The 56,432-nt window shown below is 65.9% G+C and carries 53 protein-coding genes (2 of these 53 running past the window's edge); 37 read left to right on the forward strand and 16 right to left on the reverse strand.

All coding sequences use genetic code 11. The annotated features are described in order from the left end of the window. A protein-coding gene (locus tag CBM2588_RS20515; protein WP_115682224.1) for a Bug family tripartite tricarboxylate transporter substrate binding protein crosses the window boundary here: on the forward strand, positions 1-96 show its 3' end. It extends 900 nt beyond the left edge of the window; only the last 96 of its 996 coding nucleotides appear in the window; its start codon lies off the left edge, out of view; its stop codon occupies positions 94-96. 34 nt (positions 97-130) lie between these two features. Here the strand turns inward: CBM2588_RS20515 and CBM2588_RS20520 are convergent, their stop codons facing one another. From CBM2588_RS20520 to CBM2588_RS20530, 3 genes are all read right to left on the reverse strand, one after another. Next, positions 131-1,162, reverse strand: a complete 1,032-nt coding sequence (locus CBM2588_RS20520; RefSeq protein ID WP_115682225.1) for an AraC family transcriptional regulator — start codon at positions 1,160-1,162, stop codon at positions 131-133. A gap of 186 nt (positions 1,163-1,348) precedes the next feature. After that, positions 1,349-2,194 (reverse strand): TauD/TfdA dioxygenase family protein, encoded by an 846-nt coding sequence (locus tag CBM2588_RS20525; protein WP_115682226.1) that lies wholly within the window; start codon positions 2,192-2,194, stop codon positions 1,349-1,351. A gap of 156 nt (positions 2,195-2,350) precedes the next feature. Next, positions 2,351-3,007 (reverse strand): dienelactone hydrolase family protein, encoded by a 657-nt coding sequence (locus tag CBM2588_RS20530; protein WP_115682227.1) that lies wholly within the window; start codon positions 3,005-3,007, stop codon positions 2,351-2,353. Positions 3,008-3,217: 210 nt separating this feature from the next. Between CBM2588_RS20530 and CBM2588_RS20535 the strand changes: the two genes are divergently transcribed. Beyond that, the gene (locus tag CBM2588_RS20535; protein ID WP_115682228.1) at positions 3,218-4,144 is read left to right on the forward strand and encodes a LysR family transcriptional regulator; all 927 of its coding nucleotides are present in this window, start codon (positions 3,218-3,220) and stop codon (positions 4,142-4,144) included. Positions 4,145-4,155: 11 nt separating this feature from the next. Here CBM2588_RS20535 and CBM2588_RS20540 read toward each other — a convergent pair whose 3' ends face one another. Then, positions 4,156-5,739 carry an aldehyde dehydrogenase (NADP(+)) gene (locus tag CBM2588_RS20540; RefSeq protein ID WP_115682229.1) on the reverse strand — a complete coding sequence of 528 codons (1,584 nt, stop codon included), beginning with the start codon at positions 5,737-5,739 and terminating at the stop codon, positions 4,156-4,158. Positions 5,740-5,995: 256 nt separating this feature from the next. Then, positions 5,996-6,928 (reverse strand): dihydrodipicolinate synthase family protein, encoded by a 933-nt coding sequence (locus CBM2588_RS20545; protein WP_115682230.1) that lies wholly within the window; start codon positions 6,926-6,928, stop codon positions 5,996-5,998. A 115-nt stretch (positions 6,929-7,043) separates the two neighbouring features. On the opposite strand from CBM2588_RS20545, the gene CBM2588_RS20550 reads away from it, so the two are divergent. The 5 genes from CBM2588_RS20550 to CBM2588_RS20570 all read left to right on the forward strand — a co-directional run bounded on the left by CBM2588_RS20550 (position 7,044) and on the right by CBM2588_RS20570 (position 12,030). Continuing rightward, positions 7,044-8,000, forward strand: a complete 957-nt coding sequence (locus CBM2588_RS20550; RefSeq protein ID WP_115682231.1) for a LysR substrate-binding domain-containing protein — start codon at positions 7,044-7,046, stop codon at positions 7,998-8,000. 108 nt (positions 8,001-8,108) lie between these two features. After that, positions 8,109-9,077: a Bug family tripartite tricarboxylate transporter substrate binding protein gene (locus tag CBM2588_RS20555; RefSeq protein WP_115682232.1), complete on the forward strand. Its 969-nt coding sequence runs from the start codon at positions 8,109-8,111 to the stop codon at positions 9,075-9,077. A gap of 15 nt (positions 9,078-9,092) precedes the next feature. Next, entirely contained in the window at positions 9,093-10,115 is a 1,023-nt protein-coding gene (locus CBM2588_RS20560) for a 4-hydroxythreonine-4-phosphate dehydrogenase PdxA (RefSeq protein WP_115682233.1), read from the forward strand. Positions 10,116-10,205: 90 nt separating this feature from the next. Then, a complete protein-coding gene (locus CBM2588_RS20565; protein ID WP_115682234.1) occupies positions 10,206-11,381 on the forward strand; it encodes an L-rhamnonate dehydratase in 1,176 nt (391 codons plus the stop codon). Between the two features lie 112 nt (positions 11,382-11,493). Next, positions 11,494-12,030, forward strand: coding sequence for a DUF3016 domain-containing protein (locus CBM2588_RS20570; protein WP_115682235.1), 537 nt, complete (start codon positions 11,494-11,496; stop codon positions 12,028-12,030). Positions 12,031-12,043: 13 nt separating this feature from the next. Here the strand turns inward: CBM2588_RS20570 and CBM2588_RS20575 are convergent, their stop codons facing one another. Next, positions 12,044-13,024 (reverse strand): LysR substrate-binding domain-containing protein, encoded by a 981-nt coding sequence (locus CBM2588_RS20575; RefSeq protein WP_115682236.1) that lies wholly within the window; start codon positions 13,022-13,024, stop codon positions 12,044-12,046. Positions 13,025-13,225: 201 nt separating this feature from the next. Here CBM2588_RS20575 and CBM2588_RS20580 point away from each other — a divergent pair, with 201 nt between their 5' ends. Continuing rightward, a complete protein-coding gene (locus CBM2588_RS20580) occupies positions 13,226-14,971 on the forward strand; it encodes an IlvD/Edd family dehydratase (protein WP_115683674.1) in 1,746 nt (581 codons plus the stop codon). A gap of 80 nt (positions 14,972-15,051) precedes the next feature. Continuing rightward, positions 15,052-16,416 carry an MFS transporter gene (locus CBM2588_RS20585; RefSeq protein ID WP_115682237.1) on the forward strand — a complete coding sequence of 455 codons (1,365 nt, stop codon included), beginning with the start codon at positions 15,052-15,054 and terminating at the stop codon, positions 16,414-16,416. A 9-nt stretch (positions 16,417-16,425) separates the two neighbouring features. On the opposite strand, the gene CBM2588_RS20590 is transcribed toward CBM2588_RS20585, so the two are convergent. Continuing rightward, positions 16,426-16,662: a hypothetical protein gene (locus CBM2588_RS20590; RefSeq protein WP_018004736.1), complete on the reverse strand. Its 237-nt coding sequence runs from the start codon at positions 16,660-16,662 to the stop codon at positions 16,426-16,428. 206 nt (positions 16,663-16,868) lie between these two features. On the opposite strand from CBM2588_RS20590, the gene CBM2588_RS20595 reads away from it, so the two are divergent. Both CBM2588_RS20595 and CBM2588_RS20600 read left to right on the forward strand, forming a co-directional pair. Further along, complete coding sequence (locus CBM2588_RS20595; RefSeq protein WP_115682238.1) at positions 16,869-17,414, forward strand: GNAT family N-acetyltransferase; 546 nt, start codon at positions 16,869-16,871, stop codon at positions 17,412-17,414. Positions 17,415-17,498: 84 nt separating this feature from the next. Continuing rightward, positions 17,499-18,638, forward strand: coding sequence for a hypothetical protein (locus CBM2588_RS20600; RefSeq protein ID WP_115682239.1), 1,140 nt, complete (start codon positions 17,499-17,501; stop codon positions 18,636-18,638). A 118-nt stretch (positions 18,639-18,756) separates the two neighbouring features. On the opposite strand, the gene CBM2588_RS20605 is transcribed toward CBM2588_RS20600, so the two are convergent. Next, a complete protein-coding gene (locus CBM2588_RS20605; RefSeq protein WP_115682240.1) occupies positions 18,757-18,978 on the reverse strand; it encodes a hypothetical protein in 222 nt (73 codons plus the stop codon). Between CBM2588_RS20605 and CBM2588_RS20610 the strand changes: the two genes are divergently transcribed. Further along, complete coding sequence (locus tag CBM2588_RS20610; RefSeq protein ID WP_172583643.1) at positions 18,977-19,123, forward strand: hypothetical protein; 147 nt, start codon at positions 18,977-18,979, stop codon at positions 19,121-19,123. The two genes, CBM2588_RS20605 and CBM2588_RS20610, sit on opposite strands and share 2 nt — an antisense overlap. A 168-nt stretch (positions 19,124-19,291) precedes the next feature. Then, a complete protein-coding gene (locus CBM2588_RS20615) occupies positions 19,292-19,837 on the forward strand; it encodes a PadR family transcriptional regulator (RefSeq protein ID WP_115682241.1) in 546 nt (181 codons plus the stop codon). 19 nt (positions 19,838-19,856) lie between these two features. Here CBM2588_RS20615 and CBM2588_RS20620 read toward each other — a convergent pair whose 3' ends face one another. Together CBM2588_RS20620 and CBM2588_RS20625 are read right to left on the reverse strand one after the other, a co-directional pair. Beyond that, a complete protein-coding gene (locus CBM2588_RS20620; RefSeq protein WP_115682242.1) occupies positions 19,857-20,852 on the reverse strand; it encodes an NAD(P)H-dependent flavin oxidoreductase in 996 nt (331 codons plus the stop codon). A 69-nt stretch (positions 20,853-20,921) separates the two neighbouring features. Continuing rightward, a complete protein-coding gene (locus tag CBM2588_RS20625) occupies positions 20,922-21,353 on the reverse strand; it encodes a nuclear transport factor 2 family protein (RefSeq protein WP_115682243.1) in 432 nt (143 codons plus the stop codon). 206 nt (positions 21,354-21,559) lie between these two features. Here CBM2588_RS20625 and CBM2588_RS20630 point away from each other — a divergent pair, with 206 nt between their 5' ends. After that, a complete protein-coding gene (locus tag CBM2588_RS20630) occupies positions 21,560-22,582 on the forward strand; it encodes a tyrosine-type recombinase/integrase (RefSeq protein ID WP_115682244.1) in 1,023 nt (340 codons plus the stop codon). Between the two features lie 156 nt (positions 22,583-22,738). Continuing rightward, a complete protein-coding gene (gene galE / locus CBM2588_RS20635; RefSeq protein ID WP_115682245.1) occupies positions 22,739-23,758 on the forward strand; it encodes a UDP-glucose 4-epimerase GalE in 1,020 nt (339 codons plus the stop codon). A gap of 81 nt (positions 23,759-23,839) precedes the next feature. Here galE and CBM2588_RS20640 read toward each other — a convergent pair whose 3' ends face one another. After that, positions 23,840-24,148, reverse strand: a complete 309-nt coding sequence (locus CBM2588_RS20640; protein ID WP_062802319.1) for an H-NS histone family protein — start codon at positions 24,146-24,148, stop codon at positions 23,840-23,842. Between the two features lie 547 nt (positions 24,149-24,695). Here CBM2588_RS20640 and CBM2588_RS20645 point away from each other — a divergent pair. The 19 genes from CBM2588_RS20645 (at position 24,696) to CBM2588_RS20735 (ending at position 44,947) form a co-directional block, all read left to right on the forward strand. Beyond that, positions 24,696-26,519 (forward strand): methyl-accepting chemotaxis protein, encoded by a 1,824-nt coding sequence (locus tag CBM2588_RS20645; protein WP_115682246.1) that lies wholly within the window; start codon positions 24,696-24,698, stop codon positions 26,517-26,519. Positions 26,520-26,633: 114 nt separating this feature from the next. Continuing rightward, entirely contained in the window at positions 26,634-28,607 is a 1,974-nt protein-coding gene (locus CBM2588_RS20650) for a putative bifunctional diguanylate cyclase/phosphodiesterase (protein WP_115682247.1), read from the forward strand. 156 nt (positions 28,608-28,763) lie between these two features. Then, complete coding sequence (locus CBM2588_RS20655) at positions 28,764-29,156, forward strand: response regulator (protein ID WP_115682248.1); 393 nt, start codon at positions 28,764-28,766, stop codon at positions 29,154-29,156. A 141-nt stretch (positions 29,157-29,297) separates the two neighbouring features. Then, complete coding sequence (locus CBM2588_RS20660; protein ID WP_112777275.1) at positions 29,298-29,774, forward strand: chemotaxis protein CheW; 477 nt, start codon at positions 29,298-29,300, stop codon at positions 29,772-29,774. Positions 29,775-29,892: 118 nt separating this feature from the next. Further along, entirely contained in the window at positions 29,893-31,536 is a 1,644-nt protein-coding gene (locus CBM2588_RS20665) for a methyl-accepting chemotaxis protein (protein WP_115682249.1), read from the forward strand. A 118-nt stretch (positions 31,537-31,654) separates the two neighbouring features. Then, complete coding sequence (locus CBM2588_RS20670; protein WP_115682250.1) at positions 31,655-33,496, forward strand: methyl-accepting chemotaxis protein; 1,842 nt, start codon at positions 31,655-31,657, stop codon at positions 33,494-33,496. 8 nt (positions 33,497-33,504) lie between these two features. Further along, positions 33,505-34,239: a DUF4088 family protein gene (locus CBM2588_RS20675; protein ID WP_115682251.1), complete on the forward strand. Its 735-nt coding sequence runs from the start codon at positions 33,505-33,507 to the stop codon at positions 34,237-34,239. A gap of 482 nt (positions 34,240-34,721) precedes the next feature. Then, positions 34,722-35,039 (forward strand): flagellar transcriptional regulator FlhD, encoded by a 318-nt coding sequence (flhD, locus tag CBM2588_RS20680; protein WP_010812713.1) that lies wholly within the window; start codon positions 34,722-34,724, stop codon positions 35,037-35,039. Continuing rightward, positions 35,036-35,641, forward strand: coding sequence for a flagellar transcriptional regulator FlhC (gene flhC / locus CBM2588_RS20685; protein ID WP_018004719.1), 606 nt, complete (start codon positions 35,036-35,038; stop codon positions 35,639-35,641). Before flhD ends, flhC begins: the two co-directional genes overlap by 4 nt. A 119-nt stretch (positions 35,642-35,760) precedes the next feature. After that, positions 35,761-36,624 carry a flagellar motor stator protein MotA gene (gene motA / locus CBM2588_RS20690; RefSeq protein ID WP_012355101.1) on the forward strand — a complete coding sequence of 288 codons (864 nt, stop codon included), beginning with the start codon at positions 35,761-35,763 and terminating at the stop codon, positions 36,622-36,624. Positions 36,625-36,657: 33 nt separating this feature from the next. Next, positions 36,658-37,620, forward strand: a complete 963-nt coding sequence (motB, locus tag CBM2588_RS20695) for a flagellar motor protein MotB (protein ID WP_115682252.1) — start codon at positions 36,658-36,660, stop codon at positions 37,618-37,620. A gap of 154 nt (positions 37,621-37,774) precedes the next feature. Next, positions 37,775-39,787 carry a chemotaxis protein CheA gene (gene cheA / locus CBM2588_RS20700; protein WP_115682253.1) on the forward strand — a complete coding sequence of 671 codons (2,013 nt, stop codon included), beginning with the start codon at positions 37,775-37,777 and terminating at the stop codon, positions 39,785-39,787. Positions 39,788-39,811: 24 nt separating this feature from the next. Next, entirely contained in the window at positions 39,812-40,306 is a 495-nt protein-coding gene (locus CBM2588_RS20705) for a chemotaxis protein CheW (RefSeq protein WP_115682254.1), read from the forward strand. 26 nt (positions 40,307-40,332) lie between these two features. Further along, complete coding sequence (locus tag CBM2588_RS20710) at positions 40,333-41,247, forward strand: CheR family methyltransferase (protein WP_172583644.1); 915 nt, start codon at positions 40,333-40,335, stop codon at positions 41,245-41,247. Further along, the gene (gene cheD, locus CBM2588_RS20715) at positions 41,247-41,897 is read left to right on the forward strand and encodes a chemoreceptor glutamine deamidase CheD (RefSeq protein ID WP_062802333.1); all 651 of its coding nucleotides are present in this window, start codon (positions 41,247-41,249) and stop codon (positions 41,895-41,897) included. Before CBM2588_RS20710 ends, cheD begins: the two co-directional genes overlap by 1 nt. Positions 41,898-41,919: 22 nt before the next feature. After that, on the forward strand, positions 41,920-43,002 hold the full coding sequence (locus CBM2588_RS20720; protein ID WP_115682255.1) for a protein-glutamate methylesterase/protein-glutamine glutaminase: 1,083 nt from the start codon (positions 41,920-41,922) through the stop codon (positions 43,000-43,002). 70 nt (positions 43,003-43,072) lie between these two features. Then, entirely contained in the window at positions 43,073-43,459 is a 387-nt protein-coding gene (gene cheY / locus CBM2588_RS20725; RefSeq protein WP_018004712.1) for a chemotaxis response regulator CheY, read from the forward strand. Positions 43,460-43,477: 18 nt separating this feature from the next. Continuing rightward, positions 43,478-44,113, forward strand: a complete 636-nt coding sequence (cheZ, locus tag CBM2588_RS20730; RefSeq protein WP_115682256.1) for a protein phosphatase CheZ — start codon at positions 43,478-43,480, stop codon at positions 44,111-44,113. Between the two features lie 549 nt (positions 44,114-44,662). Beyond that, positions 44,663-44,947, forward strand: coding sequence for a hypothetical protein (locus tag CBM2588_RS20735; protein ID WP_115682257.1), 285 nt, complete (start codon positions 44,663-44,665; stop codon positions 44,945-44,947). Between the two features lie 272 nt (positions 44,948-45,219). Here CBM2588_RS20735 and CBM2588_RS20740 read toward each other — a convergent pair whose 3' ends face one another. The 4 genes from CBM2588_RS20740 to CBM2588_RS20755 all read right to left on the reverse strand — a co-directional run bounded on the left by CBM2588_RS20740 (position 45,220) and on the right by CBM2588_RS20755 (position 51,268). Continuing rightward, positions 45,220-46,521, reverse strand: a complete 1,302-nt coding sequence (locus CBM2588_RS20740; RefSeq protein WP_147298421.1) for a hypothetical protein — start codon at positions 46,519-46,521, stop codon at positions 45,220-45,222. Between the two features lie 430 nt (positions 46,522-46,951). After that, positions 46,952-48,157 carry a HEPN-associated N-terminal domain-containing protein gene (locus CBM2588_RS20745; protein ID WP_115682259.1) on the reverse strand — a complete coding sequence of 402 codons (1,206 nt, stop codon included), beginning with the start codon at positions 48,155-48,157 and terminating at the stop codon, positions 46,952-46,954. Between the two features lie 13 nt (positions 48,158-48,170). Then, positions 48,171-49,469, reverse strand: coding sequence for a hypothetical protein (locus tag CBM2588_RS20750; RefSeq protein WP_147298422.1), 1,299 nt, complete (start codon positions 49,467-49,469; stop codon positions 48,171-48,173). Between the two features lie 326 nt (positions 49,470-49,795). Beyond that, positions 49,796-51,268 carry a YecA family protein gene (locus tag CBM2588_RS20755; RefSeq protein WP_115683676.1) on the reverse strand — a complete coding sequence of 491 codons (1,473 nt, stop codon included), beginning with the start codon at positions 51,266-51,268 and terminating at the stop codon, positions 49,796-49,798. A gap of 306 nt (positions 51,269-51,574) precedes the next feature. Between CBM2588_RS20755 and CBM2588_RS20760 the strand changes: the two genes are divergently transcribed. Beyond that, a complete protein-coding gene (locus CBM2588_RS20760) occupies positions 51,575-51,784 on the forward strand; it encodes a hypothetical protein (protein ID WP_231942220.1) in 210 nt (69 codons plus the stop codon). Between the two features lie 75 nt (positions 51,785-51,859). Here the strand turns inward: CBM2588_RS20760 and CBM2588_RS20765 are convergent, their stop codons facing one another. Next, a complete protein-coding gene (locus CBM2588_RS20765; protein WP_115682260.1) occupies positions 51,860-53,440 on the reverse strand; it encodes an isocitrate lyase in 1,581 nt (526 codons plus the stop codon). A gap of 474 nt (positions 53,441-53,914) precedes the next feature. Between CBM2588_RS20765 and flhB the strand changes: the two genes are divergently transcribed. Further along, positions 53,915-55,057 (forward strand): flagellar biosynthesis protein FlhB, encoded by a 1,143-nt coding sequence (gene flhB, locus CBM2588_RS20770; RefSeq protein WP_115682261.1) that lies wholly within the window; start codon positions 53,915-53,917, stop codon positions 55,055-55,057. Next, positions 55,054-56,432: the 5' portion of a flagellar biosynthesis protein FlhA gene (gene flhA / locus CBM2588_RS20775; RefSeq protein ID WP_115682262.1), read on the forward strand. The gene runs 703 nt beyond the window's last position; only the first 1,379 of its 2,082 coding nucleotides appear in the window; its start codon is at positions 55,054-55,056; its stop codon lies off the right edge, out of view. Before flhB ends, flhA begins: the two co-directional genes overlap by 4 nt.

The following is a 56,432-nucleotide window of genomic DNA, read 5'->3' on the forward strand; positions in this document are numbered from 1 at the left end:
GTGAAGACCCCGGTGCAGTTTGGCGAGACCGTCAGCCATGATCTGCAGGCCTGGGCGAAGATCGCGGCCGATGCGAAGATCCGGCTGGATGAATGATCCAGGCCGGTCAGCAAATCCTGTTCACGGAGCGTTATGCCCCGCTTGCCGTCGAAGGCGCCGCTGGCCGGCGCCCGATGCGGCTCTCCCTGGGACTGCAACCGAATTGCACGTGATACCAGCGCGAGAAACCGCTTAGCGCGGAAAAGCCCAGCATCGCCGCCACTTCAGTCAGGGGACGATCGCTCTCGATGACATGACGGGTCGCGAGTTCCGCGCGCACTTCATTGACGATTGCCGAGAAGCTCTGCCCCTCTTCGGCCAGGCGGCGCTGAACCGTGCGGCACACCACGCCCAGGCTCTCGGCCACCTGCTCGATGCTGCAGCGCCCGCCTGGCAACAGCAACAGGACCGCGCGGCGCACGTCCTCGCGCATCGTGGTCCGCTGCGACATGGCGGAGCTGTCGATCAGCCGCTGCGCATAGCGCACCATCGCCGGATCGGCCCAGGGATTGCGCGCATCGAGATCGGCCTTCGCGCAGACGATGCCGTTGAAATCGCAATTGAATTCGATGCGAGGGCCCAGGAAACGATGGTGGGCGCTGAGGTCGCGCGGCGCGGAGTGTTCGAAGCATACGCGCAGCGGCTGCCAGTCGGGCCGGAGCAGCTGGCGTATCAATCGCACCATGACGCCGAGCGCAAGCTCCATCCTCTGGCGAGTCGGCTGGTGCGCACTGCCAGCGATCAGCGTCTCGCGGATGATGACCAGTTCGCCGCATTCTTCGACCGCCAGCGACTGCGCACCATTGAGCATCGGCTGGTAGCGCATCAGCATCTCGAGCGAATCACGCAGCGTCGCCTGGTCGCGGACCAGCATGCCTACCGCCCCAAGATTGGACAGCAGGCGTGACTCTGCCATGCACAAGCCGAAACTCTCATTGCCCGACATGTCGGCGGAGGCCTGCAGCAGCCGACCAAAACGCTCGACCGGAATCTTGAGGTCAGGCTCGCGCAGTACGCCTGGACTCAACCCTGCGTCAAACAGCATCCGCACCGGATCCAGCCCGGCGGCCCGGGCGACCTCGCTGTAGTTGGTGAGGGCTGCTGCGCGCACAAGTAACGACATCTGGAACGGACGCAGAAAATTGACAGCCCATGATAAATAGCCGCCATGCCTTGTCAAGCGAGGATAACCCGCGATGTTCCTCGTGTCGAAGCCGCCGCGCGGCTCAACCTGCGCATGACAGCCGACGTTCACGTCGACGGCATCCGCACCGCCGGCAGCGCGGATGCACTTGCCTGCGCGTGCGCGTCAGTAGGGGATATCGCCGACGATGCCGGCGCGCTCCAGCTTGCGCGGTGCGGGGTAGTAGTCGTTTACGGCGTAGTGCTGCGTGCTGCGGTTGTCCCACACCGCAACATCGCCCTGCTGCCAGGCCCAGCGTACCTGGTACTCGGGAATGGTGGCGCGGCTGGTCAGGTAGTTGAGCAGCAGCGCAGCGCCGGGCGACTTGTCGATGCCGTGGCGCACGTTTTCCGGCGTGCTGTAGTTGGTGAAGTGGGTCGTGAACGAGGCACCGACAAACAGGATCTTCTCGCCGGTCTCGGGATGGGTGCGCACCACCGGATGCTCTACCGGCGGATGTTCGCTGGCCAGCCTGGCCCGGTCTTCGGGCGTCATGACCGCGCCAAAGCTGTGCTCGATGCTTGCCCGGGCGCGCAAGCCGTCGATCTTGCGCTTGATCTCCTCGGGCAGCTCTTCGTAGGCCTTCGCCATGTTGACCCAGATGGTGTCGCCGCCGATCTCGGGACATTCGATGCAGCGCAGTACCGCCCCCATGGCCGGATTGGGCCGCCACAGGCCGTCGCAGTGATAGCTGTTCTCGTAGCTGTGCGGGTTGTCGCTCCGGTAGACCTTCACCAGGCCGGGATGCTCGGGCACACTGCCGACCACCGGATGGTCTTCCAGCTTGCCGAAGCCGCTCGCGAAGGCCACGTGATCGGCGCGCGAGATCTCTTGCCGGCGAAAGAAAAGCACCTTGAACTTGAGCAGCGCCGAACGGATCTCGGCGAAAAGCGCCGGATCGCGTGCCGCCTGGCCGAGGTTGACGCCAGAAATCTCGGCGCCGATGGCGGGGGTGATTTGCCTGATCTTCATTGCTGTGTCTCCTGCAGCTCGGTCAATGGTCGGACTGTGCGGTGTCCGGCCTATTGCAGGCGAGTATCAGGCGCGCCCCCGCTTAGCTGCTTACTTTGCAGGGACATTGACTTGCCAGTTGGCGACACGCGGGGCGCGACCGTCCTCACACGTGGCTCAGGACGATGCCTTGCACAGATAGCGCTCGAACCATTGCGCCGCCAGGCGGGCCACCGACTGCAGCGCGCCGGGCTCTTCGAACAGATGGGAAGCGCCGGGCACGATCACCAGCTTCTTCGGACATGACAGCTGGGCGAAGGCGGACTCGTTCCGTTCCAGCACGCTGACATCGAGCCCGCCGACGATCAGCATGGTCGGTGTCGGCAGGGTGGCAAGGGCGTCGGCGCCTGCCAGGTCGACCCTGCCGCCGCGAGAGACGATGGCGCCGATCGGGGTCGGCGACATGCTGGCGGCGCGAATCGATGCGGCGGCGCCGATGCTGGCGCCGAAGTAGCCCAGCTGAGCTGGCATGCCGGCCTGCTGCGTGACCCAGCTGGTGGCATGGGCAAGCCGCTCGGCCAGCAACGCGACGTCGAAGCGGATCGCCTGCACCTGGTCTTCGTCGGGCAGCAGCAGGTCCATCAGCAAGGTTCCCATGCCGCAGCGATTGAGTTCGGCTGCCACGTAGCGATTGCGCGGGCTATGGCGCGAACTGCCGGTGCCGTGCGCGAACAGCACCAGTGCCGTGGCGCCCGGGGGCAGCGCGAGCACGCCTTGCAAGATCACGCCGGCGGCCGGGATCGTCACCTCGGTGGTGTTGGCATCGCCATGCATGACGCTGGCCTCCCCTGGGATGTATCGGATGCGGCCCCGAAGCACCGTGGGTGACAAGCGGCCGCCTCGCTTTCCACTATAGGGCGGGCATGGCAGCGGGGCCAGCCACCGGTGGCGCAATCTCCGCAGGTTGACCATCCCGGGCAAAGCGATAAGAATTTGCGCTCACGGGCGCGAGCCTGTCCTTGCCTCCGCGCCTTCACCGCTCCCATGATCCCACCCGTCAGCACCCTGCACGGCCGCCTCAAGATGCAGCACCTGCGCCTGCTGCTTGCCGTGGAAGAGCGCGGCTCGCTGCGCCAGGCCGCGGAAGCGCTGACGCTGACGCAGCCCGCGGTCAGCAAGATGCTGCAGGACATGGAAGACCTGCTCGGCGTGCCGCTGTTCGAGCGCCATGCGCGCGGGCTGCGGCCGACGCGCTTCGGACTGGCGGCGACGCGTTATGCGCGGCTGGTGTTCGCGGATATGGGCGGCTTGCGCGACGAGCTGGTGGCGCTGGAATCCGGCAAGATCGGCCGCGTGCGCGTTGGCGCGGTGATGGCGCCGACGCCGGGGCTGCTTGCCGACGTGATCCGGCAACTGAACCGCGATCATCCGCGGCTGGAGGTGGCGGTGCATGTGGAAACCAGCGATGTGCTGATGCCGCAGCTCGAGCGCGACCAGCTCGACGTTGTGCTGGGCCGGGTGCCGGATGGCTGGGACAGCAGCGGGCTGGAGTTCGAGCAGCTGGGCGACGAGGGGCTGGCGATCGTGGTCGGGCCGCAGCATCCGCTGGCGCGGCGGCGCAAGCTGTCGTTCGCCGAGCTGACGCGCTACCCGTGGATCATGCAGCCGCGCCCGAGCCCGATGCGCGCGCTGATCGACCGCTCGTTCGAGGATGCCGGCGTGCCGGCGCCGCCGTCGACCATCGAGACCGCGGCGGTGCTGATGACCACCTCGTTGCTGGCCGACAGCGAACTGATCGCGGTGTTGCCGGAGTCGGTGGCGGCCTACTACGGCCGGCTGGGCGCGCTGACGGTGTTGCCGCTGCCGCTGCCGCGCAAGCTGGGGCCGTATGGCATCGTCACGCGGCGCGGCCGCCCGCCGACCGCATCGATGAGCCTGCTGATCGATGCGTTGCGGGCGCTGTCGCGCTAGCGCGCTGGTGTTTAGTCGGCGCTGCCAGGCAGCTTGCCGTCGACGCGCCAGTGCTGCCGCTGCGGGCTGTCCGGGCGCAGCGACGCGGGCAGCAGCCCGGCCGGCATGTCCTGGTAGCTGACCGGGCGCACGAAGCGCGCGATCGCCAGGCTGCCCACCGAGGTGCTGCGGCCGTCGGAGGTCGCCGGCCACGGACCGCCATGCACCATCGCATGGCCAACTTCCACGCCGGTGCCGAAACCGTTGACCAGGATGCGCCCCGCCAGCCGTTCGAGCGCGGGCAGGAATGCGCGGGCGGCGTCATGGTCGGCGTCGTCGAGATGCAGCGCGGCGGTCAGCTGGCCTTCCAGTGCGTCGATGACGCCCCGCATTTCGGCAAGGTCACGGCAGCGCACCACCAGCGCGGCGGCGCCGAAGACTTCGTGGCGCAGCGCCGGGTCGGCGAGGAAGGCGGCGGCGTCGGTGGCGAACAGCGCGGCCTGCCCCTGCGTGGCGGATCCTGCCGCGCCGCGCGCAACGGTCTGCACCTGCGCGTGCCCGGCCAGCGACGCGACGCCGGCGCAATAGGCGCGATGGATGCCGGGGGTCAGCATGGTCGCCGCGGGCAGTGTGGCCAGCCGTGCCGAGGCAGCCTGCAGGAAGCGGTCAAGGTCGTCCCCTGCAACCGCCAGCACCAGGCCGGGATTGGTGCAGAACTGCCCCGCGCCCAGCGTCAGCGAATCGGCGAAGGCGGTGCCGATGGCTTCGGCGCGGCTGGCCAGCGCATGCGGAAACAGCAGCACCGGGTTGACGCTGCTCATCTCGGCAAACACAGGGATGGGCTCCGGCCGCGCTGCAGCCAGCGCCATCAGCGCCATGCCGCCCACGCGCGAGCCGGTGAAGCCCACCGCCTTGATGCGCGGATCGCGCACCAGCCCCTGGCCGATTTCCAGCCCTGCGTCGAACAGCAGCGAGAACGTCCCTTCGGGCAGGTCCATGCCGGCCACGGCCTGCTGGATGGCGCGGCCGACCAGCTCGGAGGTGCCGGGATGCGCCGGATGCGCCTTGACGATGACGGGGCAGCCCGCGGCCAGCGCCGATGCGGTATCGCCGCCGGCGACCGAGAATGCCAGCGGAAAGTTGCTGGCGCCGAATACCGCCACCGGTCCCAGCGGGATCTGGCGCAGGCGCAGGTCCGGGCGCGGCAGCGGCTTGCGTTCGGGCTGGGCCGGATCTACGCGCAGTTCAAGGAAATTGCCCTGGCGCAGCATGTTCGCGAACAGCCGCAGCTGGCCCACGGTGCGGCCGCGCTCGCCTTCGATGCGGGCGCGCGGCAGGCCGGATTCGGCGACGCAGCGGTCGACCAGCGCATCGCCCAGCGCCAGGATGTTGGTGGCGATGGCGTCGAGGAAATCGGCGCGGCGCTCGGGGGCGGTTTCGCGGTAGGTATCGAACGCCTGCCAGGCGAGGGCGCAGGCGTGGTCGAGTTGCGCGGGCGTGGCCCCGCCGAAGGCGGGTTCCAGCGTGGCGCCGGTGGCGGCGTCGATGGCGTGGAGGGTGCCGTGGGTGCCGCGGGGTGACTGTTGGCCGAGGAGGAGGTTGCCGGTGAGGGTCATGGTGGGGTTTGTGAAAGGCGTTGGCAGGCGTGCGTTCAGAACGGGAAGGGGGCTGGCGTGCGCCGTGACTTCGTGGAGGCTCCGGCCCTCTCCCCAACCCTCTCCCGCAAGCGGGAGAGGGAGTACGCAGCCGGGTGTTTTAAGGACAGTGGTGGTCTCGCGTGCTGGCGGGTTGCTCCCCTCTCCCGCTTGCGGGAGAGGGGCGGGGGAGAGGGCCGGCGCCTCTCGATGCGAGGCGCCGGCATGACCGAAATCCTCACCGCCCCCACCGCAACACCAGCGGATCCAGCCGCCGCGCGATCCGCATCAGCCCTTCGCGCGTGGCCGGGTGCATCGGCTGCAGCGGGTGGCGCACCGCGTCCGACGCGATCACGCCGCCTTCCTGCATCAGCACCTTGCTGGTGGCCAGCCAGCCCTGGCGGTTTTCGTAGTTGATCAGCGGCAGCCATTGCTGGTAGCGCTGCGCGGCCAGTTCGGCGTCGCCGCCCTGCCAGGCATCGAGGATCTGGCGGATGCCGTCGGGAAAGCCCGCGCCGGTCATGGCGCCGGTGGCGCCGGCTTCCAGGTCGGCCATCAGCGTGATGGCCTCTTCGCCGTCCCATGGGCCGACGATGGCGTCGCCGCCCAGTTCGATCAGCTCACGCAGCTTGGCCGCGGCCTGCGGCACCTCGATCTTGAAGTACGACACATTGCCGATCTCGCGCGCCATGCGCGCCAGGAACGGCGCGCTCAGGGTGGTGCCGCTGACGGGCGCGTCCTGGATCATGATGGGGATGTCGATGGCGTCCGAGACCGCGGCGAAGAACTCATGGATGCTGCGCTCGGGCATGCGGATGGTGGCGCCGTGGTACGGCGGCATCACCATCACCATGGCGGCGCCGGCGTCCTGCGCCGCGCGGCTGCGCTCGGCGCACAGGCGCGAGCTGAAATGCGTGGTGGTGACGATCACTGGCACGCGCCCGTCCACGTGTTCCAGCACGGTCTTCATCAGCACGTTGCGCTCGTCGTCGCTGAGCACGAACTGCTCGGAGAAATTGGCCAGGATGCACAGGCCGTGCGAGCCGGCATCGATCATGAAGTCGATGCAGCGGCGCTGGCCGTCCAGGTCAAGCCCGCCGTGCGCGTCGAAGATGGTGGGCGCCACCGGGAATACGCCGCGGTAGACGGTGGGGGTTGGGCTGCGGGTCATTGGTCTGTCTCCGGGCTGTCAGTCAAATGGTCGGGGCCAATATACGAGCCGCCCGGCGGGCTGTATATTGAAACCTTTCCATCTGGTGATCGCTTTTACGACTCACAAACCTGTCATGAAATCCACCCTGGAGACCGTCATGGGCCGCCTGCGTGTGAAGCAGCTGCAACTGCTGATCGCGCTGGATGAGCATGCCTCGCTGCACCAGGCGGCCGCGGCCATGGCGATGACCCAGTCCGCGGCCAGCAAGTCGCTGCAGGAGCTGGAAAGCATGCTGGAGGCACCGTTGTTCGAGCGCTCAAGGCGTGGCATGCGGCCCAACGCCTTCGGCCATTGCGTGATCCGGCACGCGCGCCAGCTGGTGGCGGACCTGGGCGCGATGTGCGACGAAGTCGCCGGCATCCGCGCCGGCAGCGGCGGCCGTGTCGCTGTCGGCACCATCATGGGCGCGGTGCCCGAGGTGCTGGTGCCGGCGCTGGCGCAGTTGCGCCAAGCGCACCCGGAGCTGGCGCTGGAAGTCATCGAGGACACCAGCCGCCGCCTGCTGGAACTGCTCGACGACGGCCACCTGGACCTGGTGATCGGCCGCTCGCTGGTCAGCGACGAGCCGGCGCGCTACCACTACCACGCGCTTGGCGACGAGCAGGTGGCGGTGGTGGTGGGGCGTTCGCATCCCGCGCCGCGCGCGGCCCCGATGGGGTTTGCCGACCTCGCGGGATATCGCTGGATCACGTATGCCGGCCATATGCCGATGCATGCGCTGCTGCAGCGCGAACTGGACCTGGCCGGCATGAGCTTCCCGGCCAATGCGGTGTCCACCTCGTCGGCGTTCGTCACGGTGGCGATGCTGCAGGACGATCCCCGGCTGGTATCGCTGCTGCCCGCGGGCGTCGCCGCCATGTTCGCGCGCCAGAAGATGCTGCGCATCCTGCCGGTGCGGCTGCAGTCGCGCCAGCAGACCTTCGGCATCGTCACGCGGCGCGGCGGCGGCCTGTCGGCGGCGGCGCGGCAGCTGGTGGCTATCCTGAGAGCGGGCCCGCGCGGACCCGGTGCGGCGGAGGCCAAGGTATAACCTCAGGTGATCGCCAGTTCAAAAAACATCAGTAGTAGCGAATCGCTGATGCTCCTATAGTCTGGCCATCCGCGCCGCAGAGCCGGACAGCAAACGACGGAGACAGCAATGAAGACATGGATCGCCGGCGCGCTCGCCGGCCTCGCCACGATGGCCGCGGCAACGGGCGCGGCATGGGCCCAGGACACGCGCCCGGTGCGGCTGATGGTGGGCGCCGCGCCGGGCGGCGGCACCGACGTGATGGCGCGTATCGTCTCCGACAAGCTCGCCGCGCAACTGAAGCAGCCGGTGGTGGTGGACAACCGCCCCGGCGCGTCCAATACCATTGCCGCGGACATCACCGCCAAGGCGCCGGCGGACGGCAATACGCTGCTGATGGGTGTGGTCACCTCGCAGGCGATCGCGCCGCACCTGCTCAAGCTGCAGTTCGATCCGCTCAAGGACCTGGCGCCGGTAGCGCTGGTGTCGACCGTGCCCAATGTGCTGGTGGTCAACAGCCAGGTGACGGCGCGCGACGTCAAGGCGCTGGTGGCGCAGATCCAGGCGAATCCGGACAAGTTCCGCTACAGCTCGTCGGGGGTCGGCAGCACCCAGCACCTGGCCGGCGCGGCCTTTGCCCGCCAGATCAAGGGCAAGCTGCTGCATGTGCCGTACAAGAGCAGCAGCAGCGCGCTGGTAGACCTGATGGGCGGGCAGGTGGACATGAGCTTCGAGACCATGCCCTCGGTCATCGGCCATATCAAGGCCGGCAAGCTGCGCGCGCTGGCGGTGACCGCCGACCAGCGCTCGGCGCTGCTGCCCAACGTGCCCACGCTGGCCGAAGCCGGCGTGCCGGGGATCCAGATGAGCGCGTGGTACGGGGTCTATGCCCCGGCCGGCACGCCGCCCGCGATACTGCAGAAGCTGGGCGGCGCGCTGGCGACGGTGCTCAAGGACCCCGACACCGTGCGCCGGCTGGCCGACGTGGGCGCGGTGCCAGGCGCGCTGAGCGCCGCGCAATTCGATGCGTTCTCGCGTGCCGAATACGTGCGCTACGGCAAGCTGATCGCAGAACTGGGCGTCAAGCTCGACCAATAACCTTCCGGAAGCCTCATGCATTCCCGTCCAAGAATCGCCATGGTGCTGGGCGACCCCGCCGGCATCGGTCCCGAACTGATCGCCCGGCTGCTGGCCGATGCCGGCACCGCCGCGCAGGCCGAGATCCTGCTGATCGCCGACCGCGCCGAATGGCGCCACGGCATGCAGCTCGCCGGGGTCGAGCTGGCGCTGGCCGAGACCGATGCGCCCGCCTTCGCCGCCGATGGCCAGCCGCGCCTGTACCACTGGCAGCTGCCCGAAAGCCCGGCCTATGCGCGCGGCGTAGCCAGCGCCGAAGGCGGCCGCTACAGCCTGGGCACGCTGAAGCTGGCACTGGAGCTGGCGCAGGCGGGCCAGGCCGATGCGATCCTGTTCGGGCCGCTGAACAAGAGTTCGCTGCACGCCGCCGGCATGAGCCACAGCGACGAGCTGCACTGGTTTGCCGAGCAACTCGGCTACCACGGCGATTTCTGCGAGTTCAACGTGCTGGACGGCCTGTGGACCTCGCGCGTGACCTCGCACGTCGCGCTCAAGGACGTGCCGGCGCTGATCACGCCGGCGCGTGTCGGCGGCGCGATCGACCTGATCGACCAGGCGCTGCGCCGCGCCGGCATGGCCAGCCCGCGCATCGCGGTATGCGGCCTGAACCCGCACAACGGCGACAACGGCGCCTTCGGCCGCGAAGAGATCGACGTGATCGCACCCGCCGTGGTGGCGGCGCGCGAACGCGGCGTCGATGCGCAGGGCCCGTTCCCGGCCGACACCATCTTCCTGAAGGTGCAGGGCGGGCCGTCGCAGCGCCAGTTCGACGCCATCGTCACCATGTACCACGACCAGGGGCAGATCGGCATCAAGCTGATGGGCTTCTCGCGCGGCGTGACGGTGCAGGGCGGGCTGCCGGTGCCGATCACCACGCCCGCGCACGGCACCGCCTTCGATATCACGCAGCAGGGCCGTGCCGATCCCGGTGCCACGCTGCAGGCGTTCCAGCTTGCCTGCCGCATGGGGGCGCAACGGCGCGCCGCCGCAAACGCCTAGCCACTCGTCAATCCATACCGGATCCAGCATGACCGCCCCCGGCGCGGCCGGGGTGCGTTCGCGCCAACGCATTGCCATCAGGAGCTGAACATGAAGATCACCAACGTCCGCGCCCGCGTCTTTGAGTGGAAGGGCAAGACCGTGCCGCCGCAGGCGCATTTCTGCACCAACGCCACCGACATCCTGTTCGAGCGCGGCGACGCCATGGGCTCGTTCCGTTTCCACGGCTGGATGGTGGTCGAGATCGAGACCGATATCGGCCTGGTCGGCATCGGCAACTGCGCGCTGGCCCCGCGCGTGGCCAAGCAGATCGTCGACGAATACCTGGCGCCGGTGGTGATCGGCCAGGATCCGTTCGACAACGAATACCTGTGGCAGAAGATGTACCGCCGCACCCATGCCTGGGGCCGCAAGGGCATCGGCATGGCGGCGATCTCGGCGGTCGATATCGCGCTGTGGGACCTGATGGGCAAGGCCGTGGGCAAGCCGGTGTTCAAGCTGCTGGGCGGGCGCACCAAGGAAAAGATCTGGTGCTATGCCTCCAAGCTCTACAACAACGACGACCGCGATGCCTTCCTGGCGGAAGCGCAAGCCTACCTCGACCAGGGCTTTACCGCGCTGAAGATGCGCTTCGGCTACGGCCCCAAGGACGGCCCCGCCGGCATGCAGAAGAACATCGAGCAGGTGCGGCTGCTGCGCGAACTGGTCGGCGACGGCGTCGACATCATGCTGGAGTGCTACATGGGCTGGACCCTGGAATACGCGCGCCGCATGCTGCCGCGGCTGGCCGAGTTCAACCCGCGCTGGCTCGAAGAGCCGGTGATCGCGGACGATATCGAAGGCTATGTCGAACTGAAGAAGGCGAGCCCGTTCCCGATCTCCGGCGGCGAGCACGAGTTCACCTCGTACGGCTTCAAGGACCTGCTGGAGCGCCGCGCGGTCGACGTGATCCAGTACGACACCAACCGCGTCGGCGGCATCACCGCGGCGCAGAAGATCAACGCCATGGCCGAGGCCTGGTCGGTGCCGGTGATCCCGCACGCCGGCCAGATGCACAACTACCACCTGACCATGGCGTCGACCGCGTCGCCGATGTCGGAGTACTTTCCGGTGCACGACGTCGAGGTTGGCAACGAGCTGTTCTACTACATCTTCAAGGGCGATCCGGCGCCGGACAACGGCTACCTGCAGCTTGACGACAACCTGCCGGGGCTGGGGCTGGAACTGAACGAGGAATATTTCAGCCAGTTCAACATCATCGGCTGATTGGGCTCCCCTTTGTACCGGATGCGGCATCTTCCAGCCTTGGCAACCCGCGCCCGCCGGTCTTTGCCGGCCTAGAATCAAGAGGCGAAAAACGCTTGTCCTGGAGTTCGCCATGGCCAGATCCCTGCGTCTGCTGGCCGCCTGCGCGGCATCGCTCGCCCTGGGCGCCGTTGCCGCGCCGCCCGCCGGCACCCTGTCCCTTACCTTCGTTCATCCGGAGACCTACACCGACGCCGCGTACCGCAGCGACTATGGCAGCGACAAGGAGCGGGCGCAGGTGATGAACGATATCCGCCGCCACTTCGACAAACTGGCGGCGCGTTACCTGCCTGAGGGCTATGCGCTGCGCATCGAAGTGCTCGATGTCGACCTGGCCGGGCATTTCGAGCCGTGGCACAGGCAAGCCTACAATGTGCGCATCGTGCGCGATGTCACCTGGCCGCACATGACGCTGCGCTACGAACTGCGCGGCAGCGACGGTGCCGTGATCGGCAGCGGCGAGCAGCGTATCGCCGACCCGACGTTCAATTTCGGCATCAACATCTACGATCCCTCCGACCGGCTGCGCTACGAAAAGGCAATGATGGACCGCTGGTTCGACCAGGCCGTGACCCGCCGGATCGCGGCGCGCCAGACGGGCCAGGGATGATCTGGCCCTCGCGCTACTGGCCGTAGATGCCCAGCGCCGTCTCGCGCAGCGCATCCGCGACCAGCAGCGCGCCGGGCGACATCAGCCGGTCGGTCGGTGTGATGAGGCCGAAGTCGTCCATATGGCAGGGCATGGCCATCGGCAGCACCTCCACCATGCCGAACGCCGCGTAGTACTGCGCCACATCCGCGGTCAGCACCGCGATCATGTCTGACTGCGTCACCATGCGCGTCAGGAACAGCAGCGCGGCGGTTTCCACCACGTTGGTCGGCGGCGCCAGGCTGGCGCGCTGGAACATCAGCTCGAAGCGGTGGCGCAGCACGGTGCCGGCGGGCGGAATCAGCCAGGCGGCATCGGCGGCGTCGGCCAGCGACAGGCCGCGCACCGCCAGCATCGGATGGCCTGGCCTCACCACCGCGCAGACCGGCTCTTGCGCCATCGGCTCGTAGCGCAGCCGGCCCTTGTCGTGCTCGGGAAACAGGCGCGCCACCACCATGTCGAGCTTTTCCTGTCCCAGGCGGTCGAGCAGCACATTGCTGTTGTCGATTTCCACGGACACGCGCAGCCCGGGGTAGCTTGCCTTCACCCGCGCGATCGCCGCGGGCAGCAGCCGCACCCCGGGCGAGGTGATCGCGCCGATCGCCACGTGGCCGAGCCGGCCCGCCTTCAGCGCCAGCACTTCCTCGCGCGCCTGGTTCAGGCTGCCGATCACCGCGCGCGCATGCCGGATCATCGCGCGGCCATAGTCCGTCGGCGCCATGCCGCGCGGCAGGCGCTCGAACAAGGGCACCGACAGCATCTCCTCCAGCTCGCGCAGCAGCTTGGAAGCGGCCGGCTGGGTCATCGCCAGCCGTTCCGCGGCGCGGTGGATGCTGCCTTCGTCGGCAATGGCCAGCAATAACAGCAACTGGCGCGTCTTAAGGCGGCTGTGGTGGTGCCAAGAGGGTGCCGCAGGCGCCGTATCAGCCGCGGCGGAATGGTTGGAGGTGTTCATAGGGAAACTACCAATGCCGATATCGATATCGCAAACGCCGAACTCTTCATTAGTAGCATATCGGCAAGCTGCATACACTCCGTCCGACAAAACAACAACGACCGGAGACAGCGTGGCGCCCGCCATGCCGCGATGCCGCTGGATCCGTCGTCCCTGCCATCCCCGCTGCCGGCCCGCGGCAGCCCTCGCACCAGGAACAACATGTCGGATTCCAAGGACAAGCAACGCAAGCCGCTGCGCTCGACGGCGTGGTTCGGCACCGCCGACAAGAACGGCTTCATGTATCGCAGCTGGATGAAGAACCAGGGCATCCCCGAGCACGCGTTCGACGGCCGCCCGGTGATCGGCATCTGCAATACGTGGTCGGAACTCACCCCCTGCAACGCGCATTTCCGCAAGCTGGCCGAGCACGTCAGGCGCGGCGTGTACGAGGCCGGCGGCTTCCCGGTGGAATTCCCGGTGTTTTCCAACGGCGAATCGAACCTGCGTCCGACCGCCATGCTGACGCGCAACCTGGCCGCGATGGATGTCGAGGAAGCGATCCGCGGCAACCCGATCGACGCCGTGGTGCTGCTGACCGGCTGTGACAAGACCACGCCGGCGCTGCTGATGGGCGCGGCCAGCTGTGACGTGCCGGCCATCGTCGTCACCGGCGGGCCGATGCTCAACGGCAAGCTCGACGGCAAGGACATCGGCTCGGGCACCGCGGTGTGGCAGTTGCATGAATCGCTGAAGGCGGGCGAGATCAACCTGCACCAGTTCCTGTCGGCCGAGGCCGGCATGTCGCGCTCGGCCGGCACCTGCAACACCATGGGGACCGCCTCGACCATGGCCTGCATGGCCGAGGCGCTGGGCACCTCGCTGCCGCACAATGCGGCGATCCCGGCGGTGGACGCGCGTCGCTACGTGCTGGCGCACATGTCCGGCATCCGCATCGTCGAGATGGCGCGCGAGGACCTGACGCTGTCGAAGATCCTGACGCGCCAGGCGTTCGAGAACGCGATCCGCGTCAACGCGGCGATCGGCGGCTCGACCAACGCGGTGATCCACCTGAAGGCGATCGCCGGCCGCATCGGCGTGCCGCTGGAACTGGAAGACTGGAGCAAGGTGGGGCGCGACACGCCGACCATCGTCGACCTGATGCCGTCGGGCCGCTTCCTCATGGAAGAGTTTTACTACGCCGGCGGCCTGCCCGCGGTGCTGCGCCGCATGGGCGAAGCCGGCCTGCTGCCGCATCCGGGCGCGCTGACCGTCAACGGCAAGGCGATCTGGGACAACGTCAAAGACGCCCCGATCACCGACGACGAAGTCATCCGCCCGCTCGACCGGCCGCTGATCCGCGACGGCAGCATCCGCATCCTGCGCGGCAACCTGTCGCCGCGCGGCGCGGTGCTCAAGCCCTCGGCGGCGACGCCCAGGCTGCTGCGCCACCGCGGCCGCGCCGTGGTGTTCGAGAACCTCGAGCACTACAAGGCGCGCATCGTCGACGAGTCGCTCGACGTCGACGAGAATTCAGTCCTCGTCCTCAAGCGCTGCGGCCCGCGCGGCTATCCCGGCATGGCCGAGGTCGGCAACATGGGCCTGCCCCCCAAGCTGCTGCGCCAGGGCATCAAGGACATGGTGCGGATTTCCGATGCGCGCATGAGCGGCACCGCCTACGGCACCGTGGTGCTGCACGTGGCGCCGGAAGCGGCCGCCGGCGGTCCGCTTGCCATCGTGCGCGACGGCGACTGGATCGAGCTCGACTGCGAGGCCGGGCGCCTGCACCTGGACATCGACGAAGCCGAGTTCGCGCGCCGCATGGCCGACGTGCAGCCGCTGCAGGCGCCCGCCGACGGCGGCTATCGCAAGCTCTACGTCAACCACGTGCTGCAGGCCGACGAGGGCTGCGACCTCGACTTTCTGGTCGGCTGCCGCGGACGCGAGGTGCCGCGCCACTCGCACTGATGCACTGATCCATCCCGTTGCATTGAATGCGCGCGGCCCCGGCGGCGCGCGATCCCTTACAAGAACAGAGGAGACTAGCCATGCAAGGCACACAGACCGCGCCGCTGGAGCGCGCCGTCCCAGGACAGGAAGCCGGCGCACCGGCGCAGGAAGAGACCCGCATCGTCGGCATGCTGGTGCGCCGGCTGATTCCGTTCCTGGCGCTGATCTACGTGGTGGCATACATCGACCGCTCGGTGGTCGGCTTTGCCAAGCTGCACATGAACGCGGCCATCGGCATCAGCGATGCGGCCTATGGCCTGGGCGCGGGCCTGTTCTTTATCGGCTACTTCCTGTGCGAGGTGCCGAGCAACCTGGCGCTGGAACGCTTCGGCGCGCGCCGCTGGTTCGCGCGCATCCTGTTCACCTGGGGCGTGATCACCATGGCGATGGCGTTCACGCAGGGCGCGCACAGCTTCTACGTGCTGCGCTTCCTGCTGGGCGCGGCCGAGGCCGGCCTGTATCCGGGCATCCTGTACTTCCTGACCAAGTGGTTCCCGATGCGGCATCGCGCGCGCATCATCGGACTGCTGGTGCTGGCCCAGCCGATCGCGCTGATCATCACCGGACCGATTGCCGGCCTGGTGCTGTCGACGCAGGGGCTGTTCGGCATGTCCAACTGGCAGACGCTGTTCGTGCTGAGCGGGCTGCCGGCGGTGCTGCTGTGCGTGCCGACGCTGCGCATCCTGCCGGAATCGCCCGCCAGTGCCGCATGGCTGGCACCGGCCGAGCGCGCCTGGATCGAGCGCGAGCTCGCCGCCGACCAGGCCGCCTATGCGCTCAAGCCGCATGGCAACCCGCTGCAGGCGCTCAGGGACAAGCGCGTGCTGCTGCTGTCGCTGCTGTTCCTGCCGTTCCCGCTCAGCATCTACGGGCTGTCGCTGTGGCTCCCGACCATCATCAAGCAGTTCGGCGTGACAGATGCAATGACCGGCCTGCTGTCGGCGGTGCCCTACCTGTTCGCCGTGGTCGGCCTGTACCTGGTGCCGCGCCACTCGGACCGCAAGGGCGAGCGCTACGGCCATATCGTGGTGGTGTCGGGGATGGCAGCGCTCACCATGGCGCTGAGCGCCTGGGTGCAGTCGCCGGTGCTGCAGTTCCTGTTTATCTGCCTGACCGCGTTCTCGATCTATTCGATCCAGGCGGTGGTATGGGCGCTGCCGGGCGAATTCCTGACAGGCGCCAGCGCCGCGGTGGGGATTGCCACCATCAACTCGCTCGCGAACCTCGGCGGCTACTTCGGGCCGTATGGGATCGGCGTGATCAAGGACGCCACCGGCAGCCTGGCGGCGGGGCTGTACTTCCTGTCGGCGATGCTGGTGTTCGCGGTGGTGATGGCGTTCGTGGTGCGCGCCGCGCTGCGGCCTGCGGCGCGGGCCGGTGCGGCGCAACAGGCCGCTACCTGACCGCGGGCGTCATGGCCGCCGCTTCTTCCACTCGTAGTCGGGCGGCGGATCGGCCGCGCCGGCGCGGCCGACCGAGTCGGGGTTTTCCGAGCACAGCGTGACAAAGCTGACCGCCTCGCCCGCGTGCTGGCGCTGGCGCAGCGCTTCGGTAAAGCGCAGCGCCTCGCGCATGGCGTCGCTGGGGAACGACTGCGCATGCGGCGTCAGTCCTGTGCCGAGGGCTTCGGACCAGTAGACCATGTACATAAGGCTTCCTTTTGCTTGCGCGGGTGGTGACCGGGTTGCTGCAACCTTCGTTCCCGCTGCCGCGGCGGCGCGCAAGAGAAGGGCGGGTGTGCCGGGGACCACGATTGCAAACCCTTCCTCCGCCTTTTGCAAGCTTTGGCATGGCGCGGGCACAATGGCGCTTGCCCCATGCGCCTGCGCCTCTGTGCCTTTCCCGTCTCGTTCCCATGCCCGAACTTGCGCTGATACCCGCCACCGCCGCCGATGCCGACCGGCTCGCCGCCATGCACGCTGCCAGCTGGCAGCACACCTATCCCGGCATGCTGCCGGAGGCCTACCTGCGCGATCAGGCGTACCCCGAACGCCTGGCGGCCTGGCGTGCGCGCATGCACGACGGCGCCGATGGCCCGGCCGAGGTCACGCTGGCGCTGGTCGACGGCGAGGCCGCCGGCTTTGCCTGCCTGTTGCCGCAGGCCGACCCGCGCTTCGGCATCTACCTGGACAACCTGCATGTCCTTCCCGCTTTCCATGGCCAGGGGCTGGGCAAGCGGCTGCTGGCCCATTGCGCGCAACGTGTCATGCAGGGCTGGCCAGGGCAGCCGCTGTTCCTCTATGTACTCGAGGCCAATACGCAGGCGTGCGAGTTCTACCAGCGGCTGGGCGGCGAGGCCTCTGAGCCGTTCGAGGACGATTTCCATGGGCCCGACCTGCGCGTGATGGTGCGGCGCGTGACGTGGCCAGACGTGGCGGCGCTGGCCAGGCGGCTGGCGTAGAACTGCATGGCGGCGCGGCAGGCGTTGCCATGCCCCGCGCCACTGCCCTACCATCGCCGGCATGCCAACCGGAGACCACCCGCCATGACCCTATCGATCGCTCGCCTGCCGCAGCCCGCCCGTTCGCAGCTGGCGCGCGTCCTTGCTGCCGCCAGCCTCGCGGTATTGGCGGGCTGCGCCGGCACGCCGGCCGTGCCGCCTGCCGCCGGCAACCCCGCCGGCCCCACGGCTGCCGCGCCGCACTGGCAGCGCGTGCATCTAGGCGCAGGCGCCGGCTATGACTTCCCGGTCTATGCCAACCACCGGCTCGACGGCGACCTGTCGCGCATCCGCGAAGTGGTGTTCGTCCAGCATGGCCTGCAGCGCAACGGCGATGACTACTATGCCGCGGGCGCCGAACTGCTGAAGGCCAGTGGCCGCAAGCCGGACGAGGTGCTGCTGCTCGCGCCCAATTTTCCCGGCACGCCGGACCAGAAGAAGGGCTTTACGGGCATGCCGCACTGGTCGGTGCAGGGCTGGCTCAGCGGCGAGGATGCGGTCGACGGCCCGGCCCGGGTCAGCTCGCTGCAAGTGCTGGACGACCTGCTGGCCTTCGTCACCGACAAGGCGCGGCTGCCGCAGGTGCGCAGGGTAACCGTGGCCGGCCACTCCGGCGGTGCGCAGATCGTGCACCGCTATGCGGCGCTGAACCAGGTCGACGAGCGCATCCGCGCGGGCGGCATCGATCTGCGCTACGTCGTGGCCAATCCATCGTCGTACCTGTATTTCACGCCAGTGAGGCCGGCTGGCGCCGATGGCAAGTCGTTCGCGCCGTATGACAGCACCCGTTGCCCGGACTACGACAAATACCGCTACGGCATGCAGGACATGGTGCCGTATGCGAAAGGCGCCGACGGCATGGCACTGTACCGTCGCTATGCAGGGCGCCAGGTCACCTATCTGGCCGGCACCGAGGACAACGATCCCAACCACCGCGTGCTCGACAAATCCTGCGGCGCCGAGGCCGAGGGCCCCACGCGGCTGCAGCGTGCGCGTGGCTACCTGCGCTACGAGCGCTATCTCGCCGGCCCGGGTCTGGTGATCCGCCACCAGGCGTATGAAGTAGTGGGCGTGGGGCACGACCAGGCGCGCATGTTTGGTTCGCAATGCGGGGCGCAGGCGGTGTTTGGCATGCCGGAGGCGGCCAATGCCGGCGGCGCGGCCTGCCGCGCGCCGCAGCTCTGAGGCGCGCGCGCCGGATACGTTCATGGCAAGAAAAAACCCGCGAAGCTCGCGGGTTCAAGTCCCTGCCCGCAGGATCGGGCTTGGAGGAGACAACCACAGGGAAAACGGTGGCGCGGGATCAGCCCAGGTTGTATTTGACGACCTGTTCCTCGACGCCGACAAAACGTACCAGCTGGCGCAGGCCGCTGGGATATTCCTTGATATGGTGCCCGTCAGGCGTATCGGGCAGGCGGTAATAGACTGGCGCCTTGTCGTGCACTGGCGCAAGCAGGCCGAGCGGTCGCGCGTCGGCCTCCCAGGGCACGTCGCGGTCTTCGGCAAGCAGGATTCTTCCGGTCATGGACACACTCCAAAGTTGCTGCATGGTGCGGCCGGGGGCGGATGTTTTTGCTCGCACAGTTTCAATGTATGGAATGTATGGCATGCAGGCGAAAAATGCCATTCAGCGTTTTTTAATTCTGTCTGGCGGGAAATTTCTTAACTGACAAAATCGACGAATATATCGCTGTCCGTCATATCGCGCCCCCGCCTTCGGGCACCGGCCGGCATTGCGCTACCATAGCGCCAGTTTTTGAAAGTGCGGTGACCGGCGCGCCTGCCGGCACGCTGTGCTGTCCGAATCCACTCCGATCATCCCCGCGCCCAGCAGACGCATGTCGACCCAGCACGCCTTGTTGATCTCCCTGATCGAAAAACCCTCGTCCGGCTACGACCTGGCGCGGCGCTTCGACCGCTCCATCGGCTATTTCTGGCATGCCACGCACCAGCAGATCTATCGCGAACTGGGCCGCATGGCGGACAGCGGCTGGATTGCCGCCGATGAAAACGACGCGGCGGAAGGCGAGGGCAACGCCGACCGGCGCAACCGCAAGAAGGTGTACCGGGTGTTGGCCGCGGGCCGTGAAGAACTGGCGCGCTGGGTGCTGGCGCCGGGCGCGGGGCTGGATCAGCGCGAGGAGATCCTGGTCAAGCTGCGCGCCGATGCGGTGATCGGCCCGCTTGGCCTGGGCGACGAGATGCGGCGGCTGATCGCGCTGCACCGCGCCCGCCTTGAGACCTACCTGGCCATCGAGCGGCGCGACTTCTCGGCGCCAGACATGGACCGCGCGCAGCAACTGCGCTACGCGCTGCTGCAGCGCGGCATCCGCTTTGAAACCGACTGGGTGGCCTGGGGCGAGGCCTTGCTGCCGCTGCTGTAGCGGCAGCAAGGGTGCGCGCTCAGGCCAGGTCGACGGCGCGGGCGCCGGCCGGGCTGGCTTCGCCCAGTCCCAGGCGGCGGCGCGCCAGCGCGTACTCCTCGGCAAAGCGGCGCACCAGTTCGGCGGCCGGCACCACGCGCTTGATCGCGCCGACGCCCTGGCCGGCGCCCCAGATGTCCTTCCACGCCTTCACGCTGGTCGAGCCGAAGTTCATCTTCGACGGGTCCGATTCCGGCAGCGCGTTCGGGTCCAGCCCGGCGCGCTCGATGCTGCCGCGCAGGTAGTTGCCGTGCACGCCCGTGAACAGGTTGGAATAGACGATATCGTTGGCGCTGCTGTCGACGATCATCTGCTTGTAGCCGTCCTGCGCGTTGGCTTCCTGCGTGGCGATGAAGGCCGAGCCGATATAGGCCAGGTCGGCGCCGGCGGCCTGCGCGGCCAGGATGGCGTCGCCGCTGGAGATCGCGCCGGACAGCAGCAGCGGGCCGTCGAACCACTCGCGGATCTCGTGCAGCAGCGCGAACGGCGACAGCGTGCCGGCATGGCCGCCGGCACCGGCCGCCACCGCCACCAGGCCGTCCGCGCCTTTTTCGATCGCCTTGCGCGCGAAGGCGTTGTTGATGACGTCATGCAGCACGATGCCGCCGTACGAGTGGACTGCGTCGTTGACTTCCTTGCGCGCCCCCAGCGAGGTGATCACGATCGGCACCTTGTAGCGCACGCACAGCTCCAGGTCATGCTCGAGCCGGTCGTTGGACTTGTGCACGATCTGGTTGACCGCGAACGGCGCCGACGGGCGCTCGGGGTGCTTCGCGTCGTGTTCCGCCAGTTCGGTGGTGATGCGGTCCAGCCATTCCTCCAGCTTGGGCGCGGGGCGCGCGTTCAGCGCGGGGAAGGAGCCGACCACACCGGCCTTGCACTGGGCGATGACCAGGTCCGGGTTGGAGATGATGAACAGCGGCGAGCAGACCACCGGCAGCGAAAGCCGGTTCTGCAGCTGGGCGGGAAGGGCCATGGGGAAGTCTCCTGGGTAATGTCGATGGATTCGGTGTAGCGATGCGGTGGCGCTGTCGCCCGGCGCGAGTCAGGCGGCGCCGGTCAGCACATCTTTCTGGCTGGCCAGGCGCGCCGCCATGGCGGCGGCCAACGCCTCCAGGCCGGAGCGCGGGCGCACCATGACCTCGAACTCGGCAATGCGGCCGGCGTCGTCGAAGCGGATCATGTCGATGCCCTTGAGCGCCTTGCCGTCCACGCTGGCGCTGAACTCCAGCACCACGCTGTGGCCGTCGTCGCTGACAAAGCTGCGGTGGTAGCGGAAGTCCTGGAAAACCTGGTTCACGGTGGTCAGCACCAGCGCGATGGCGGCGCGGCCGGGGTACGGCGTGTGCGCGACCGGCGAGCGGAACACCACGTCATCGGCGACGATGGCATCGAGCCCGGCCATGGAGTGGGTGGCGATCATCTGGTGCCAGGCGTCGAGTGAAGCCTGGGCGGCGGGGAGCAGGGCAGTGGTCACGGTGAGGTCTCCTGGCGTGGCGCTGTAGATTTGCTGCGATCTCTTTCCGGATTTATGCAACCAGTTGCATAGTGGGTCGAAAGGTAGCACGCGGCGTGGCCCGCTGCAAGCTCGGCGCGTGCATGGCGGCGCGCAGTGACGCGTTGTCTACAATAGTCGGGATCGTCCGCTGGCCGCCGGCCTGATGCGGCAGAGCAGGAGAATCCGTGACCACCAAGCCCAGCGACGCCCAGCTCGAGCAGGCGGCCTTGTTCGATGCCGACCTGGCCGCCTGGCGCGACCACCCCGAGCGCGCGTTCGACGGCTGGCTGGCGCAGCACGGTTTTCGCCCCGGCACCAGCGTGGTGTACCGCGCGATGTGGGGCAAGCTGCTGCGCTGGTCCGCCGAACGCGGGCTGCCGCCGCTGAGCTGGTCGGCCGAGCAGATCGGCGAATTCCTGGATGCGCAGCAGCTGCACAAATCGCACCGCTACCGTTATGCGCGGCTGATCGAACGTGTGTTCCACCACCTGTCCCGCTTGCGCGAGGGCATGCACAACCCGGGCAGCCAGGCGGTGCGCGCCCACCTGGCCGAAGGTGAAAACGACCCCACCGCCTTCCTGCTGCCAGGCGAGCGCGACCTGCTGGTGGCGCGCATCCTCGGCCCGGCCGGCGCGCCGGCTGGCGATACTGGCGCCGCGGCCTCGCCCACGCAATGGAAACGTGCCCGCGACGCGGCGCTGCTGGCCGTGCTGCTGGGCGGCGGCCTGAAGGTGGCGGAGGCGCGCGCGCTGCGCACCGACGTCATCGCCGACGGCGCGCCTGGACGGATGGCGCTGCGCATGGTGCGCCCGGACAACGGCCGCGCCTACACCGTGCCGCTGTTCCCGCTGGCGCATGCGCCGCTGCGCGCCTGGCTGGCGTTGCGCGAGGCCTCCGGCACGCTCGGCAGCCTGGTGTTTCCGGCCATGCCGACGGGGCGGCCGATGCATGCGGCGTCGGTCTACCGGCGCGTGGAAATCCTGCTGGACGAAGCCGGCGTGCTGGCCGGGCGCAGCGAGCGCGCCTCGCCGCAGACCTTGCGCAATACCTGCGCAGCCATGCATTTCGAGGCTGGCACCGCGCCCGCCGAGGTGGCGCAGTGCCTGGGCATGCGCGACCTGGAATCGGGCTGGCGGCTGCGGGCGGCGTATGAGGCCTGGCAGGCGCGGGCCGGGCTGACGGCGCCGGCTTCCGCGGCCTCTGACTGACCTCGTGGCGCGGGCCGCTGGGCCGGGTGCCAGGGCGCATCGTGGATAATAGGGACTTTCCCGAGCCCGGCGCCGTAGCGCAAGTTATTGATCGCGCACATGGTGCGCCGTCCGCCATCCGCAAACGCTGAACCGAATCGATCTACGCCATACGCAATGCCCGAAACCCTGCTGCTGACCGGTGCCACCGGCTATATCGCCTCGCATACCTGGGTTGCCCTGCTCAATGCCGGCTACCACGTGATCGGCCTGGATAATCTTTGCAACAGCAGCCCGGCCGTGACCGACCGGCTTGCCACCATTACCGGCCAGGCTCCGCATTTCGTGCAGGGCGACGTGCGCGACCGCGCGCTGCTGGACCGCCTCTTTGCCGAGCACCGCATCAGCGCCGTGATTCATTTTGCCGCGCTCAAGGCGGTGGGCGAATCGGTCAGCCAGCCGCTGGCCTATTACAGCAACAACCTCGATGGCCTGCTGACGGTGTGTGCCGCCATGGGCGCGGCCGGGGTGAAACAGCTGGTGTTCAGTTCCTCGGCCACGGTTTATGGCAATCCGCACACCGTGCCGATCCTGGAGGATTTCCCGCTGTCGGCGACCAACCCCTATGGCCAGACCAAGCTGATGGGCGAGCAAATCCTGCGCGACCTGGAAAAATCCGATCCGGCCTGGCGCATTGCCTACCTGCGTTATTTCAATCCGGTCGGCGCGCATGAAAGCGGCCTGATCGGCGAAGACCCGCGCGGCATTCCCAACAACCTGATGCCTTATGTGGCGCAGGTGGCGGGCGGGCGCCGCGACCAGCTGATGGTATTCGGCGGCGATTACCCTACCGTCGACGGCACCGGCGTGCGCGACTATATCCATGTCTGCGACCTGGCCGACGGCCACCTGGCGGCGCTCAATTATCTGGGCCGCCAGGGCCGCGGCATGACCGTGAACCTGGGCACCGGCCGTGGCTACAGCGTGCTGGAGGTGGTGCAGGCCTACCAGCGCGCCAGCGGCAAGCCGGTGCCGTACCAGATCGTGGACCGCCGCCCCGGCGATATTGCCGCCTGTTATGCCGACCCGGCACTGGCCCATGAGCTGCTGGGCTGGCGCGCGCAGCATGACCTCGACCGCATGTGCCAGGACTCGTGGCGCTGGCAGTCGATGAACCCGCACGGCTTCGACGCCTGACCCCGGCCGGTTTTCCACCACGCAAAACAAAAACGCCACGGAAGTCTCCGTGGCGTTTTGCCGTCGGCCGGATCGCGCGCTTCAGCGGATCAGGAAGTCCTCGACCGATTTGCCCTGGGCCAGGGCTTGGGTCAGCCAGCCCGGGCGCTTGCCGCGGCCGGTCCAGGTATTGCCGGCGTTGTCGCGATAACGTACCGGCACCTTGCGGTTGGCCGCCTTCTTGCCGGCCGGGGCCTTCGCGCCAAAACCCAGGTCTTCCGCGGTCAGGCCATATTGCTCGATTTTCTCGCGAATATCCGCGATCACGGCGGATTGTTCGCGCGCCTTGATTTCCTCGGCTTGCTTCTGCAGTTCGCTGATTTTCTGAACGATTTCCTGATACGTCGCCATTGCGTCCTCGGTTTCCGGTGATTGAATTGCGCTGGGTGCGCTGGTGGGCGGGGGAAAATGCTGAAAACAATTATAACGGGCCGGCTGCCGGCTGCAAATCCTGGTCGCGTAATCCCGGACGGTTTTTGCGAAAATTCTTGCTGCTGATAATTGTGTGAACTTTCAGTGTCAGGGCGAGTCGCCGCGGATTTTTCCGTGTCCCAGCGGTATTGCGATGGAGGGCACCAGTGCCGAAATCCCGGCGGTATTCCCGGCCGCACCGGTCTGTCGTGGTTGTGTGCGGATACCGGCCATGACATTAATCGCGCCGGCATTTACGGACAGGCCGCAACCCCGTTTTCAGGCCATACCCGCCCGCCAACCCCTCTACGTGGCTGATATCCGACATGGCGTTTATCGCCGATTCACCATAACCGTGCGCGCCGGACGGCGACTCAAGGATGAAGGGGGCGCGCCGTTATCCGGGCAGGGCGGATCAATGCGGTAACGATCCTGCCGGACCGGGGCAAGGGGTGTGTCCCGCGGATTGCCAGTGTCTTAATTCATCATGTCCTTCCACAACAATATTCAGATCAAGACCCTGCTACGGGGCGCCATGGGAATCCTGTCGCTGCTGCTGTTGCTGGTCGGCGGGGCGGGCCTGTACGGCATCGCGCAGAGCAACGACGCGCTCAAGGAAACTTATGCCAACCAGCTTGGCTCGACCGTCGCGCTCAGCGATGCGATGCTGGCCACCACGCGCATGCGCCTGGCGCTGGACCGCAACGTGATGCAGGGCGAGCAGGACGATCCCAAGGTCAACGTGGATCGCTCGCGGGTGTTCGTGGAGGCGTCGGACGCGGCCTGGAAGCGCTATATGAGCTTGCCGCAGAATGCCGAGGAACGGGCCCTGGCGGCGGAACTGGGCAAGCAGCGCCAGGCTTTCATGGAGCAGGGCGTGTTGCCGCTGCAGGCGGCGTCGCTGGCGGGCAACCAGGAAGAGGCGGTGCGGCTGGCGAAGAAGGTGCTGCCCGACCTGCAGCGCAGCATGTCGAGCGCGCATGAAAAACTGCAGAAATTCCAGATGGCGGCGGGCGAGGCCAATTTCGGCACGGCACAGGCAAGTTTTGCCCGCATCCGCATGCTGTCGATCGTGATGATCGTGCTGGGCCTGGCGATTGCCGCGCTGTGCACGGTCGCGCTCAACCGCGCCATCGTCGCGCCGGTGCAGGAGGCGCTGGCGGTGTTCGAGCGCATTGCCCGCGGCGACCTGACCGCGCGCATCACCAGCATCTCGAAGAACGAGATCGGGCGCATGATGCAGGCCCTGGCCGCCATGCAGTCGAGCCTGTCGGGCATCGTCGCCGAAGTGCGCAGCGGCGCGGATTCGATGGCGTCGGCCACGCAGCAGATTTCCACCGGCAACCTGGACCTGTCGCAGCGCACCGAGGAACAGGCCTCGTCGCTGGAGGAGACCGCCGCGAGCATGGAAGAGCTGACCACGGTGGTGCGCCAGAACGCCGACAATGCGCGCCAGGCCGGCGTGCTGGCGGGCGAGGCCTCGCAGATCGCGCTCAAGGGCGGCGAGGTGGTGGGCCGCGTGGTCGATACCATGAACGAGATCAATGGCGCCTCGCGCAAGGTGGTGGAAATCATCAGCGTGATCGAGGGCATCGCTTTCCAGACCAATATCCTGGCGCTCAATGCCGCGGTGGAAGCCGCGCGCGCCGGCGAACAGGGGCGCGGCTTTGCCGTGGTGGCGGGCGAGGTGCGCAGCCTGGCGCAGCGCTCCGCGTCGGCCGCCAAGGAGATCGAGGCGCTGATCAGCGAGTCGGGCCAGCGCGTGGAGAGCGGCACCCGGCTGGTGGCCGAAGCCGGCCAGACCATGGGCGAGATCGTGCAGGCGGTGCGTCGCGTCACGGACATCATGAACGAGATCGGCGCGGCGTCGCAGGAGCAGACCAGCGGCATCGAGCAGGTCAGCCAGGCCGTGACCCAGATGGACCAGGTGACCCAGCAGAACGCCGCACTGGTCGAAGAGGCCGCGGCGGCGGCGGGCGCGCTGGAAGAGCAGGCGCAGAAGCTGAAGAACGTGGTCTCGGTGTTCACCGTCAACACCGCGGCGGCGCCGGCCATCACGGCCCGTGTCGGTGGAAGCGCCGCAGCAAAGACGGCGGCAAAGGCGGTGGCATCGGCCACGCCGGCGATCCCCGCCGTCGCCAGTGACAGCCTGGCCACGCGCACCACGACGGTGCGTAAGGTGCCGGTTGCCACGACGGCGCGGCCCGCGGCCAGGCCGGCGAGCAGCCCGGCAATCCCCCCTGCAGCGCGCTCCGCAGCGCGTCCGGCAGTGACCGCGGCCGGCGGTGACGATGACTGGAGCGCGTTCTGACCCCTGCGTTGGAGTCATTGCCTTGTTCACACGGCGACTGCAAGATGACATGATGCGGGGTTTGCCCCGCGTCCTGACCGTCTTCGCGCATCTTCATCATCATCGCGCAGCCCAATGATTGCCCTGAGTTCCGTCCTGTTGCTGCTGGCCGCCCTGCTGGGTGTAGCCGCCGCCCTCGGCGTTCGCGCCGGGCGCGCGGACCAGCCGGCCGGCAGCCGGTCGCTGCGCGTGCTGACGTGGTCGGCGGCGCTGCTGTCGCAATTGAGCATCGGCATGCCGGTGCTGGTGGTGGGCCTGTCGGGCAGCGTACCGGCCGTCAATGACACCGCGCAGCTGGCGGCCAGCTTTGCCGCCGCGGCGGCGGCCACCACCGCGGTCAAGCTGCTGGTGCAGTGGCTGCGCCAGGGCGCGCGCCTGTGGCGCGGCGCGGCGCTGATGGCGGTGGTCGCCGGGGCCGGGCTGGTCGCGGCCGCCGGCACGCACCTGGGCCGCTCGTGCGGCGCCGGCACCGTGACCGCGCGCGAGTGCATCGACGCCGCCGGGCTGCCGCACCCGGCCTGGCTGGCGGGCGGCCTGACCGCGCTGTGCGCGCTGCTGTTCGCGGTGCACCGGGCGCAGTCGCGCGGCTGGCTGCCGGCGCCGGTGCGCGCCGACGCCACGCTGGCCGACGAACTTGCCGATGACCTGCCGGTGCTGCACCGCGGCGCCGAGCCGCGGCTGGCGCGGCGCGGCGCGCGCATCCCCGGGCGCCCGGGCCGGCTGACCGTGCGCGCCGCCGCGCGCGGCCAGGACACGGTGGGCGAGTACAGCGTGGCGACGGTGATGCCGGACCGCGTGGCGTTCGGCCGCTGGCTGGACCAGGCCATCGGCCAGGCCCGGCTGGCCGAGACCGGTTGCGCCGTGCTGCTGATCCATATCGCCGATTACCGCGAAGTCGACGAGGTGTTCGAGGTCCGTGCCGACGATATCCTGGCCCAGGACGCCGGCGCGCTGGCGCAGGCCGTGCTGGAGCCGCACGACTTCCTGGCGCGGCTGGCGCGCGACGAATTTGCCGTGGGCGTGCCCGAACTGGTCCACCACGGGCGCGCGCAGGAACTGGGCTCGCGCATGCTGGGCTCGCTGGCGGAGTTCATCGCCGCGCGCGGGCTGCAGATGCAGATCGGCGTGAACATCGGCATCGCCATCTATCCGCGCGACGCGCAGACCTCGGAGGCGCTGATGCAGGCGGCCCGCGTCAGCCTGGCCGAAGCCCGCCAGAGCGGCTCGAACCAGGTGCGCCTGTTCAACAGCGCCGCCGGCGAACGCGCGCGCCGCACCCGCGTGATCCGGCGCGACCTGTGGGTGGCGATCCAGGACGATACGCTGTCGCTGCAGTTCCAGCCCAAGTACGACGCGCGCCGCCGCACCGTGGTTGGCGCCGAGGCCCTCTGCCGTTGGCGCCATCCCGCGCTGGGCCAGGTCAGCCCGGCCGAGTTCATCGCCGTGGCCGAACAGTCCGGGCAGATCGACAAGCTCGACGACTGGGTCCTGACCAGCGTGTGCCGCCAGGTGCGCCAGTGGCGCGACGCCGGCGTGCCGACCGTGCCGGTGGCGATCAATGTCTCGGGGCTGCGCTTTGCCAGCCGCAACTTCCCGCAATACCTGCTGGAGCAGATCCACCAGCACGACATCCCGCCCTCGGCGATCACGCTGGAAATCACCGAGACCGCGGCGATGAAGGACATCGGCAAGTCGCTGGAAACGCTGGCCGAGCTGCAGTCGCTCGGGATCCAGGTGGCGCTGGATGACTTTGGCAGCGGCTATTCCAGCCTGGGCTATCTGAAGCGGCTGCGCGTGGGCACGCTCAAGATCGACCGCACGCTGATCGGCGGGCTCGATACCGACGCGCAGGGCCGCGCCATCGTCGGCTCGATGGTGGCGCTGGCGCACGAGCTGCGCATGAAGGTGGTGGCCGAAGGGGTGGAGTCGTCCTCGCAGCTGGACATCCTCAACCAGATGGGTTGCGACGAAGTGCAGGGCTACCTGCTGTCGCTGCCGCTGGACGCCGCCGGCTTCGGCGAGACCCTGCGCGCGCAGTCCGCCGCCTGACGCCTAAAGCCCGGCCGCCGCGCCGCCGATAACCGGTCTGGCAGGCTGGCCCGCGTGGGCCCGGCCCTGTGCCGGCCCGTCCGTCGCCGGCCGCGTGGCCGATGCCATCGATGTTCCTGGCGGACCCAACCCGTTCCCGCACCTCCGGAGGCGCCCATGTCATTGCCCAGCATCCTCGTCGTCGACGATTCGCCCTCGCTACGCCGCATGATCGGCGCCTGCCTGCGCGCCGGAGGCTTCGACGTGACCGAGGCCGCGGACGGCGACCAGGCGCATGCGCTGGCCGTCGCCGGCAGCTTCGGCATGCTGGTCACCGACCAGGTCATGCCCGGCATGGACGGCCTGACGCTGATCCGCAGCCTGCGCGCCACGCCGCGCTACGCGCGCATGCCCATCCTGATGCTGACCACCGAGCAGGACGGCAGCATCCGCGAACAGGCCCGCGCCGCCGGCGCGTCGGGCTTCCTGCCCAAGCCGTTCGACCCGGACGGGTTGATGCAGGCCGTGGCCGCGCTGCTGGACGCGGCACCCCCTACGTCGGAAGGGTAAGGAAAGGCCCGGCGTCGCCCTTCAGTCACCCCCGGATGCTGCCGTAAACACTGGTGGGCGATGTCATGCCCCGGCGCAGCCAGCGGCCCGGCCGCTGCGGCGCCAGAGAAACCAGCATGAGCCAAATTGGGGGGCTAGACGATGCAGCACATCGACAAGGCGGACGGCGCGGGCGAGGAGTTCCTGGCCTTTACCCTGGGCCGCGAGGAATACGGCGTCGATATCCTGAAGGTGCAGGAGATCCGCGGCTACGAGTCGGTCACCCAGATCGCGAACGCGCCCGACTACATCAAGGGCGTGATCAACCTGCGCGGCATCATCGTGCCGATCATCGACCTGCGCATCAAGTTCCGCCAGCCCAATGTCAGCTACGACCAGTACACGGTCGTGATCATCGTCGACCTCAACGAACGCACCACCGGCATCGTGGTGGACGGCGTCTCCGACGTACTCACGCTGAGCGCCGCGCAGATCAAGCCCACGCCGCACTTCTCCGGCGAACTGGCGACCGACTATATCCGCGGCCTGGGCTCGGTCGAGCAGCGCATGCTGATCCTGGTCGACATCGAGAAGCTGCTCAATACCGAGGAACTGGCCGCGCTGGAAGCGGTGTCCTGATCCTGTCGCAGCGCCCCCGCCGTCCGGCACGCGCCACCCGCGCGCCGGACCGAACCCACCCGCCGGGCGGCCGCATGGACCCCATGCGGCGCGCCATGGGCACGCAGTACAGACTTAGATGCGAAACAACCAACCCGTCACGCAGCGCGAGTACCCGCTGTCTCCTTCCGACTACCTGATCTCGCGCACCGACCTCAAGGGCCGTATCACCTTTGCCAACCGCACCTTTATCGAGGCCAGCGGCTTTGCGGCGGAAGAACTGCTGGGCGCGCCGCATAACCTGGTGCGCCACCCCGACATGCCGCCCGAGGCGTTCGCGGACTTGTGGCAAGACCTGCAGGCCGGACGCACGTGGATGGGCGTGGTCAAGAACCGCCGCAAGAACGGCGACTTCTACTGGGTCAGTGCAACCGTGACGCCGACGCGCGTCGACGGCCGCGTGGTGGGCTACACGTCGGTGCGCTCGATGGCAACGCGCGAGCAGGTGCAGGCCGCCGGCGCCGCCTATGCGCGCTTTCGCGCCGGGCGTGCCGACGGGCTGGCGATCCGCCACGGCGCGGTGGTGCGCACCGGCCTGCGCGGCCTGGTGCAGGGACTGCTGCGCCTGAACCTGAAGCGCCGCATCCTGTGGGCACAGGCCGGGGGGCTGGTGTGGTTCCTGGCCGCACTGGTCGCGGTGGAAGCGCTGGGCGGCACCGCCGCGGCCAGCCTGCGACCGTGGCTTTGGGGCGGCTTTGCGCTGGCGCTGGCGTCGTCCTTCGCCGCCGGCACCATGCTGCTGGCGCGCGTGAACCGGCCGGTGCGCGACATGCTGGACTTTGCGCTGCGCATGGGCGCAGGCGACCTGACCACGCGCTTCGAGCACCGCAGCGCCGACGAGATCGGCGCGCTGGCGCAGGCGATGCAGACCATGCAGCGCAGCCTGCTGTCGGTGGTGCATGAGATCCAGGAAGGCATGGCCAGCATCTCGACGGCGACGCGCCAGGTGGCGGCCGGCAATAACGACCTGTCGCAGCGCACCGAGCAGCAGGCGGCGTCGCTGGAGCAGACCGCGTCGAGCATGGAAGAGCTGACCAGCACGGTGCGCCAGAACGCCGACAACGCGCGCCAGGCCAGCGGCCTGGCGGCCAATGCTTCGGACACCGCGCTGCGCGGCGGCGAAGTAGTGGGCCGGGTGGTGCAGACCATGGACGAGATCAACGATGCGTCGAAGAAGATCGTCGACATCATCGGCGTGATCGAAGGCATCGCGTTCCAGACCAACATCCTGGCGCTGAACGCAGCGGTGGAAGCCGCGCGTGCGGGCGAGCAGGGGCGCGGCTTCGCCGTGGTGGCAGGCGAGGTGCGCAGCCTGGCGCAGCGCAGCGCCAACGCGGCCAAGGAAATCAAAGGCCTGATCGGCGATACCGTGGCGCGCGTCGACAACGGCTCGGCGCTGGTCGGCCAGGCCGGCCAGACCATGGAAGAGATCGTGCAGGCGGTGAAGTCGGTCACCGACATCATGGCCGAGATCAGCGCGGCGTCGGCCGAGCAGAGCTCGGGCATCGAGCAGGTGAACCAGGCGGTGGCGCAGATGGACGAGGGCACGCAGCAGAACGCGGCACTGGTGGAAGAAGCGGCCGCCGCGGCGGGCGCGCTGGAAGAACAGGCGCTGCGGCTGCGCGATGCCGTGGCGACCTTCCGCGTCAGCATGCAGGCAGAGGTGAGGCCGCAGCGCCAGCCTGCCTCCGCGCGTGGCGATGCGGTGCTGGCACGGGCCTGAGGCCCCGGCACCCGCACGGTTGGGATCGAAGTAAAGGCGGGCGCGGCATGCCGCGCCGCCAGCGTACAGAGGGTGCGGCAGGCCGTGCCCGAGGCTTCAGTTACAAGGGGGAGTTGCTATGCATTGGTTCAATCAATTGCGCGTCACGACCAGGCTGGTTGCCGGATTCCTGGTGGTCGCCGTGATCGGCGCCGTGATGGGGCTGCTGGGCGTCGTCAACATGGGCCGTATGGCCGACTGGACCGGCAAGATCTACAACGACGACCTGCGCGCGCTGAAGGCGGTGCAGGACGCCAACATCAACCTGGTCTACGCCAGCCGTTCGCAGATCGCGCTGCTGTCGGCATCGACCATGGGCGAGCGCTCGCTCGAGAAGGAGCAGATCGCCAAGTCGCTGGCCGCGATGGACGAACGCATCCGCCAGGTCGCCGGCGCCTTCGAGAGGCCCGAGGGCAAGGCGCTGCTCAAGCAGTACCAGGATCTGTCGCCGGCGTTGCGCGCGCGCATGGAAAAGTATGTCGAGCTGGTCAGCAAGCAGCCGCTCGATACCTCGCAGTTCGAAAGCCAGGTGTTCTCCGAAAGCGCCGACCTGCTCAAGGACAGCCACGCGCTGGAAGCGGTGATGCTGCAGATGGTCAAGCGCCGCGACGATCGCGCCCGCACCAACATGGAAGAAGCGCGCAGCGTCTACGACGAAACGCGCCTGTGGATGCTGGGCCTGGTGCTGGGCGGGGTGGCGTTGTCGGTGCTGCTGGGTGTGATGCTCGCGCGCGCGCTGTCGCGCCAGCTGGGCGGCGAGCCGGCGTATGCCGCGGCCATCGCCGCGCGCATTGCCGAGGGCGATTTCTCGCAGCCGGTGACCACGCGCGCTGGCGACAAGAGCAGCCTGGTGTTCGCGATGCAACAGATGCAGGCGCAGCTGTCGCGCATGGTGCGCGATTTCAAGGCCTCGGCCGAGTCGATCGGCAGCGCCTCGCGCGAGATCGCAGCGGGTAACAACGACCTGTCGCAGCGCACCGAGCAGCAGGCGGCGTCGCTGGAGCAGACCGCATCGAGCATGGAAGAGCTGACCAGCACGGTGCGCCAGAACGCCGACAACGCGCGCCAGGCCAGCGGGCTGGCGGCCAATGCCTCTGACACGGCAGTGCGCGGCGGCGAAGTGGTGGGCCGGGTGGTGCAGACCATGGACGAGATCAACGATGCGTCGAAGAAGATCGTCGACATCATCGGCGTGATCGAGGGCATTGCGTTCCAGACCAACATCCTGGCGCTGAACGCCGCGGTGGAAGCCGCGCGTGCGGGCGAGCAGGGCCGCGGCTTCGCCGTGGTGGCAGGCGAGGTGCGCAGCCTGGCGCAGCGCAGCGCCAACGCGGCCAAGGAAATCAAGGGCCTGATCGGCGATACCGTGGCGCGCGTCGACAACGGCTCGGCGCTGGTGGGCCAGGCCGGCAAGACCATGGATGAGATCGTGCAGGCGGTCAAGCGCGTGACCGACATCATGGGCGAGATCAGCGCGGCATCGGCCGAGCAGAGCTCGGGCATCGAGCAGGTGAACCAGGCCGTGGCGCAGATGGACGAGGTCACGCAGCAGAACGCGGCACTGGTGGAAGAAGCCGCCGCCGCGGCGGGCGCGCTCGAAGAACAGGCCGGCCGCCTGCAGTCCGCGGTGGCGACGTTCCGCCTGGCCGCGGAGGACGAGCGCGCGGAGCGCTTCGAGGTATTGCCCGCCGCCGCCGCGGTGCCCGCCAAGACCCAGCGCGCCGCGGGCGCGGTGCGTGCCATCGCCGCAAGCAAGCGCGCGGCCAAGCTGCCCATCGCCAAGACGGGAGCCGCCAGCGCCGATGAAGCCGCGCACGACGCGGCCGAGCCGGCGCCAGCAAAGCCGGCGCCGCGCGCCGCGGCCATGACGCCGCGCCCCGCGCTAGCCGCGGCCGATAACGGCGACTGGAGCGCGTTCTGAGTGTTGCCATGACGACCGATATCACCCTGGCCTTGCCGCAAGAGGAAGCGGCCAGGCTGCGCAAGGAATTCGACCAGTTCATCGGAGTCTCGACCGGGCTGGACCGCGAGTTCCTGCCGCCCGAGTTTCATGACTTCCTGCGTGCGCGGTTGCTGCAGCATGACGGCCCGCTGACCGAGCGCGCGGTCTCGCGGCTGCTGTCCGGGGGTGAGTACGGGTGGGCGCGCCGCGTGTTCGACAAGCAGTTGCCCAATGCGCTCGCTGCGCTGATGCGCGACGCCCAGCGCTTCGGCTTCGGCCTGGCCGTGCAGCCCGGCTGGAGCGGCGAGCAGCGCCTGGCGCATGCGCGCGAATGGGCGGCGCAGGTGCTGGCCGAGTGCGGCGCCGATAGCGCCTATACCGAGGCCCTGGCCACCCAGGTGGCGGCGTCGGCGGAAGATTTGCGCGCGCTGGAAGAGCGCATGCGCACGCCGGCATGGCGCCTGGCCGAAAGCCTGCGCCAGCGCGCCTATGACCTGATGTACGCGCTGCAGACCGAAGACAACGAAGCCGCCGGCCGCGCGCGCGTGGGCGAGTTGCGCGGCATGCTGGGGCTGGCGCTGGAATACGGCTCGGTGCAGCCGGAAGAGGCCTCGCGCGTGCTGGAGCAGGTGGAGCGCGTGCGCCCAGCATTGTTTCGCGAAGCGCCCGACGACGTGTTCGCGCGGCTCGCGAATTGGCTGCGCCGATTGTTCGGACATTGAAGCTGGCACTGCCGCATCCATCCGATTCAGGACGGAAATTTTGGACAGTATTACGAACAGCATGCGCGGCGATACACTCCGCGCGGCCGTCGTCAATAGAGGAATCCAGCAGGCTACCAACGTCGTGCCCGCGCGTTTGATGCAGAGGGCTTTTGCTCGTGCCGTCTTGAGCCAAATCAAGAGTCAAACGTGTGACTTGTTACAAAATCTGCGTCGCCCATGTCTTTTTCATACGACATTTGCTTCCCCCCCCGCGTAAGTAGGGATTGGCATTGCGGGGCGATTGCCGATATAAACGTAACGGTCTTGCTTACACTCTGTAACACTTGTAACGGAGTTGATTACAGTTGGACTTGGGCGTAGTTCCTTAGTCGTACGTTGTACCCGCCCAGCCGCAAACAAACGATCTGGTCGCCGGGCCCGCAGGGCAACGGTAAGCGCCGGACAAGCGGCCACGGTGGGTTTTTGGTAGCGGGGATAAATTGGAAAGCAGTGAAGTTCTCCAGGAGATCAGGGAGGTTAACCTCGCCTATCTGCTGCTCGCGCAACGCCTTGTGCGCGAAAACCAGGTCGAAGCCATGTTCAGGCTCGGGGTCAGCAAGGAAATCGCGGATATCCTTGCCAAGCTGACCTCGGCGCAACTCGTCAAGCTCGCGGCATCCAACATGGTGCTGTGCAGGTTCCGCTTCGACGACCATGCACTTCTGTCTACTCTCACCCACACGGCCAAGAGCCATGACATGCAGCAGATCCACGCCGCGATCCTGCTCGCACGTCAGCCTGTGGAGTCGCTCAATTGACCGCGCTCCTGCAGGCCGAGCCAAACCGGAGCTACACGGCCACCTCCGTTCCCAGCCGCAAGAGCGTGCTACAGGACGCCAACCAGACCCAGCTCGCGATCGAGCTGATCGGCCTGGGCGCGCGCCTGCAGGTGCTTGAAGCCGAGACCACGCTGTCGCGTGACCGGCTGATCCGCTTGTACAAGGAGCTGCGCGGCGTCTCGCCCCCCAAGGGCATGCTGCCGTTCTCGACCGACTGGTTCACCACCTGGCTGCCGAATATCCACTCGTCGCTGTTCTTCTCCGCCTACCAGTTCATGGTGCAGGAAGGCGAGACCGTGGGCATCCGCGCGGTGGTGGCCGCCTACCGCCTGTACCTCGAGCATGTTTCGCTGCTCGGCGGTGAAATTGTCTTAAGTTTCACGCGGGCCTGGACGTTAGTACGGTTCTTCGAGAGCAACATGCTGCAGCTGTCCCGGTGCACGTGTTGCGGCGGACAGTTTGTCACGCACGCGTATGAGCCGCACGCGAACTTCGTGTGCAGCCTGTGCCGTCCGCCGTCGCGCGCAGGGAAAGTGAAGAAGCTCTCGAAAGACGCCGCCGCCGTGCAGACCAACGCCTGATCCTGGTCAAGGTCCGCCGGCTGGCAAGCTTGCTGCGCTGGCGGACGGATTCCCTCCGTACGCCCGTGCCGCGGGCCAATGAGCGTGGCTGACGCGCGTTTTTAGACGGGGATCCGATCGTGCTAGTAGTTCTTGGCTATGTCGTCGTGGTAGCGGCGGTGCTTGGCGGTTACGCCATGACCGGCGGCCATATGGGCGCGCTATATCAACCTGCGGAAGTGGTGATCATCGCAGGCGCCGCCATCGGCGCCTTCATCGCCACCAATACCGGCAAGGCCATCAAGGCCACCGCGCGCGCGCTGCCGGGCCTGTTCAAGAGTTCCAAGTACAAGAAAGAGCTGTACCTGGACGTCATGTCGCTGCTGTACGTGCTGCTGTCCAAGGCACGGCGCGAGGGCATCCTGTTCCTGGAAAAGGAAATCGCCGACCCCGCCGCCAGCAGCGTGTTCAGCCAGTACCCGCGCATCCTGTCGGATCCGGTGGTGATGGAATTCCTCACCGACTACCTGCGCATGATGGTCAACGGCAACATGAATGCGTTCGAGATCGAGGCCCTGATGGACCACGAGATCGAGACCTTCCGCCATGAAGCCGAGATCCCCGCCCATGCGCTGTCGCGCGTCGGCGATGGCCTGCCGGCGTTCGGCATCGTCGCCGCGGTGATGGGCGTGGTCCATGCGCTGGGTTCGGCCGACCTGCCGCCGGCCGAGCTGGGCGCACTGATCGCGCACGCCATGGTCGGCACCTTCCTCGGCATCCTGCTGGCCTACGGCTTTATCTCGCCGCTGGCGGCGCGCATCGAGCTGCAGGTGTCCGAGAACGTCAAGGTCTACGAGTGCATCAAGGTGGTGCTGCTGGCCTCCCTGAACGGCTACGCGCCGCTGGTGGCGGTGGAGTTCGGCCGCAAGGTGCTGTACTCCACGGTGCGACCGTCGTTCCTCGAGCTCGACGACCACGTGCGTGAAGTGAAGAGCCTGAACTAAGCAGCCGGCAACGCACGCAGCAAGGGGCACCACATGAGCAGCGCACACGATATGCGTCCGATCATCGTCCGCCGGGCGAAGTCGCACGCCAGGCCGCACGGCAACCACAGCTGGAAGATTGCCTACGCCGACTTCATGACGGCGATGATGGCGCTGTTCCTGGTGCTGTGGCTGCTGTCCAGCGCCAACAAGAAGACGCTGGAAGGCATTGCCGAATACTTCCGCATGCCGCTCAAGGTCGCCATCGTCGGCGGCGAGAAGAGCAGCCAGTCGCCCAGCGTGATTCCGGGCGGCGGCATGGACGTGATGCGCAAGGACGGCGAGATCATGCGCGCGCACGACAACGACCCCAGCGACGAACAGCGCCGCAACGAGCAGCAGGAAGCGCAGCGGCTGCGCGCGCTCAAGCAGCGCCTGGAACAGATCATCGAGAACAACCCGGTGCTGCGCCAGTTCCGCCCGCAGCTGCTGCTGGACATCACCAGCGAAGGCCTGCGCATCCAGATCCTGGATACGCAGAACCGGCCCATGTTCCGCACCGGCAGCGCCATCGTCGAAAGCTATATGCGCACCATCCTGCGCGAGATCGGCCCGGTGCTGAACGAGCTGCCCAACAAGGTCAGCCTGTCCGGCCATACCGACGCGGCCAACTATTCCAACGGCGAGCGCACCTACAGCAACTGGGAGCTGTCCGGCGACCGCGCCAACGCCTCGCGCCGCGAGCTGATCGCGGGCGGCATGCAGGAGGGCAAGGTGCTGCGCGTGCTGGGCCTGGCCGCGACCATGCCGCTGGACAAGGACGACCTGCTGGCGCCGGTCAACCGCCGCATCAGCATCGTGGTGCTGAACCAGAAGGCGCAGGCGCGCTTCGAGGCCGAGAACGCCAGCGCCGCCGAGGTCACGGTGGCGGCGCAGGCCGGCAAGGCCGCGCAGGAGATGCAGGCAGGGCTGGCGGCGTCGGCACCGGCCGCGGCTGCAAAAGGCAAGTCACCATGAAGCGCGATAGTCGTCGTTCCCGCGCATGCGGGAACCCAGTGACTTTTCCCCGAAGGGGACGTGAAAGACGCTGGGTTCCCGCCTGCGCGGGAATGACAGTAGTGTTGTTGCGCCGTCGCGAAATAGTGAATAACCGCAAGTGACTCAGGACGCCATGTCTGTCGATATCGATATCACTCAGTTTTACCAGACCTTCTTCGAGGAAGCGGAAGAGCTGCTCGTTGAAATGGAGCAGCTGCTGCTCGGCCTGGACATCGAGGCGCCCGATGCCGAGCACCTGAACGCCATCTTCCGCGCCGCGCATTCGATCAAGGGCGGCGCCGCCACCTTCGGCTTCGCCGCGCTGACCGAGACCACCCATATCTTCGAGAACCTGCTGGACCGCACGCGCCGGCAGGAACTGGCGTTGACCAGGACCATCATCGACACCTTTCTGGAAACCAAGGACGTGTTGCAAGACCAGCTCAACGCCTACCGCAACGGCACCGAACCCGATCCGGAAACGCTGGCGCGCATCTGCGCCGTGCTGCAGCAGCTGGCGCAGGAAGCCGCCGGCCATGAACCCGCCCCGGCACCCGCCGCGGCTGCCGCGCCCGCGCCTGTCGCGGCCGCCGCGCCCGCAACCGCCCCCGCCGGCGGTGGCCTGAAGATCCGCCTGATCAAGGTCTCGGCGTCCGACCAGGCGCTGCTGCGCGAAGAACTGGCCAACCTGGGCGAGATCACCGGCCAGCAGGAAACCAATGGCGAACTGGTGGTGTGGCTCAACACTCAATGCAGCGCCGACGACATCATCGCGGTGTGCTGCTTCGTCATCGACGCCGACCAGATCGTGATCGAAGCCGCGGCCGATGCGCCGGCGGCGGCGCCGGCCCCGGCAGAGGTGGTCGCGCCCGCGCCAGCGCCAGTGGCTGCCGCGCCCGCGCCGGCCCCCGCCGCGCGCGAGAAGGCCAAGGCGGCCCCGGCCCCCGCACCGGCGCACGGCGAAGGCTCGATCCGCGTGCCCACCGAGAAGGTCGACCAGATCATCAACCTGGTGGGCGAGCTGGTGATCACGCAGTCGATGCTGGCGCAGACCGCCTCGTCGCTGGACCCGGTGCTGTTCGACCGCCTGTTCTCCGGCATGGGCCAGCTCGAGCGCAATGCGCGCGACCTGCAGGAAGCGGTGATGTCGATCCGCATGATGCCGATGGATTATGTGTTCTCGCGCTTCCCGCGCCTGGTGCGCGACCTGGCCAGCAAGCTCGGCAAGCAGATCGACCTGGTTACGTTCGGCAAGGCCACCGAGCTGGACAAGAGCCTGATCGAACGCATCATCGATCCGCTGACGCACCTGGTGCGCAACAGCCTGGACCACGGCATCGAAACCCCCGACAAGCGCGTCGCCGCCGGCAAGGACGCGACCGGCCAGCTGATCCTGTCCGCGCAGCACCATGGCGGCAATATCGTCATCGAAGTCAGCGACGACGGCGGCGGCCTGAACCGCGAGCGCATCCTGGCCAAGGCCATCCAGAACGGCCTGCCGGTGTCCGAGACCATCACCGACGAGGAAGTCTGGCAGCTGATCTTCGCACCGGGCTTCTCCACTGCCGAAGTCGTCACCGACGTCTCCGGCCGTGGCGTGGGCATGGACGTGGTCAAGCGCAACATCCAGGAGATGGGCGGGCACGTGCAGATCAGCTCGCGCCCGGGCCTGGGCACCACCATCCGCATCGTGCTGCCGCTGACGCTGGCGATCCTGGACGGCATGTCGGTCAAGGTGGGCGAGGAGACCTTCATCCTGCCGCTGAACTGCGTGATGGAGTCGCTGCAGCCCAAGGCCGAAGACGTGCACACCGCCGCCAACTCCGACCGCGTCATGCACGTGCGCGGCGAGTACCTGCCGCTGCTGGAGATGCACCGCGTGTTCAACGTCGCCAACGCGCTGCAGGAACCGACGCAGGGTATCGCCGTGATCCTGCAGGCCGAAGGCAAGCGCTTCGCGCTGCTGGTGGACCAGCTGATCGGCCAGCACCAGGTGGTGCTGAAGAACCTGGAAACCAACTACCGCAAGGTGCCGTGCATCTCGGCGGCAACCATCCTTGGCGACGGCAGCGTGGCGCTGATCGTCGATGTCGGCGCGCTGCAGCGCACCGGCGTGCGCCGGCAGGAACCGGCGCTGCAGCAGTAATCGATCACAGGAGAACAAGCCATCATGGCCGGCATCGGACACATCGATACCCCCGGAAGCGACGCTTCGGGCCAGGAGTTCCTGGTCTTCACGCTGGGGTCGGAGGAATACGGCATCGACATCCTCAAGGTGCAGGAGATCCGCAGCTACGAGACCGTCACGCGCATCTCCAGCGCGCCCGACTTCATCAAGGGCGTGACCAACCTGCGCGGCGTGATCGTGCCCATCGTCGACCTGCGGCTGAAGTTCCGCCTGGGCAACGTGCGCTACGACCACCAGACCGTGGTGATCATCCTCAACGTGGCCGGCCGCGTGGTCGGCATCGTGGTGGATGGTGTGTCGGACGTGCTGACGCTGACCGGTGATGCGATCAAGCCCGCGCCGGAGTTCGGCGTGTCGATCTCGACCGAGCACCTGACTGGCCTGGGCACCATCGACGGCCGCATGCTGGTGCTGATCGACATCGAGAAGCTGATGACCAGCCCCGAGATGGCCCTGGTCGAAGCCGAGTTCGCCTGATTTCCGCACTGCCGAAGCAACAGCCCATGACGCCGTTCCGCAACGCCGCCCCCGCGCACACCGGCCCGCTCGCCGCGCCGGCCGCCCTGCTGCGGCGCGACGACGCGCGCGACTTCCTGCTGACCGAGCGCGACTTCGAGCAGATCCGCACGCTGATCCACCGGCGCGCCGGCATCTCGCTGGGCAGCCACAAGCGCGAGATGGTCTACAGCCGGCTTGCGCGCCGGCTGCGCACGCTGCAGCTGACCGACTTCGCCTCGTACCTGGCGCTGCTGGAAGCGGACGACCGCTCGCCGGAGTGGGAGTTCTTCACCAACGCGCTGACCACGAACCTGACTTCGTTCTTCCGCGAGGCGCACCACTTCCCGCTGCTGGCGGAGCATGCCAAACAGATTGGCCGGCCCTACAGCGTCTGGTGCTCGGCCGCGTCCACCGGCGAGGAACCGTACTCGATCGCCATCACCCTGGCCGAGGCGCTGGGCGACCGCGCCGGCACCGTGCTGGCTACCGACATCGACACCCAGGTACTGGCCAAGGCCCGCAGCGGCGTCTATTCGGCCGAGCAGGTGGCGCGGCTGTCGCCGGAACGGCTCAAGCGCTTCTTCCTGAAGGGCACCGGTCCGCGCACCGGCTCGGTCAAGGTCAAGCCCGAGCTGGCCGCCACCATCGCGTTCGAGCCGCTGAACCTGCTCGCGCCCGACTGGGGCATCCGCGAGCAGTTCGATGCCATCTTCTGCCGCAACGTGATGATCTACTTCGACAAGCCGACCCAGGGGCGCATCCTGGAGCGCTTCGTGCCGCTGCTCAAGCCGCACGGGCTGCTGTTCGCCGGCCATTCGGAGAACTTCTCCTACGTCACGCGCGCGTTCCAGCTGCGCGGGCAGACCGTCTATGAACTGGCACCGGGCGCGCTGTCCGCGGCCGGCCGGGGCAGGCAGTAATGCGCACGCCCCACCTGCCCGAAGCGCTGGCCACGCGCACCTACTTCGACCGCGAGTTCGGCAAGCAGGCCATCAAGCTGCTGCCCAACGAGTACTACGTGACGCGCGACGACGTGGTGCTGACCACCGTGCTGGGCTCTTGCGTGGCCGCCTGCATCCGTGACGAGGTGGCCGGCGTCGGCGGCATGAACCACTTCATGCTGCCGGACGACGACGGCAGCGCCGACCGCATGCTGTCGGCATCGATGCGCTATGGCAGCTATGCGCTGGAGGTGCTGATCAACGAACTGCTCAAGATGGGCGCGCGCCGCGAGCGGCTCGAGGCCAAGGTCTTCGGCGGCGGCGCGGTGCTGGCCAACATGACCACGCTGAACATCGGCGACCGCAACGCGGACTTCGTGCTGCGCTACCTGAAAGCCGAAGAGGTACGCGTGGCGGCGCAGGACCTGCGTGGCCCGCATGCCCGCCGCGTCAGCTATTTCCCGATCGGCGGGCTGGCGCTGGTGCGCCGCCTGACCCGGCAGGACGACCAGGTTTCGGTGGCGCGCGACGAACGCGCGCTGGCGCGGGCCATTGCCACGTCGGCGCGCGAACCGTCGCGCTCGCCGGAACTGTTTGCGCGGCAGACGTACTCGCGCCAGCTTCCCTGAACCCCTACAAGCACGACCAATCATGACTGCCGCCAAGATCAAGGTGCTGTGCGTGGATGACTCCGCGCTGATCCGCAGCCTGATGACGGAGATCATCAACAGCCAGCCCGACATGGAAGTGGTCAGCACCGCGCCCGACCCGCTGGTGGCGCGCGACCTGATCAAGCGCCTGAACCCCGACGTGCTGACGCTCGACGTCGAAATGCCGCGCATGGACGGCCTGGATTTTCTGGAGCGGCTGATGCGGCTGCGGCCGATGCCGGTGCTGATGGTGTCGTCGCTGACCGAGCGCGGCTCCGAAATCACCATGCGCGCGCTGGAGCTGGGCGCGGTCGACTTCGTCACCAAGCCCAAGCTGGGCATCCGCGACGGGCTGCTCGAATACACCGACACCATTGCCGACAAGCTGCGCGCCGCATCGCGCGCACGCGTGCGCGCGGCCACGCCAACGGCCGCGCCTGCAGCCACCGGCACCGCGCCCGTGCCGATGCTGCGCAGCCCGCTGCTGTCGACCGAAAAGCTGATCATCCTGGGCGCCTCCACCGGCGGCACCGAGGCGATCAAGGAATTCCTGATGCCGCTGCCGCCCGACAGCCCCGCGGTGATGATCGTGCAGCATATGCCGGCCGGCTTCACGCGCTCGTTCGCGCAGCGGCTGGACGGCCTGTGCCGCATCACCGTGAAGGAAGCCGAGCACGGCGAGCGCGTGCTGCCGGGCCATGCGTATATCGCGCCGGGCGACTCGCACCTGCTGCTGGCGCGCAGCGGCGCCAACTACGTCGCGCACCTGTCGCAGGAGGCGCCGGTCAACCGCCATCGCCCGTCGGTGGACGTGCTGTTCGATTCGGCCGCGCAGCACGGCGGCAAGAACGTGATCGGCGTAATCCTGACCGGCATGGGCCGCGACGGCGCACGTGGCATGCTGCGCATGCGCGACGCCGGCGCCTACAATCTGGCGCAGGACGAGCAGACCTGCATCGTGTTTGGCATGCCGAAGGAGGCGATCGCCGCCGGCGGCGTGCATGAAGTCGTGCCCTTGCCGGCGATGACCCAGCGCGTGATGGCGCGCCTGGCCACGTACGGCACGCGCGCGCAACGCGTCTAGTCGAGCCGGCAAGCCCAAACAACAAAGCCGGACCAACAAGTCATCACTGCATTTACCTGGAGCCCTTAAAGTGGACAAGAACATCAAGATCCTGGTCGTGGACGATTTCCCGACCATGCGCCGGATCATCCGCAACCTGCTCAAGGAGCTGGGTTTCGTCAACGTCGAGGAAGCCGAGGACGGCGCCGCCGGCCTGGAAAAAGCCAAGGACGGCAGCTTCCAGTTCGTGATCTCGGACTGGAACATGCCCAACATGGACGGCCTGTCGATGCTGCAGGCCATCCGCGCCGACGCCAACATCGGCAAGATCCCGGTGCTGATGGTCACCGCCGAGGCCAAGAAGGAAAACATCATCGCCGCGGCCCAGGCCGGCGCCAACGGCTACGTGGTCAAGCCGTTCACGGCCGCCACGCTGGACGAGAAGATCACCAAGATCTTCGAGAAGCTCGGCGGCTGAGGCGGAGGCGCGTTTGTCATGACCCCCACCCTGAGCAACGATTCCGCCGAACAACTGATCCTGCGCATCGGCAACCTGACGCGCATGCTGCGCGACAACATGCGCGAGCTCGGCCTGGACAAGGAAATCGAGCGCGCCGCGCAAGCCATCCCCGACGCGCGCGACCGCCTGAACTACATCGCCGCGATGACCGAGCAGGCCGCCGAACGCACGCTCAACGCGGTCGAACTGGCGCAGCCGATCCAGTCCGACATCGAACAGCAAGCCGAAGCGCTGGACAAGCGCTGGGCCGCCTGGTTTGAACAGCCGGTGGAACTGGCCGACGCCCGCTCGCTGGTACTGGACACCCGCGCCTTCCTGTCCGAGGTGCCCGGCCAGGCCCGCGCCACCAACAGCCACCTGCTCGACATCATGATGGCGCAGGACTTCCAGGACCTGACCGGCCAGGTCATCAAGAAGATGATGGACATGATCCGCACGCTGGAGCAGGAACTGCTGCAGGTGCTGATTGACAACGTGCCGTCAGAGCGGCGGGTGGAAGTGCAGGCGCCGTCGACGCTGATGAATGGGCCGCAGGTGAATCCGGAAGGGAAACCGGATGTGGTGTCGGACCAGGCGCAGGTGGATGATTTGTTGGCTAGTTTGGGGTTTTGAGGTTTGAATAGCCTGCGGCATTGCGCGATGCCGCGTGTTTTCTCCCCTCTCCCGCTTGCGGGAGAGGGGCGGGGGTGAGGGCCGGCGCATCCACGAAGTCAACCGCATCAACACCTGCGCACCGCTACATCCCCGCAGCCCGGCGATGAACGTTTTTAAGAGTTTGCCCATACTCGCGCTTGCTGCCCCTCTTCATACTGGGTTCGTCGCTGCGTCGTGGCGACCGGGTTTAGCAGCCTGAAAAGAGAGAGCCGAACGTTCGTCTTCTGGCGGTATCCTTACGTTCGCCGCGCCTGCGCACGCCCCTTCATTGGGCGGGCCCTGGCAGGGGAGCCTTCGGGCTCGCCGGCTTTTGGCTCTTTCCCCGGTCTGCTAACCCTGCCTTGCGCCCGCCCACCCTAATCATCAGCCGGGGAGCGGGACTGAACCTGTATGGATAAGGGGGCATTCCCATGCTTCATTTCTTACTTGCCCATTCTGGGCGATTGGCGATCTTCAGTACCTTCACAATGCAGCAGCGTGCGCGGGGCGCGTATGTGGAGGTGTGCCATGTATAGCCATAGTCATCACGGTATTACTGCCGAACACAATGGTGTCGACATGCTCGTCACCGCTCATAGCCCCGGGGAGAATCCGTTGAGTCTTGCGGTGCAACGGGCGGCGCAGCTTCATGGGCTATTGCTTATGGCTAGTGAGCATGGGGCTGTTAGTTTGGAGGCGGTGGATTTGGAGCAGGGGGTTTGGGAGGGGTTGCTTTCTCTTGCGGCCTGGCTGGCGCATGAGACGCAGGTTTTGAGTGAGTTGGCGGTGGTGGAGGGGCAGGGTGCTGGGTGAATGATGTTGGCGGGATGGGGCAGCCGTGCCATCGGCTGCCCTCGTTCCTGGAATCAATCGATTTGAGCGTTAGGTTCGCAGAGAAACCCGTCTCGGACGAAGCGCTTTGTAGAAGGCGGCGACCGATCTGAGTTTCGTTGCAGTCGTTGAGATCAAGATCCCTTCCTTACATTCTCACGCGTCGGACAAAACCTTGCTCACGAAGGATCACCGGAGCTTGAGAGCTAAATCCCATTTGATAGAGGCGGGGGAAGGCGACATACAGCCTGCCGTTAGGTGTCTGCGGTTTTACTTGCGTCGGCCTTATCCTGTCCCTTGGCGGTGAGCTTGGCACCAGTCGCAATGGCTTCTCGCAGCAGTTCCATCATTTTGTCTCTTACCTCCGGGAAAGCGTCAAAAGCGCGGCGAGCGGCGTCGGAGTTAGCGAGTTCGTGCCATGGGCTTCCATGCGGATCGTCGCCCACTAGGCGCAAAGGCGCCTCATCAAGCCGAGCGAGCGCTGACCCGAAGAGCTGGTGTTCGAAATTTGGGTCGATGCGCGCGGCCTCCTTTCGGTATCCCTCATACGCCTTGGCGATCGACGCCTTGAAGGCATAGTCTTCTGCAAGCCGAAAGCGCTGGCCAATTTGCTTCGTTGCAAGCCAGGCGAACCACAGCGGCGCCCCGACGCTGATAAGCGAAAGCACGCACTGAATTGCCACAGCCGCCCAATTGGGGTCTTCTGCTTGAATGGCGTTTGACAGAAGTTCAAGTCGATGGGCGCCAATGGCGGAGCCGAGCAGTAGTGCGCTCACGAGGCCGAACACCCAAATCCACATTGACCAACCAAGGCGGCCCGCTCGTTGGTCAAACGCACCTGCAAGTCCCTTTGACGTGGTGATGGTGTAGGCGTCTTCGCATTGTTTGACCAACTTCTCAGCCGTGCTGGCCTGCGATTTGATCATTTCTTGAGTGATGAAAATGGAACTTAAGACACCTTCCGCCTTTTTTTCTGCCACGGCGATATTGGTGGCGGCTTGAGTCATTTTTTCCCGTGCCTCCGCCAAGTCCTGCAAGTCTGCCGGGAGCGACTCGGCGGCTTCGTGGGCGGCTGCGATTTCGTTGACCTGCTGGCTCAAGCCAGTTAGCGTAGGCTCCAATTGATCGAGAGCGGCCTTCGCGGCTCGTGCGCGGCGGGCCAAGGGGGCTGGCATAGCCTTGGCATCGGGGACGGCGTGCCAGCCAACCCCCGGCAACAGAGTGCCTCGAATGGTCTGAATAGTCGTTATGAAGGCGGGCGCGGCTTGCCCTGCGTTGCCGCCGAACAATTGAGGTACAACAGTTGCCTGCAATTGCTGAATTCGCCTAGGTAAGTCACTGACCCAGGATTCGATCTCGGAATTAACGGCATCAGCGTCCACGCTTCTAATATCTGCGGCAAGGCTTCTCGTCATCGTGGCGAGGTCATGCCGAGTCAGTGCCGGTGCATACCAGCCGAACGCCTCAGTCATTGTCTGTTCGCCTGACCATGCGTTTAGCACGGCCTCGGCCAATCCGTCCAAAGCACTGCAAACTTTTTCTAGTTCGTTCAGCATATCGAATTACTCAGTAGTGGCCCGTCGAATGACATTCTAGCAACCTGACGCCCCTTCGAAGACACACTGAGGTTATGAACCTCGAAGTTAGCTATGATGTTTTTATATTCGCGCACTGTAGCGTTGGCTTACCAAGACTGGAGAGAACTGCGGTAATCTCGCAGGCTGCCTTCACGGGTTGGATTTTCGGAGTGCGATGTCGGCAATGGAGCTTCAGGTTCGGCCGGCTGGTGAGCCGGCTATGGCTTGACGTTCAACGGCCGTTGCTAGCGACCATACAGGGTCCACCGCAGCTCGGGTTGGTGCCAGCTCGGGGCCGCCCAGCAGGCGCTTGCCAATCAAATTGTAATGTCGGAGGCTTGCCGAAGGCAGACAGCTCCATGGGCTTCGTGATGCAGCGAGGCGCTAGTGAAGGGCAGAAACGGCGGAACTACTTCTTTAGTGAGAATGATTCGACCTTTTCAAGGGCGAGAACCTCGTCGTTATCATCGTCAGCCATACCGCGAACACCGTCTGGTCCAACAAAAATCACGCAAGCATCTCGTTTGGTCTTGCGAGAGCTTGTGTAAACGATGCCATCAATCGCGTGGCCCATCGGTGAACGGTGCACGAAGCGCAGGTACTCGGCGACTACTTGCGTGGGAACGTATTCGATGTGCTCTTTCCCGTCCTTCTTCACAGGCTTTCGAAAGTCACTCAGGAACTCACGTAAGAATAGGATGCCGTCTCGTCGGACTCGCGCGTTTTCCTCGAAGATGCTAGGTAGTCTTGGGAGAGTCGTGAGATCGACCACGCGTAATTCTCGCAAAGTTCGAAAATGTCCTAGTGTTGCATAACGCCGGTTCTCGCCTGGGCCGACGGTTTCCGCGATTGCGGTCTCTTTGTCGAACGCGCCGTAGAAAGCGCTGATCCCGGCAGCACTCATTCTGTTCGGAGCAGTAGCATATTTGAGTGGAGGAGGCCCTAAGTCACCAGCCGTTGTTAGCTTCTCCCCTCTCTTGCGCAATCGAATTCTCTGCACTGTTGTCCCAGCATCAAGTGTCTTATATAGTCGACAGGAGGCAATCACGGATCCCAATGCGTCTAAGAAATATGCTGGCGGGATTTCATTGATGTCGAGTTGTCGGGAGTTGCCTTCCATCCGGAAAAACACATACCGAGATTCGTGTTTGATGATTCTGACAAACTCCTTCCATCCTGCAGACAGCGCCTCGGCCGGGGACAATTGATAAGGGTTCAACCGACACCAAGCGCGGTCGCCAAATGAATCCACCACATCCGCTATGAGGCCTTCGTCGCGAAAGGTAAGGTCCAACATGCCGCCTTGGAAGAAGTCGTACGCATCATACGTTGCGCCGTCCCACTGCCCATCCCTCCAGCCTAAGCCTTCGTTTGCAGGATCTCCCCATTCGGTGCCGATGCCCTTCACCAGCAGATGCATGAAGTCATTAAACCTTACGCTTTTAGTTCCTTCAGTACCAGTCGGGCAGTAGGAGCAGCCCTGACCGTGTGCGCCCTCGCGGCGAATGGACCGCCGTAGCCCTACGTCATCAATACATTTGCTGCAGACTCTTGTGTTGTTGGAGCTGAACCCCTGTTCTTGCTCAGCCAGTGCCCAAGTTTTGACTCGTCCCATAATAGTCGTTGTCCTAGCTATTTGGATCGCTGTGCGCGAGTATGTCTTGTGCTTTGACGAGGACGTACCCCGGTCGAAATTTGATTTTTTCGGTCTCGCGCTCCGTTCCCGACTTGTGATTGATGATGAGTTGGATAAGCGGCAATAGACCGCCTGCGGCAGGTAGCGCTTGTGAGGTCGCTACGCCATAGGCGGACACTCCGAAGCCGAGGAGCATGTATGAGCTTTTCCAGAAGCGAGTAGAATGGCGCTGGATATTGCTAAGCTCATTGCGGACTTCGACTGACTGCTGTCGTAGTTCGTCTACAACGGCTTTGACGGAAGATGAAGTGGCCTCCGTGGACGAAGTGGACAAATGCTTTGCCATTAACTCGCGAAACATTGGCAACGCTGAAACGGCCTCCTGGCGCAGTTGAATAATTTGACGCGGATCTAAATCACTAACCCACGGCAAATTAATATTGCGTCGCTCATCAAGCATCCGTAGCTCTGAACGATTGCGAGCTGCACCTTCCACGTAAGCTAGTCCTGCGAGCCCGACCCCCGAATTGGAGAAGATTGATCCTGCGCCTGCAACCGCCTCTCTTCCAGTCCACAATGCGGACCGCACAGCAGCGCGAATTGCGTCATAGGACAGATCCGGTAGGGAGGGTTGCCGAGAATCCTTGGATCTGCGCGGCACAAGGTGGAGATGTAGGGGAGGCGTGTACAAGCTTCCCGTGTCAAAGGAAAGGCCGCCGGCCGGATGTTCGTCCAGAGAAAAGGTCTCCGCATGTTCGCGGTACAAGAATTCCGTGATTCGATCTACCTCCCCTTCAAAGTGGTCGAGGCAGGAAGAACAGGTTGCGAGCCAAGGGCTGCGAAACTTGAGAATGCCTGCAACCATCAGGGGGTAGAGCTCTATTAGGACCAACGTGTCGCACAAGATGGCATCGAGCTTTAGGTTTGTGATGCGCCCGAAGCGGCAAAATTTTTCGGTAAGAAAGTCGGTCAACCACATGGTGTCAGCCAGGAGGCCAAGGCTCCGCGTAAGGCGCTGAGCGGCCTCTATGCGGCAACGGAGAGCCCGGCAGACCTTATCCTCATTGAAAAGATCTAATCCGCCATCAAGATAAATTTCCAGCTTGTCGGGTGGTGCGGGCGCTCGAATTCGCGACATAGTTGAGAGCTCATAGTATTCCGACTGTTGTTTTAGATCGGGAAGAAGATATCTGAGACGTCGGCGCGCGGTGTCCCAATCTTTTGATTTGGCGAAAACTTCAGAGACCAACAGGGGGATACAAGGGGGAATGCAGTCGAGTTCTTCTAGCATATCCGTTATGGCTAATATCCGTCGTGAGATTGAGCCTGGTACAGGCGACAGCGGAACGTTGAGAGACCCTTTGTTTCGGAGTGCGAAGCAAGAAGGAAGCGCTTTGCAAAGGATCGCACTGCTGTAACCCTGATTCCCAAACTTGACGCAATGTTCAAGTCGGAGTTTCCAGAGGATTCCGAGAACTCGAAAGCAGTTGACGAACCCGCTACGTGAGTAGAGCTGTCTTCGTCGCCCTGCGCACCTATGTAGCATCGCGCCCCTTCTTGGTCGGTCTCGGCCGACCGCTCATCGCCATGCCCGCCATCGGTTGGCGACACGCGAAGCTATCGCCCGTGGCACTTCTTGAACTTCCTGCCTGAGCCGCAGGGGCACGGCGCGTTGCGCCCCCTAGGGCTGGGCTGCGTTGACTTCCCTGCACGCGGCGGCTGCACGAACTGTGTGACTCGATCATTGAACCGCCGCAGCGCCGGCGTTCCAAAGAAATTCCAATTCCGATTCAGCTCTTCGTAGTAGGCCTTCGTCTCGTCGGTCCAGGTCTCGCATGGCATCAGGATGAAGTCCTCGGACACCGTGCCACCCGAGAACTTGGGGTTCTCGATTCCGATGCCGATGACTTTCACCAGGTTAGGGAACTTGTTCTTCGCCGCGCCGCAAGCGATTTCCAGCAGCGTCTGTCGCTTCTCACGAAAATCCGCCGTTGCGCGGATAGCTTCTGGAACGCGCAATTGCAGGAGGACGTAGCCAACATTTGGCTTGAATGAAGGCAGGAAAGTTACCTGGCGCGTGAACGAACCCGTGTCCGGGAAGCGGTCGACGGCCGTGAGCATCTTCTCGGAGAGACCGCGGCGCATAAATCGCGGTTCCTTTACCATTTCATGGATCGCACTCTCGCCGCGTGCGATGTTCGAGTTACCGCCGAGCGTTCCCTCCAGACTGTTTTGGCAGGTACGCTGGATCAATTGGTCCCAGAAATACGAAATGCGGTCTTCATTTTTTGTGTTCTTGTAGACAACGGTCTGCACGAAGTCCCGCCACTCCCCCTCACCGATCATCACGCCGTCGACCCTGCTATGGTCCTTGCCCCTTGGCCCGATGACATGTCGGTTAGTCGCGGCGTCGTAGTTCATTAGATAATGACCGAGAAGGTCTTCCTCGCCGCAATAGCTCAGATAGTCGAAGGCAGCGGCGGCGCGGACCTTCTCCTCGAGATATGCCGAGAAGTCGGTGACCGTATCAAGCTCGCGAAGCACGATGGGCATATTGTGGCTGTCGAGGACATGAACCGGATTGTGCCTGTCGATCTCAATATGGAACGGATGGGTGGGGCCCCCGTCGGTCTCGGTGTAGGCGATCGCAAGGCTGCCGTAGACGTTTTGAGGCGATGCCCGCTCACAGGCCTCCTTCGCCCCGTGAGCGACGATAATCTTGTGAATGACGGCATTGTCCTTGTCGAACGGCACCGGGAACGGTTTCTCGCACTTTGCGTCGAGAAAAATCGGCCTGCCGCTGCGGATGTAGCGCTCCGCCCCGTGCGCGGTCCTGACCTGGCGATCGATGACATTGCGCTTCCAACGATTCCACAGGACCTGCGGATCCTTGTCAGTGATGTCGGGCAGTTCGTTCTCGCGGTCGAAGAAGATGAAAACGGTGTCACCGAATACCGCAAGCAGGTCGCAGAGCTCGTGCCCGTCATCCTTGTGCGGATTCGGATAGCTCCAGAGTTTTAGGAATGACCGCTCGCAGAATTCCGCAAGCAGTCGCTCCGTCGCTGTGACGCCGCTGGAATTCCCAGTCATAGTTGTTTCGCCCCCACCGCAATGCTCCCCAACCATCAAAAACCTCCGTGCGAACCGAATTCTTCCTTATGATGATATGCCAGATAGACGCTAGAGCTTAGTATGGGTAATGGTCATGCCCTTTAGTATAATGGTCCCAGGCAATCCTTCGATCGATTTGCGAGCGCTTGCCTTTGGGGACTGCTTCTAGCGTACCGCCGACGCTCAATACCGCCAAGGGCCAGGCCTAGCCGATCTCTACCACCCCGACGCAGTCAATCATCAGGTACTCAAGACCCAATCAAGGAACGCGACGCGATCCGCGCCATGTTCGAACGTGAATTCGCGCTTGCCAAGATGACCTGCGTCGTCGAAGCAATCCATGAAGCAGGAGAAGTCGCAGCACTCGAGTGGCGTGACCCCATAGGCCTACGCGGCTGCAGTTTCTTCACCGTCCGTGATAGCCGCATAGCCTTCCAAAGAGGCTACTGGGACAAACTATCCTTCCTCAAACTGCACGGCCTGCCCATCGAATAGTCAGCAGGGCGGCCAGGCGCATAAAAAAAACGCCAACCCGTACGGGTTGGCGTTCTGCTTTGGGTACTACCAGAATCAGAACTGATTCATGGTGTTGTCTTTACCTGCCGCCTTCAGCGCCGCTTCCCCGCTGAAATACTCCTTGTGGTCATCCCCAATATCCGACCCAGACATATTCTGGTGCTTGACACAAGCAATCCCCTGACGAATTTCCTTCCGCTGCACGCCAGCCACATAACCCAGCATGCCCTGATCGCCGAAGTACTCCTTAGCCAGGTTATCCGTCGACAGCGCAGCAGTGTGATACGTCGGCAGCGTAATCAGATGATGGAAGATCCCAGCCTCACGCGAAGCATCAGCCTGGAACGTACGAATCTTCTCGTCCGCCAGCTTGGCCAGCTCGCTGTCGTCATATTCCACGCTCATCAACTGCGCGCGGTCGTAGGCCGACACATCCTTGCCCGCTTCCTTCATCGCGTCATACGCCTGCTGGCGGAAATTCAGGGTCCAGTTGAACGACGGGCTGTTGTTGTACACCAGCTTGGCGTTCGGGATGACCTTGCGGATTTCATTGACCATGCCGGCGATCTGGGCGATGTGCGGCTTTTCGGTTTCGATCCACAGCAGGTCGGCGCCGTTCTGCAGCGCGGTCACGCAGTCCAGCACGCAGCGGGCTTCGCCCGTGCCGGCGCGGAACTGGAACAGGTTGCTGGGCAGGCGCTTGGGGCGCAGCAGCTTGCCGTCGCGCTTGATGATGACGTCGCCATTGCCCAGCTGGTCGGCCGACAGTTCTTCGCAATCCAGGAACGAGTTGTACTGGTCGCCCAGGTCGCCCGGCTGGCGGGTCACGGCAATCTGCTTGGTCAGGCCGGCGCCCAGAGAGTCGGTGCGGGCGACGATGATGCCGTCGTCCACGCCCAGTTCCAGGAAGGCGTAGCGGATGGCGCGGATCTTGGCCAGGAAGTCTTCGTGCGGCACGGTGACCTTGCCGTCCTGGTGGCCGCATTGCTTCTCGTCGGAGACCTGGTTTTCAATCTGGATGCAGCAGGCGCCGGCTTCGATGAATTGCTTGGCCAGCAGGTAGGTCGCTTCGGCGTTGCCGAAACCGGCGTCGATGTCGGCGATGATGGGCACGACGTGGGTGACGTGGTTGTCGATCTTCTGCTGGATGGCGGCCTTTTCGGCGCCGGTGGCGGCGTCCAGCTGGCGGAACAGGCCGCCCAGTTCACGGGCGTCGGCCTGGCGCAGGAAGGTGTACAGCTCGCGGATCAGCGCGCTGACCGAGGTCTTTTCGTGCATCGACTGGTCCGGCAGCGGGCCGAACTCGGAGCGCAGCGCGGCGACCATCCAGCCGGACAGGTACAGGTAGCGGCGCTCGGTGCTGTTGAAGTGCTTCTTGATGGAAATCATCTTCTGCTGGCCGATAAAGCCGTGCCAGCAGCCCAGCGACTGGGTGTACTTGGACGAGTCCGCATCGTAGGCGGCCATGTCGGCGCGCATGATCTTGGCGGTGTACTTGGCGATGTCCAGGCCCGTCTTGAACTTGTTCTGCGCGCGCATGCGGGCAGCGTACTCGGGGTTGATGGCATTCCAGGCGCTGCCCTGGGTTTCTTTCAAAGCAGCCACTGCCTTGATGTCGTCTTGATACTGGGCCATGTCAGTTTCCTAAGATAAGGCGCGTTTTGAGAAAAATCGTTTGGCGTGCCGACCGTGGGTCGAAGCAAACAGCGTGAACTCATTGTAGGGGGATCCGGCTTCGTTGCGGCTATGTCTTATATAAGACATAAGACTTTGTTTTTCCTTATTTTTCAATGAGATACATATAAATTTTCACGATACGGAACGTTTTTTCGCAGAACGAAAGCGGATGCGGCGCTGCGCAACGCCGAAATCCCACCATGTGAAACGTGCTTTCAGTGAGCGGGCAAAGGCCGCTTCAGCGCACCCCCGGTTCGGCGGCTTCGTCACTTTCCCGCTAAAGACTTCTGCCCCCTGCGCCGTTAACCCCAACAGTCCCTCATTTCCCAAACAGCACCCAATTCCCCCGCCTTTTCGCGCGAATGGGAATCCCACCCCGCTTCGATAATCCCCGCTGACGAATAGCGGCCTGCCGCTTCGCACGGAGCGTGGATGTCCGAAGAAAGCGATCTCGAGAAAACCGAACCCGCCTCACCCCGGCGCCTGGAAAAGGCGCGCGAGGAGGGGCAGGTGGTGCGTTCGCGCGAGCTGGCCACGTTCGTGATGCTGATTGCCGGCGTGACCGGCCTGTGGACGCTGGGCGGCCACCTGGGCCGAAGCCTGAACCAGGTGATGCAGGGCGCGTTGCGCTTTGAGCCGGCCACGGCGTTCGATCCGTCGCGCATGCTGTCGCGCTTTGCGCTGATGGTGTGGGACAGCCTGCTGGCCTTCCTGCCGTTGCTGCTGCTGTTCGGCGTGGCCGCGCTGGCCGCGCCGCTGCTGCTGGGCGGCTGGGTGTTCTCGGCCAAGTCGTTCGCGCCGCAGTTGTCGCGGCTGTCGCCGATTGCGGGGCTGGGGCGGATGTTCTCGGCGCATTCCCTGGTGGAGCTGCTCAAGGCCGTGGCCAAGTCGCTGCTGGTGGGGGCGGTCGGCGCCTGGGTGCTGTGGCGCCGCTTGCCCGAGGCCATCGCGCTGATGAATGCGCCGGTGCAGGAGGCGCTGCTGCACATGGTGGACCTGGTGATGTTCTGCTGCCTGGTGGTGTCGCTGTCGCTGCTGGTGGTGGCGGCCATCGACGTGCCGTGGCAGTACTGGGAGTTCTTCAAGAAGCTGCGCATGACCAAGGAAGAGGTCAAGCAGGAATTCAAGGAGAGCGAGGGCGACCCGCATATCAAGAACCGCATCCGCCAGCAGCAGCGCGCCATGGCACGCCGCCGCATGATGACGGAGGTGCCAAAGGCCGATGTGGTGGTGACCAACCCCACCCACTTTGCGGTGGCGCTGCGCTATGAGGAAGGGCGCATGGGCGCGCCGCGCGTGGTGGCCAAGGGCACCGGCGACGTCGCCGCGCGCATCCGCGCACTGGCGGCGGAGCACCGCGTGCCGCTGATGTCGGCGCCGCCGCTGGCGCGCGCGCTGCATCGCCATGTGGAGCTGGGCCAGGAAATCCCCGCCGGCCTCTATACCGCCGTGGCCGAAGTGCTGGCCTGGGTCTATCAACTGAAGCACTGGCACTACTCGCAGGGCCCGCAGCCGCAGGCGCCGGCGGACCTGCACGTGCCCGATGAACTCGCCGTACCGGAAATGCGCGCATGAATGCTCTGAGCAACCTCTTCAACCTGCCCGGCCTGCGCTCCGCCGGCCAGCTCAAGGCCATGACCGGGCCGCTGCTGATCATCATGATCCTGGGGATGATGATCCTGCCGCTGCCGCCTTTTGTGCTGGACCTGCTGTTCACCTTCAATATCGCGCTGGCGATCATGGTGCTGCTGGTCAGCATGTATACGCAGAAGCCGCTGGACTTTGCCGCGTTCCCGGCGGTGCTGCTGTTCACCACGCTGCTGCGGCTGTCGCTGAACGTGGCCTCGACACGCGTGGTGCTGCTGGAAGGCCATACCGGCCCGGACGCGGCCGGCAAGGTGGTGGAGGCCTTCGGCCACTTCCTGGTGGGCGGCAATTTTGCCGTGGGTATCGTGGTGTTCGCCATCCTGGTGGTGATCAACTTCATGGTGATCACCAAGGGCGCGGGGCGGATTGCGGAGGTCGGCGCGCGCTTCATGCTGGATTCGATGCCGGGCAAGCAGATGTCGATCGATGCCGACCTGAACGCCGGCCTGATCGACGAAGCCGCCGCCAAGAAGCGCCGCGCCGAGGTGGCGCAGGAGTCGGACTTCTACGGCGCCATGGACGGTGCCAGCAAGTTCGTGCGCGGCGATGCGGTGGCGGGCCTGCTGATCATGTTTATCAACGTGGCCGCGGGCATGGTGGTGGGCATGGTCCAGCATGACCTGGACTTTGGCACCGCCGTGCACAACTACACGCTGCTGACCATCGGCGATGGCCTGGTGGCGCAGATTCCGGCGCTGGTGATCTCCACCGCGGCCGGCGTGATCGTGTCGCGCGTGTCGAACGAGCAGGACGTGGGCGAGCAGCTGACCGGCCAGCTCTTCGCCAACCCGCGTGTGCTGTACCTGACCGCGGGCATCATCGGCCTGATGGGCATCATTCCGGGCATGCCGCACTTTGCCTTCCTGCTGCTGGCGGGCGCGCTGGTTTGGATGGGGCGCTATATCGCGCGCCGCGCGGCCACGCAGGCGCAGGCCCGGCAGCGTGAAGAGCGCACCCCGGCGGTGGCGCAGGAATCGACCGAAGCCAGCTGGGACGATGTCACGCTGGTGGACCCGCTCGGCATGGAGGTGGGCTACCGCCTGATCACGCTGGTGGACCGCGCGCAGGATGGCGAGCTGCTGGGCCGCATCAAGAGCATCCGCAAGAAGGTGGCGCAGGAGATCGGCTTCCTGGTCCCGGTGGTGCATATCCGCGACAACCTGGAACTGAAGCCCAACGCCTACCGCATCACGCTCAAGGGCGTGGAGATCGGCCGCGGCGAGGCCATGCCGGGACAGTGGATGGCGATCAACCCGGGCCAGGTCAGCGGCACGCTGCCCGGCGCGGCCACGCGCGATCCGGC

This window comes from Cupriavidus taiwanensis, assembly GCF_900250075.1.
Classification (GTDB): domain Bacteria; phylum Pseudomonadota; class Gammaproteobacteria; order Burkholderiales; family Burkholderiaceae; genus Cupriavidus; species Cupriavidus taiwanensis_C.

Excerpts from the sequence above, each read along its gene's own strand:
- CBM2588_RS20665 (WP_115682249.1), top strand. The coding sequence starts at position 29,893 with ATGCGAAACAACCAACCCGTCACGCAGCGCGAGTACCCGCTGTCTCCT.
- CBM2588_RS20550 (WP_115682231.1), top strand. The coding sequence starts at position 7,044 with ATGAAATCCACCCTGGAGACCGTCATGGGCCGCCTGCGTGTGAAGCAG.
- CBM2588_RS20755 (WP_115683676.1), bottom strand. The coding sequence starts at position 51,268 with ATGACTGGGAATTCCAGCGGCGTCACAGCGACGGAGCGACTGCTTGCG.
- CBM2588_RS20645 (WP_115682246.1), top strand. The coding sequence starts at position 24,696 with ATGTCCTTCCACAACAATATTCAGATCAAGACCCTGCTACGGGGCGCC.
- CBM2588_RS20740 (WP_147298421.1), bottom strand. The coding sequence starts at position 46,521 with ATGCTGAACGAACTAGAAAAAGTTTGCAGTGCTTTGGACGGATTGGCC.
- CBM2588_RS20720 (WP_115682255.1), top strand. The coding sequence starts at position 41,920 with ATGACTGCCGCCAAGATCAAGGTGCTGTGCGTGGATGACTCCGCGCTG.
- CBM2588_RS20660 (WP_112777275.1), top strand. The coding sequence starts at position 29,298 with ATGCAGCACATCGACAAGGCGGACGGCGCGGGCGAGGAGTTCCTGGCC.
- CBM2588_RS20575 (WP_115682236.1), bottom strand. The coding sequence starts at position 13,024 with ATGAACACCTCCAACCATTCCGCCGCGGCTGATACGGCGCCTGCGGCA.
- CBM2588_RS20750 (WP_147298422.1), bottom strand. The coding sequence starts at position 49,469 with ATGCTAGAAGAACTCGACTGCATTCCCCCTTGTATCCCCCTGTTGGTC.
- CBM2588_RS20595 (WP_115682238.1), top strand. The coding sequence starts at position 16,869 with ATGCCCGAACTTGCGCTGATACCCGCCACCGCCGCCGATGCCGACCGG.
- CBM2588_RS20655 (WP_115682248.1), top strand. The coding sequence starts at position 28,764 with ATGTCATTGCCCAGCATCCTCGTCGTCGACGATTCGCCCTCGCTACGC.
- CBM2588_RS20640 (WP_062802319.1), bottom strand. The coding sequence starts at position 24,148 with ATGGCGACGTATCAGGAAATCGTTCAGAAAATCAGCGAACTGCAGAAG.
- cheZ (WP_115682256.1), top strand. The coding sequence starts at position 43,478 with ATGACCCCCACCCTGAGCAACGATTCCGCCGAACAACTGATCCTGCGC.
- CBM2588_RS20555 (WP_115682232.1), top strand. The coding sequence starts at position 8,109 with ATGAAGACATGGATCGCCGGCGCGCTCGCCGGCCTCGCCACGATGGCC.
- CBM2588_RS20650 (WP_115682247.1), top strand. The coding sequence starts at position 26,634 with ATGATTGCCCTGAGTTCCGTCCTGTTGCTGCTGGCCGCCCTGCTGGGT.
- CBM2588_RS20705 (WP_115682254.1), top strand. The coding sequence starts at position 39,812 with ATGGCCGGCATCGGACACATCGATACCCCCGGAAGCGACGCTTCGGGC.
- CBM2588_RS20520 (WP_115682225.1), bottom strand. The coding sequence starts at position 1,162 with ATGTCGTTACTTGTGCGCGCAGCAGCCCTCACCAACTACAGCGAGGTC.
- CBM2588_RS20565 (WP_115682234.1), top strand. The coding sequence starts at position 10,206 with ATGAAGATCACCAACGTCCGCGCCCGCGTCTTTGAGTGGAAGGGCAAG.
- CBM2588_RS20560 (WP_115682233.1), top strand. The coding sequence starts at position 9,093 with ATGCATTCCCGTCCAAGAATCGCCATGGTGCTGGGCGACCCCGCCGGC.
- CBM2588_RS20580 (WP_115683674.1), top strand. The coding sequence starts at position 13,226 with ATGTCGGATTCCAAGGACAAGCAACGCAAGCCGCTGCGCTCGACGGCG.
- cheD (WP_062802333.1), top strand. The coding sequence starts at position 41,247 with ATGCGCACGCCCCACCTGCCCGAAGCGCTGGCCACGCGCACCTACTTC.
- CBM2588_RS20530 (WP_115682227.1), bottom strand. The coding sequence starts at position 3,007 with ATGCATGGCGATGCCAACACCACCGAGGTGACGATCCCGGCCGCCGGC.
- cheA (WP_115682253.1), top strand. The coding sequence starts at position 37,775 with ATGTCTGTCGATATCGATATCACTCAGTTTTACCAGACCTTCTTCGAG.
- CBM2588_RS20745 (WP_115682259.1), bottom strand. The coding sequence starts at position 48,157 with ATGGGACGAGTCAAAACTTGGGCACTGGCTGAGCAAGAACAGGGGTTC.
- CBM2588_RS20735 (WP_115682257.1), top strand. The coding sequence starts at position 44,663 with ATGTATAGCCATAGTCATCACGGTATTACTGCCGAACACAATGGTGTC.
- CBM2588_RS20670 (WP_115682250.1), top strand. The coding sequence starts at position 31,655 with ATGCATTGGTTCAATCAATTGCGCGTCACGACCAGGCTGGTTGCCGGA.
- CBM2588_RS20585 (WP_115682237.1), top strand. The coding sequence starts at position 15,052 with ATGCAAGGCACACAGACCGCGCCGCTGGAGCGCGCCGTCCCAGGACAG.
- CBM2588_RS20675 (WP_115682251.1), top strand. The coding sequence starts at position 33,505 with ATGACGACCGATATCACCCTGGCCTTGCCGCAAGAGGAAGCGGCCAGG.
- CBM2588_RS20615 (WP_115682241.1), top strand. The coding sequence starts at position 19,292 with ATGTCGACCCAGCACGCCTTGTTGATCTCCCTGATCGAAAAACCCTCG.
- CBM2588_RS20600 (WP_115682239.1), top strand. The coding sequence starts at position 17,499 with ATGACCCTATCGATCGCTCGCCTGCCGCAGCCCGCCCGTTCGCAGCTG.
- motB (WP_115682252.1), top strand. The coding sequence starts at position 36,658 with ATGAGCAGCGCACACGATATGCGTCCGATCATCGTCCGCCGGGCGAAG.
- CBM2588_RS20760 (WP_231942220.1), top strand. The coding sequence starts at position 51,575 with ATGTTCGAACGTGAATTCGCGCTTGCCAAGATGACCTGCGTCGTCGAA.
- CBM2588_RS20605 (WP_115682240.1), bottom strand. The coding sequence starts at position 18,978 with ATGACCGGAAGAATCCTGCTTGCCGAAGACCGCGACGTGCCCTGGGAG.
- CBM2588_RS20765 (WP_115682260.1), bottom strand. The coding sequence starts at position 53,440 with ATGGCCCAGTATCAAGACGACATCAAGGCAGTGGCTGCTTTGAAAGAA.
- CBM2588_RS20590 (WP_018004736.1), bottom strand. The coding sequence starts at position 16,662 with ATGTACATGGTCTACTGGTCCGAAGCCCTCGGCACAGGACTGACGCCG.
- galE (WP_115682245.1), top strand. The coding sequence starts at position 22,739 with ATGCCCGAAACCCTGCTGCTGACCGGTGCCACCGGCTATATCGCCTCG.
- CBM2588_RS20570 (WP_115682235.1), top strand. The coding sequence starts at position 11,494 with ATGGCCAGATCCCTGCGTCTGCTGGCCGCCTGCGCGGCATCGCTCGCC.
- CBM2588_RS20710 (WP_172583644.1), top strand. The coding sequence starts at position 40,333 with ATGACGCCGTTCCGCAACGCCGCCCCCGCGCACACCGGCCCGCTCGCC.
- CBM2588_RS20620 (WP_115682242.1), bottom strand. The coding sequence starts at position 20,852 with ATGGCCCTTCCCGCCCAGCTGCAGAACCGGCTTTCGCTGCCGGTGGTC.
- CBM2588_RS20545 (WP_115682230.1), bottom strand. The coding sequence starts at position 6,928 with ATGACCCGCAGCCCAACCCCCACCGTCTACCGCGGCGTATTCCCGGTG.
- flhB (WP_115682261.1), top strand. The coding sequence starts at position 53,915 with ATGTCCGAAGAAAGCGATCTCGAGAAAACCGAACCCGCCTCACCCCGG.
- CBM2588_RS20540 (WP_115682229.1), bottom strand. The coding sequence starts at position 5,739 with ATGACCCTCACCGGCAACCTCCTCCTCGGCCAACAGTCACCCCGCGGC.
- CBM2588_RS20610 (WP_172583643.1), top strand. The coding sequence starts at position 18,977 with ATGGACACACTCCAAAGTTGCTGCATGGTGCGGCCGGGGGCGGATGTT.
- CBM2588_RS20525 (WP_115682226.1), bottom strand. The coding sequence starts at position 2,194 with ATGAAGATCAGGCAAATCACCCCCGCCATCGGCGCCGAGATTTCTGGC.
- CBM2588_RS20535 (WP_115682228.1), top strand. The coding sequence starts at position 3,218 with ATGATCCCACCCGTCAGCACCCTGCACGGCCGCCTCAAGATGCAGCAC.